58 protein-coding genes, 2 tRNA genes and 1 pseudogene (2 of these 61 cut by a window edge) are annotated in these 57,671 nt (G+C 31.6%); 33 read left to right on the forward strand and 28 right to left on the reverse strand.

What is annotated here, in order from left to right; translation table 11 throughout:
* The 7 genes from Q0873_RS13010 to Q0873_RS13040 all read left to right on the forward strand — a co-directional run.
* Positions 1 to 354 carry the 3' portion of a porin family protein gene (locus Q0873_RS13010; RefSeq protein WP_299107978.1) on the forward strand. It extends 198 nt beyond the left edge of the window, so the window shows 354 of its 552 coding nt (coding positions 199-552); the start codon falls outside the window, past its left edge; the stop codon is at positions 352 to 354.
* Between the two features lie 257 nt (positions 355 to 611).
* On the forward strand, positions 612 to 1,508 hold the full coding sequence (locus tag Q0873_RS13015) for a hypothetical protein (protein WP_299107980.1): 897 nt from the start codon (positions 612 to 614) through the stop codon (positions 1,506 to 1,508).
* 149 nt (positions 1,509 to 1,657) lie between these two features.
* Entirely contained in the window at positions 1,658 to 2,365 is a 708-nt protein-coding gene (locus tag Q0873_RS13020) for a hypothetical protein (RefSeq protein WP_299107982.1), read from the forward strand.
* A gap of 116 nt (positions 2,366 to 2,481) precedes the next feature.
* On the forward strand, positions 2,482 to 3,855 hold the full coding sequence (locus tag Q0873_RS13025; protein ID WP_299107984.1) for a serine hydrolase domain-containing protein: 1,374 nt from the start codon (positions 2,482 to 2,484) through the stop codon (positions 3,853 to 3,855).
* A gap of 59 nt (positions 3,856 to 3,914) precedes the next feature.
* Positions 3,915 to 4,175 (forward strand): hypothetical protein, encoded by a 261-nt coding sequence (locus Q0873_RS13030; protein ID WP_299107986.1) that lies wholly within the window; start codon positions 3,915 to 3,917, stop codon positions 4,173 to 4,175.
* Between the two features lie 91 nt (positions 4,176 to 4,266).
* A complete protein-coding gene (locus Q0873_RS13035; RefSeq protein WP_299107988.1) occupies positions 4,267 to 5,133 on the forward strand; it encodes an alpha/beta hydrolase in 867 nt (288 codons plus the stop codon).
* A 44-nt stretch (positions 5,134 to 5,177) separates the two neighbouring features.
* Positions 5,178 to 6,059 (forward strand): alpha/beta hydrolase, encoded by an 882-nt coding sequence (locus tag Q0873_RS13040; RefSeq protein WP_299107990.1) that lies wholly within the window; start codon positions 5,178 to 5,180, stop codon positions 6,057 to 6,059.
* A 137-nt stretch (positions 6,060 to 6,196) separates the two neighbouring features.
* Here the strand turns inward: Q0873_RS13040 and Q0873_RS13045 are convergent.
* From Q0873_RS13045 to Q0873_RS13060, 4 genes are all read right to left on the reverse strand, one after another.
* Positions 6,197 to 6,269 (reverse strand) — tRNA-Met (locus Q0873_RS13045).
* 238 nt (positions 6,270 to 6,507) lie between these two features.
* Positions 6,508 to 8,115 carry a S8 family serine peptidase gene (locus tag Q0873_RS13050; protein WP_299107992.1) on the reverse strand — a complete coding sequence of 536 codons (1,608 nt, stop codon included), beginning with the start codon at positions 8,113 to 8,115 and terminating at the stop codon, positions 6,508 to 6,510.
* Between the two features lie 78 nt (positions 8,116 to 8,193).
* The gene (locus Q0873_RS13055) at positions 8,194 to 8,400 is read right to left on the reverse strand and encodes a hypothetical protein (protein WP_299107994.1); all 207 of its coding nucleotides are present in this window, start codon (positions 8,398 to 8,400) and stop codon (positions 8,194 to 8,196) included.
* 129 nt (positions 8,401 to 8,529) lie between these two features.
* On the reverse strand, positions 8,530 to 10,260 hold the full coding sequence (locus tag Q0873_RS13060) for a helix-turn-helix domain-containing protein (protein ID WP_299107996.1): 1,731 nt from the start codon (positions 10,258 to 10,260) through the stop codon (positions 8,530 to 8,532).
* Positions 10,261 to 10,687: 427 nt separating this feature from the next.
* Between Q0873_RS13060 and Q0873_RS13065 the strand changes: the two genes are divergently transcribed.
* The 4 genes from Q0873_RS13065 (at position 10,688) to Q0873_RS13080 (ending at position 12,971) form a co-directional block, all read left to right on the forward strand.
* The gene (locus tag Q0873_RS13065; protein ID WP_299107998.1) at positions 10,688 to 10,966 is read left to right on the forward strand and encodes a hypothetical protein; all 279 of its coding nucleotides are present in this window, start codon (positions 10,688 to 10,690) and stop codon (positions 10,964 to 10,966) included.
* Positions 10,967 to 11,032: 66 nt separating this feature from the next.
* On the forward strand, positions 11,033 to 11,893 hold the full coding sequence (locus Q0873_RS13070; RefSeq protein ID WP_299107999.1) for a M48 family metallopeptidase: 861 nt from the start codon (positions 11,033 to 11,035) through the stop codon (positions 11,891 to 11,893).
* Positions 11,890 to 12,399, forward strand: coding sequence for a stage II sporulation protein M (locus tag Q0873_RS13075; RefSeq protein WP_299108001.1), 510 nt, complete (start codon positions 11,890 to 11,892; stop codon positions 12,397 to 12,399). The genes Q0873_RS13070 and Q0873_RS13075 overlap by 4 nt, the downstream gene beginning before the upstream one ends.
* The gene (locus tag Q0873_RS13080) at positions 12,396 to 12,971 is read left to right on the forward strand and encodes a hypothetical protein (RefSeq protein ID WP_299108003.1); all 576 of its coding nucleotides are present in this window, start codon (positions 12,396 to 12,398) and stop codon (positions 12,969 to 12,971) included. Before Q0873_RS13075 ends, Q0873_RS13080 begins: the two co-directional genes overlap by 4 nt.
* Before the next feature lie 115 nt (positions 12,972 to 13,086).
* Here the strand turns inward: Q0873_RS13080 and Q0873_RS13085 are convergent.
* A tRNA-Met gene (locus tag Q0873_RS13085) sits at positions 13,087 to 13,159 on the reverse strand.
* Positions 13,160 to 13,291: 132 nt separating this feature from the next.
* On the opposite strand from Q0873_RS13085, the pseudogene era reads away from it, so the two are divergent.
* Positions 13,292 to 14,182: pseudogene (gene era / locus Q0873_RS13090) on the forward strand (GTPase Era); the annotation flags it as partial.
* On the opposite strand, the gene Q0873_RS13095 reads toward era, so the two are convergent.
* Positions 14,179 to 14,688 carry a GTP-binding protein gene (locus tag Q0873_RS13095; protein WP_299108005.1) on the reverse strand — a complete coding sequence of 170 codons (510 nt, stop codon included), beginning with the start codon at positions 14,686 to 14,688 and terminating at the stop codon, positions 14,179 to 14,181. The pseudogene era and the gene Q0873_RS13095 sit on opposite strands and share 4 nt — an antisense overlap.
* A gap of 100 nt (positions 14,689 to 14,788) precedes the next feature.
* Between Q0873_RS13095 and der the strand changes: the two genes are divergently transcribed.
* The 3 genes from der (at position 14,789) to Q0873_RS13110 (ending at position 21,469) form a co-directional block, all read left to right on the forward strand.
* Positions 14,789 to 16,099 carry a ribosome biogenesis GTPase Der gene (gene der / locus Q0873_RS13100; RefSeq protein WP_299108007.1) on the forward strand — a complete coding sequence of 437 codons (1,311 nt, stop codon included), beginning with the start codon at positions 14,789 to 14,791 and terminating at the stop codon, positions 16,097 to 16,099.
* A 79-nt stretch (positions 16,100 to 16,178) separates the two neighbouring features.
* A complete protein-coding gene (locus Q0873_RS13105) occupies positions 16,179 to 18,956 on the forward strand; it encodes an outer membrane beta-barrel protein (RefSeq protein WP_299108009.1) in 2,778 nt (925 codons plus the stop codon).
* 116 nt (positions 18,957 to 19,072) lie between these two features.
* Positions 19,073 to 21,469 (forward strand): GAF domain-containing protein, encoded by a 2,397-nt coding sequence (locus Q0873_RS13110; protein WP_299108012.1) that lies wholly within the window; start codon positions 19,073 to 19,075, stop codon positions 21,467 to 21,469.
* Between the two features lie 50 nt (positions 21,470 to 21,519).
* Here Q0873_RS13110 and Q0873_RS13115 read toward each other — a convergent pair whose 3' ends face one another.
* A complete protein-coding gene (locus Q0873_RS13115) occupies positions 21,520 to 22,725 on the reverse strand; it encodes a Pycsar system effector family protein (protein WP_299108014.1) in 1,206 nt (401 codons plus the stop codon).
* 132 nt (positions 22,726 to 22,857) lie between these two features.
* Between Q0873_RS13115 and msrB the strand changes: the two genes are divergently transcribed.
* The 16 genes from msrB (at position 22,858) to Q0873_RS13195 (ending at position 39,135) form a co-directional block, all read left to right on the forward strand.
* Positions 22,858 to 23,307, forward strand: a complete 450-nt coding sequence (gene msrB, locus Q0873_RS13120; protein ID WP_299108016.1) for a peptide-methionine (R)-S-oxide reductase MsrB — start codon at positions 22,858 to 22,860, stop codon at positions 23,305 to 23,307.
* The gene (gene msrA / locus Q0873_RS13125) at positions 23,300 to 23,830 is read left to right on the forward strand and encodes a peptide-methionine (S)-S-oxide reductase MsrA (RefSeq protein WP_299108018.1); all 531 of its coding nucleotides are present in this window, start codon (positions 23,300 to 23,302) and stop codon (positions 23,828 to 23,830) included. Before msrB ends, msrA begins: the two co-directional genes overlap by 8 nt.
* Positions 23,831 to 24,085: a glutaredoxin domain-containing protein gene (locus Q0873_RS13130; RefSeq protein WP_299108020.1), complete on the forward strand. Its 255-nt coding sequence runs from the start codon at positions 23,831 to 23,833 to the stop codon at positions 24,083 to 24,085.
* 12 nt (positions 24,086 to 24,097) lie between these two features.
* On the forward strand, positions 24,098 to 24,868 hold the full coding sequence (locus tag Q0873_RS13135) for an alpha/beta fold hydrolase (protein WP_299108022.1): 771 nt from the start codon (positions 24,098 to 24,100) through the stop codon (positions 24,866 to 24,868).
* Positions 24,869 to 24,885: 17 nt separating this feature from the next.
* Complete coding sequence (locus tag Q0873_RS13140) at positions 24,886 to 25,155, forward strand: hypothetical protein (protein ID WP_299108023.1); 270 nt, start codon at positions 24,886 to 24,888, stop codon at positions 25,153 to 25,155.
* A 3-nt stretch (positions 25,156 to 25,158) separates the two neighbouring features.
* A complete protein-coding gene (locus Q0873_RS13145; protein WP_299108024.1) occupies positions 25,159 to 26,010 on the forward strand; it encodes an alpha/beta hydrolase in 852 nt (283 codons plus the stop codon).
* A gap of 2 nt (positions 26,011 to 26,012) precedes the next feature.
* The gene (locus tag Q0873_RS13150; RefSeq protein ID WP_299108026.1) at positions 26,013 to 27,578 is read left to right on the forward strand and encodes a protein adenylyltransferase SelO; all 1,566 of its coding nucleotides are present in this window, start codon (positions 26,013 to 26,015) and stop codon (positions 27,576 to 27,578) included.
* Positions 27,579 to 27,695: 117 nt separating this feature from the next.
* Positions 27,696 to 28,475, forward strand: coding sequence for an SDR family oxidoreductase (locus tag Q0873_RS13155; protein ID WP_299108028.1), 780 nt, complete (start codon positions 27,696 to 27,698; stop codon positions 28,473 to 28,475).
* Between the two features lie 52 nt (positions 28,476 to 28,527).
* Positions 28,528 to 29,436 (forward strand): helix-turn-helix domain-containing protein, encoded by a 909-nt coding sequence (locus tag Q0873_RS13160; RefSeq protein WP_299108030.1) that lies wholly within the window; start codon positions 28,528 to 28,530, stop codon positions 29,434 to 29,436.
* A gap of 109 nt (positions 29,437 to 29,545) precedes the next feature.
* The gene (locus Q0873_RS13165; protein WP_299108032.1) at positions 29,546 to 30,214 is read left to right on the forward strand and encodes an NAD-dependent epimerase/dehydratase family protein; all 669 of its coding nucleotides are present in this window, start codon (positions 29,546 to 29,548) and stop codon (positions 30,212 to 30,214) included.
* 3 nt (positions 30,215 to 30,217) lie between these two features.
* Positions 30,218 to 31,351, forward strand: a complete 1,134-nt coding sequence (locus Q0873_RS13170; RefSeq protein ID WP_299108034.1) for an MBL fold metallo-hydrolase — start codon at positions 30,218 to 30,220, stop codon at positions 31,349 to 31,351.
* 26 nt (positions 31,352 to 31,377) lie between these two features.
* Positions 31,378 to 32,397 (forward strand): XdhC/CoxI family protein, encoded by a 1,020-nt coding sequence (locus Q0873_RS13175; protein WP_299108036.1) that lies wholly within the window; start codon positions 31,378 to 31,380, stop codon positions 32,395 to 32,397.
* A 64-nt stretch (positions 32,398 to 32,461) separates the two neighbouring features.
* A complete protein-coding gene (locus Q0873_RS13180; protein WP_299108039.1) occupies positions 32,462 to 33,040 on the forward strand; it encodes a nucleotidyltransferase family protein in 579 nt (192 codons plus the stop codon).
* Between the two features lie 86 nt (positions 33,041 to 33,126).
* Positions 33,127 to 36,804 carry a metallophosphoesterase gene (locus tag Q0873_RS13185; RefSeq protein ID WP_299108041.1) on the forward strand — a complete coding sequence of 1,226 codons (3,678 nt, stop codon included), beginning with the start codon at positions 33,127 to 33,129 and terminating at the stop codon, positions 36,802 to 36,804.
* A gap of 11 nt (positions 36,805 to 36,815) precedes the next feature.
* Complete coding sequence (locus Q0873_RS13190) at positions 36,816 to 38,756, forward strand: hypothetical protein (RefSeq protein WP_299108043.1); 1,941 nt, start codon at positions 36,816 to 36,818, stop codon at positions 38,754 to 38,756.
* A gap of 10 nt (positions 38,757 to 38,766) precedes the next feature.
* Positions 38,767 to 39,135: a DUF423 domain-containing protein gene (locus tag Q0873_RS13195; RefSeq protein ID WP_299108045.1), complete on the forward strand. Its 369-nt coding sequence runs from the start codon at positions 38,767 to 38,769 to the stop codon at positions 39,133 to 39,135.
* A 14-nt stretch (positions 39,136 to 39,149) separates the two neighbouring features.
* Here the strand turns inward: Q0873_RS13195 and Q0873_RS13200 are convergent, their stop codons facing one another.
* From Q0873_RS13200 to Q0873_RS13225, 6 genes are read right to left on the reverse strand one after another with little or no spacing between them, the layout of a single operon-like run.
* A complete protein-coding gene (locus Q0873_RS13200) occupies positions 39,150 to 39,998 on the reverse strand; it encodes a hypothetical protein (protein WP_299108047.1) in 849 nt (282 codons plus the stop codon).
* A 40-nt stretch (positions 39,999 to 40,038) separates the two neighbouring features.
* Positions 40,039 to 40,866, reverse strand: coding sequence for a TPM domain-containing protein (locus Q0873_RS13205; protein WP_299108049.1), 828 nt, complete (start codon positions 40,864 to 40,866; stop codon positions 40,039 to 40,041).
* Entirely contained in the window at positions 40,863 to 41,300 is a 438-nt protein-coding gene (locus Q0873_RS13210; protein ID WP_299108051.1) for a TPM domain-containing protein, read from the reverse strand. Before Q0873_RS13210 ends, Q0873_RS13205 begins: the two co-directional genes overlap by 4 nt.
* A complete protein-coding gene (locus Q0873_RS13215) occupies positions 41,300 to 41,899 on the reverse strand; it encodes a LemA family protein (RefSeq protein WP_299108054.1) in 600 nt (199 codons plus the stop codon). Before Q0873_RS13215 ends, Q0873_RS13210 begins: the two co-directional genes overlap by 1 nt.
* An 18-nt stretch (positions 41,900 to 41,917) precedes the next feature.
* A complete protein-coding gene (locus tag Q0873_RS13220; protein ID WP_299108056.1) occupies positions 41,918 to 42,244 on the reverse strand; it encodes a MerR family transcriptional regulator in 327 nt (108 codons plus the stop codon).
* Positions 42,245 to 42,266: 22 nt separating this feature from the next.
* Positions 42,267 to 43,235: a M23 family metallopeptidase gene (locus tag Q0873_RS13225; protein WP_299108058.1), complete on the reverse strand. Its 969-nt coding sequence runs from the start codon at positions 43,233 to 43,235 to the stop codon at positions 42,267 to 42,269.
* Between the two features lie 153 nt (positions 43,236 to 43,388).
* Between Q0873_RS13225 and alaS the strand changes: the two genes are divergently transcribed.
* Complete coding sequence (alaS, locus tag Q0873_RS13230; RefSeq protein ID WP_299108060.1) at positions 43,389 to 46,004, forward strand: alanine--tRNA ligase; 2,616 nt, start codon at positions 43,389 to 43,391, stop codon at positions 46,002 to 46,004.
* 168 nt (positions 46,005 to 46,172) lie between these two features.
* A complete protein-coding gene (locus Q0873_RS13235; protein ID WP_299108062.1) occupies positions 46,173 to 46,712 on the forward strand; it encodes a hypothetical protein in 540 nt (179 codons plus the stop codon).
* Between the two features lie 144 nt (positions 46,713 to 46,856).
* On the opposite strand, the gene Q0873_RS13240 is transcribed toward Q0873_RS13235, so the two are convergent.
* From Q0873_RS13240 to Q0873_RS13310, 15 genes are all read right to left on the reverse strand, one after another.
* The gene (locus tag Q0873_RS13240) at positions 46,857 to 48,140 is read right to left on the reverse strand and encodes a deoxyribodipyrimidine photo-lyase (protein WP_299108064.1); all 1,284 of its coding nucleotides are present in this window, start codon (positions 48,138 to 48,140) and stop codon (positions 46,857 to 46,859) included.
* On the reverse strand, positions 48,130 to 48,615 hold the full coding sequence (locus Q0873_RS13245) for an SRPBCC family protein (RefSeq protein WP_299108066.1): 486 nt from the start codon (positions 48,613 to 48,615) through the stop codon (positions 48,130 to 48,132). The genes Q0873_RS13240 and Q0873_RS13245 overlap by 11 nt, the downstream gene beginning before the upstream one ends.
* Before the next feature lies 1 nt (position 48,616).
* Positions 48,617 to 49,132 (reverse strand): glutathione peroxidase, encoded by a 516-nt coding sequence (locus Q0873_RS13250; protein ID WP_299108068.1) that lies wholly within the window; start codon positions 49,130 to 49,132, stop codon positions 48,617 to 48,619.
* Positions 49,133 to 49,152: 20 nt separating this feature from the next.
* Positions 49,153 to 49,674: a CIA30 family protein gene (locus tag Q0873_RS13255; RefSeq protein ID WP_299108070.1), complete on the reverse strand. Its 522-nt coding sequence runs from the start codon at positions 49,672 to 49,674 to the stop codon at positions 49,153 to 49,155.
* 2 nt (positions 49,675 to 49,676) lie between these two features.
* The gene (locus Q0873_RS13260) at positions 49,677 to 50,357 is read right to left on the reverse strand and encodes an SDR family oxidoreductase (RefSeq protein WP_299108073.1); all 681 of its coding nucleotides are present in this window, start codon (positions 50,355 to 50,357) and stop codon (positions 49,677 to 49,679) included.
* Positions 50,354 to 50,578 carry a hypothetical protein gene (locus Q0873_RS13265; RefSeq protein ID WP_299108075.1) on the reverse strand — a complete coding sequence of 75 codons (225 nt, stop codon included), beginning with the start codon at positions 50,576 to 50,578 and terminating at the stop codon, positions 50,354 to 50,356. The genes Q0873_RS13260 and Q0873_RS13265 overlap by 4 nt, the downstream gene beginning before the upstream one ends.
* Positions 50,575 to 51,270: a GTP cyclohydrolase I FolE gene (gene folE / locus Q0873_RS13270; protein WP_299108077.1), complete on the reverse strand. Its 696-nt coding sequence runs from the start codon at positions 51,268 to 51,270 to the stop codon at positions 50,575 to 50,577. Before folE ends, Q0873_RS13265 begins: the two co-directional genes overlap by 4 nt.
* Positions 51,233 to 51,649 carry a 6-carboxytetrahydropterin synthase gene (locus Q0873_RS13275; protein WP_299108081.1) on the reverse strand — a complete coding sequence of 139 codons (417 nt, stop codon included), beginning with the start codon at positions 51,647 to 51,649 and terminating at the stop codon, positions 51,233 to 51,235. Before Q0873_RS13275 ends, folE begins: the two co-directional genes overlap by 38 nt.
* On the reverse strand, positions 51,649 to 51,918 hold the full coding sequence (locus Q0873_RS13280; RefSeq protein WP_299108083.1) for a TIGR03643 family protein: 270 nt from the start codon (positions 51,916 to 51,918) through the stop codon (positions 51,649 to 51,651). Before Q0873_RS13280 ends, Q0873_RS13275 begins: the two co-directional genes overlap by 1 nt.
* Positions 51,915 to 52,334, reverse strand: coding sequence for a hypothetical protein (locus Q0873_RS13285; protein ID WP_299108085.1), 420 nt, complete (start codon positions 52,332 to 52,334; stop codon positions 51,915 to 51,917). Before Q0873_RS13285 ends, Q0873_RS13280 begins: the two co-directional genes overlap by 4 nt.
* Position 52,335: 1 nt before the next feature.
* Entirely contained in the window at positions 52,336 to 53,799 is a 1,464-nt protein-coding gene (locus Q0873_RS13290; protein WP_299108087.1) for an FAD-binding domain-containing protein, read from the reverse strand.
* A gap of 81 nt (positions 53,800 to 53,880) precedes the next feature.
* The gene (locus tag Q0873_RS13295) at positions 53,881 to 55,293 is read right to left on the reverse strand and encodes an SDR family oxidoreductase (protein ID WP_299108089.1); all 1,413 of its coding nucleotides are present in this window, start codon (positions 55,291 to 55,293) and stop codon (positions 53,881 to 53,883) included.
* A complete protein-coding gene (locus Q0873_RS13300) occupies positions 55,294 to 55,908 on the reverse strand; it encodes a flavin reductase (protein ID WP_299108091.1) in 615 nt (204 codons plus the stop codon).
* The gene (locus Q0873_RS13305; protein WP_299108093.1) at positions 55,908 to 57,218 is read right to left on the reverse strand and encodes a lipopolysaccharide core heptose(II) kinase RfaY; all 1,311 of its coding nucleotides are present in this window, start codon (positions 57,216 to 57,218) and stop codon (positions 55,908 to 55,910) included. Before Q0873_RS13305 ends, Q0873_RS13300 begins: the two co-directional genes overlap by 1 nt.
* Positions 57,215 to 57,671, reverse strand: partial view of a TetR family transcriptional regulator C-terminal domain-containing protein gene (locus Q0873_RS13310; RefSeq protein ID WP_299108095.1) — the 3' portion only. 197 nt of this gene lie beyond the right edge of the window; only the last 457 of its 654 coding nucleotides appear in the window; its start codon lies off the right edge, out of view; the stop codon is at positions 57,215 to 57,217. Before Q0873_RS13310 ends, Q0873_RS13305 begins: the two co-directional genes overlap by 4 nt.

Here is a 57,671-nt window from a genome sequence, read left to right on the forward strand (position 1 = left end):
TTTCAACCTGAATTATTATATTCAAAACAAGGGTCCTCGGTTAACTTAGATTATTTGAATATTCCTTTATTAGGGAAGTATTATTTAACTGAAGGGTTAAGTATCCAAGCAGGACCTCAAATAGGCTTTTTGCTTTCTGCAAATACCAACGGAGTAAATGTAAAACGTTCCTTCAAAACTTTTGATTTTGGAGTGGATGTTGGGTTAGGCTATCAATTTAAAAACGGACTAAGTTTGGGAGCAAGATACAATTATGGCTTATCTAATATAAGTACTGGAGCCGCTAATCAATACGCTAGCACAAAAATTAAAAATGAAGTATTCCAAGTATCTATTGGTTACTTTCTTTTTTAAAATAAAGAAAATTCAAAGTTCAAAAACCAAGCAACTAGACTTGGTTTTTTTATTATAACACAGAGATGCTTTTTAGAAGCACTCATAATTATATAATCTCTTTAACTTGTCTAAGAACTATTTTATAAAAATTACAAATAACTTTTAAAAAGTCCTGATTCGTATAATCCTAACATTTTAGCACTTCTCTAGCTCCAAAACAAGATTCTTTTTTATAAGCCCGCTATACTTTTGCTGTAGAAATTTAAATTATAAAAATGAAAAGAGTATACTTAAAAACTACAAACATCAATTATCATTCTTTAATTGGGAAATTTACTTCAATGCTATTTTTAATACTTATCATAATATCTTGTTCTAAAAAAGATGATGTAGAGGCTTTAAAAATATCACAAGAAATTAAAGAATTAATTTACTTTAAAGGGAATGAAAGTGCCTCTACAGTTTTGATCAACTCTCAAGGTGGCCCCGGCTATCAACTAGATGAAGGCACGGTGAATTTATTCTTCCAAGGCTATAATACTGATGATGTTTTAATGGCCAATGTACATCAAGCTCAAACAAAAAACTTAGATCCTTTCACCAATAATGATTTAACCCTAGAACAAGCTGTTAATTTTAATGCAGAAAGTGTAGAAAATCTGTTTAGAACGATTCAGTTTTTTAAAGACCAAGGTAGAACCGTTTATGTATTGGGTGTCTCTTATGGAGCTTTTTTAACTCAACAGCTCATTGCAAAACATGGAATTAATGTTGCAGACAAGTACATAATTCTTACTGGCAGACTAGATATAAATGATGAAATTTGGCAAGGAGCTGCAGAAGGAAAAGATAGTAAGTTTATAAATGCTGTTACACCTGATATAGCTGCAAACCCAGGTGCAAGCGCAGCTGAAAGAAATACTGCTAGATTGTTTGCAGGTATAGCGAAAAACCGGTACACGCAAAATTTGAGAGCTATTAATGACCTATCTAACCTAATGTATGTTTACGGGAAAAACGACAATGCCGTTGGTCGTCTTACCAGTGAAGAAATTCAGTTTTTACAAACTAGAAATGCATCTATAATTTCTGGAAATGGAAATCATGATGAAACTTATGAGGATCTTATTGTAGATGCAATTAAAGATTTTTTTGGAATTGCCCCAAAGTAGATTTGTCATACTGTTTATGCCCTCCTATTACACATTTTCTAATTGCCTTTGCTAAAGATTAGTTGTTCAAAACATGCAGCTAATCTTTTGCAAAGACAGCAGTTAGTAATAAGTTAAAACCTTAAAGAAAATAACTTGATCTAAAATCGATGAAAAAATTTATTTTATTAATAACAATTGTATTAACTGCAACAAGTGTAAGTGCTCAAAAAATTATTGATTCACTAACGTATGAAAACACACAAGACATAAAGTTCTTTAAAAAAATTAGAAATAGAACTTTAGTTAAAAAATACAGAACAATAAACGATAATGTAGTTAAAGTAGGTGATACCATTATTTTAGGAACTCCAACTTCACAAGAGTTAAGTTCTAGAACTCTTTCTGGACTTTATGGTAAAGAAGTAAAATTCGGGTATTCTAGAACCAGAAGTACTACTAAGAAAACTTATGAATTTATAAAAAAAGGAAGACCTGCAGGATTTGGAAGTATCATGAATGCTTTAGCTGGAGAAGACGAAATTATGGCTAGTAACAACTTAAAAAACACCAAAGCTATGGTTAAAGAAATAAAAGCCTATCACAGAGGGAGTAAAAAGAAACCTTTGTTTTTAGTCATGGTACTAGGAGAAATCAATGGTAGAGCTTTTGGAATAAATAAATACTTAAGTGTTATGGACACTGAATTGGCTATTGAATCTGGTGAGATTTTATTAAAAAACAGAAAAATGACTAGAGAAGAAGCCATTTCAAAATTAAAAGAGGCAAAAACTTTACTAGATATAGAGATAATATCTCTTGAAGAATTTGAAGCTTTAAAAAATAAATTACGTCCAATTATAATGGAGAAAAAGTAATTTTTAGTCAAAAATCGTGTAAGGAAACATCTTTTGGAGTAAAACAAATCCCTTCCTTTAATTAACTCTGATATAAGCTTCCCATTTATTGTTTCTTAACAAAAAACAAACTTAAAATGAAAAAAATAAAATCAATTTTATTACTTCTAATTACTTCATTAGCCTTAATGAGTGTTAGCTGTAAAAATATGAAGTCAAAAGCTAAAAATGTAAATACAGTTAATAATTTACAACAATATGTTGGCGAGTATATGTATGAAGCAACAGGAATTATAATACATATTTACACCAAAGAAAAAGAGAATGGCGCTAAACTATATTTGTTTGTATCGGGAGATACAGAAAGTGAATTGATAAAAACAGGAGAACATAAATTTGCTTTTAAGAATGAAGAAGGGTTTAAATTAGAATTTAACAATTTAGAGAATAATGTTTTTAATGAGTTAATTCTAATACAACCTCAAGGAACGGTCAAAGCAATTCGTAACGGAAAAGTAAAAATAGATGACCTTACTACAATTGATAAAAAACTTATTAAAAGAGGCTTTTCAGGAGTAATTTTAGTTGCTAAAAATGATAGTATAATATTTAATAAAGCTTATGGTAAAAAAAATAGTAAAGCAAATGGATTGAATGATATCAATACCGTTTTTAGTATTTGCTCTATTACCAAACAATTTACTGCCGCTGGAATACTAAAACTATCAATGCAAGATAAACTTTCAGTAAACGATAAACTTTCAAAATACTTTGACGCAGTACCAAAAGACAAAAAGGATATAACCATTCACCAACTCCTAACACATTCCTCTGGCTTAAGAATTGGAATAGGTGGAGATTATGATGCAATTACAGAAAAGAAATTTATAAAAAAAGTATTTCGCAGTAAATTGATTAGTCCAGTAGGTCAAGAATTTCATTATTCTAATGTGGGGTATAGTTTGCTCACTCTTATAATTGAGAAAGTCAGTGGAATGGATTATGAAACTTTCCTGAATGAAAACATTTTTAAGCCTTCAAAAATGTATTATACGGGTTATACGATTCCAAATTGGAAAAATAACCAAGTTGCCAATGGTTTTTTAGATGGAATAGAAGCTAAAAAACCAAATGAAGAAAATTGGAGTAACAATGGTCCTTATCTCAATCTTAAGGGTAATGGAGGTATTTTATCAAACACCAATGACCTCCTACTTTGGAGTAAAGCAATAAGAAATAATATCGTACTTGATAAAGAAACAACCTCAAAATATTTCTATCCTCATTTTGAATATAATGGAGGAAATGAAAATTATGGTTATGGTTGGTTTATTGAAAACCATAATTCAGAAAGCAAGTTAATACATCACTCTGGTGGAGGTGATTTCTTTTCAGGTGACTTCTGGATATACCCTAAAAAAGACATCACCATTATTGTTCTTAGTAATACACCTGAATTATATGTTACTTCAATTGCAAGAAAAATTTCAAACTATGTATTTCAAGAATAAAATCCAGTTTTCAAAATATATTTAAAGGTTAGTTTAACTTTTTTATTGTTATCAAGCATTTGTTATCTCAACATATAACTTTAAAAGATACTACTAAAGGAGTTAATAATGATAAGCTAGCCTATGTAAATATTGGAACCATCTCTAATGAAATTAATGATTTGCAGATTAGGATATATCAAGAAAACCATAGCGAACAAGACCCCTTTCAGTATAGTAGACAATTATTAGGGAAAGTAATTTCTCGTTTATCTAGTCTTAGAGATTGGAATGTTCAAAAAGATGTTACCATAGCTATATACGTAACAATAAAACAATAGAAGTATTGGTTTTTGATTAATTTTTGATTCATGATTACGTTGCTCAATTGAGTAACGTAATCTTTTCTTGAACTATAAACCAACTATTACAATGAATAAATCAGATCAATATTTTATATTAAAAGACAAAAGAAAATTAGGATTTACTCAATATGGTAAATTAAATGGTTTCCCGATTGTTTATTGTCATGGTTCTCAAAGTTCGAGATTAGAAATGCATTACGATCTTTCGTTTACTTTTAAAAACAACTTAAGAGTAATCACTATTGACAGACCTGGCCATGGATTATCAGATTTTAATTCGAACGGAACTATTTTAAGTTTCGCTAGCGACACTAAACAATTACTGGACTATTTGAAGGTTGATAAATTTTCTGCCGCGGGAATGTCCGCAGGCTCTCCTTTTGCCTTAGGCATAGCTTATTTATTTCCTAAAAACGTTTATAAAACTACAATAATCAATGGTTTTGCTCCATATACTAAAGAAAGTAAGCAGCATCTATCAAAAGAAGTCAAATTAATGTTGAGCTTCGCAAAATCATTTCCTTTTTTGTTAAAACACTTACTGAAACTACAAGCAAAACAAGTAGCTAAGAACCCCCAAAAATCACTTCAACATTTTTTAAAAATCATGAGTGAACCCGATCAGAAAATCCTTAAAAACACTGCTGTAATAGAAGTTATTGAAGGCATGTATAAGGAAGCTTTTAGAAATGGAAGCAAAGGTATTGCTTATGAAATAGCAAATATTTTAGTAAAAGACTGGGGGTTTAAACTAAATGAGATTCCAGTTCCTATTGCTTTTTGGTGTGGAATAAAAGATAATAATGTACCCTATGAATGGACTGAATTAATGGCATATAGAACAAACAAGGTTACCTTAAACAAATGCCTTAATGAAGGACATCTATTATTGTTTAATCATGCTGAAGAAATATTCATAGATTTATCAGTATAAAATGAATACATCATAATTATTAAAAAAACATATCTTATTGAATCATGTCAAAATCGTTATCATACTATCTACTCTTACTCGCATTAAAGTTAAAAGGAGTAAAAAAGAATTTCAGTAAGTCTCCAATTGATTATATGAAGATTCGTAAAGAAGATGTACACAAACCAAAAGGCTTTTTTTCCAAAACCTATATATTAAATAAATTTAATATACTTGAAACTCTAGTAACTGAAATAGGCAAAAATGAGCACGCTATCAACTTACTAATTTATATCCCTGGAGGTGCTTTTATTTCGGGTCCTGCTCAACATCATTGGGATTCTGCTCAAAAAATTATTAGCAACAAGAAGTACAAAGTTTGGATGTGTGATTATCCAAAATCACCAGAAAACAAAATATTGAAAATATCAGAGAATATAGATGCTATATATACTAGTGCTTTAGAACAATTTCAAGCAAACAAAATTTCTTTTATTGGAGATTCTGTTGGAGCAACTTTAATAACTAGTTTAATTCAAAGACTCGTTATTAAAAACGTAGCATTACCTAATAAAATTATCCTTATTACCCCTGTTATGGATGCTAGTATGTCTAACCCAGAAATTGAAAGAATTAATAAAATTGATCCAATGCTTTCTAAGAATGGAGTACTAAGTGCTAAGAAAATGTGTATTGATAACAATGATTTAAAAAATGTAATGATTTCTCCTTTGCATGGTAGCTTTAAAGTGTTTCCAAATACTATTTTATTTCTTGCTGAAAATGACATAATGTATCCAGATGGTAAATTAGCTGCTCAAAAAATGAAAAAAAATAATGTCGAGCTTAGGGTAATTATAGGAGATGGTATGCCGCATATATGGCCGCTTTTACCAATAATGAAAGAAGCGAAAATCTCTTTTAATGAAATTATTCGATTACTTTAAGTCCGCTATAATATATAACCAACCTTTTAACTTAAAGTTTTAAAATTTCAGAAATTAAGATGCCTCCAATATACATTCTAGATTTAACCATGATCCAGGCATAAAAAAAACGATTGTAAAACAATCGGTTTTTTTAGTAGCGGGAACAGGACTCGAACCTGTGACCTTCGAGTTATGAGCCCGACGAGCTGCCTACTGCTCTATCTCGCGATTTGTGGTTGCAAATACACATATTTTCTCCAGTTAAATCCTGATAAATTTTAATTTTTAAAAAAATCTAAAACTAATCATTATCACCTTAAAAGAGCTCCTCATTCAAATAATATAATAAAAATAGAAATCAATTTTGATATTTTAATAACCATATTCAAAAAGAATAATTATTATCCCATTTACTTCATAATACTATTCTATTCGGTATAAATGAAAAATTCAAATACAAATTGTATTATCTCTCTACAAAATTCTTCGCCATCATAAAAGCATTGTAAGCATTTACTACCTTTCCAGACTTTGACAATTCAGAGAAAGGAATTAGTTTTTCAGCACCATCTTCTTGACTAAATGGAATATTAACTTCATAGGAAGTGCCTGAATCCATCAATATTTGCTTTACCTGTTTAGCCGAAAGACTTGGGTAATAAGAGCGTATAATTGCAGCAATAGCAGAAACAATAGGAGCCGCATAAGATGTACCACTAGATTCTGTATAATTATTATTAGGAGAAAAAGTTGATATCTTTTTTGAAGGTGCAAAAATATCCACATTCTTTTTACCATAGTTGTAATTGCCTGTGAAGATACTCTTATCTGTGAATTTTGTGCATCCTCCTACTACTATCATATTATCTACCAATTCCCTCCCGAGTTTATTATTATCATTTGGAAACCTAACTACCCTATCCAAATTCACCCCTTCATTACCAGCTGATTTTACGATAAGCACATCCTTTTTCTCAGCATACCTAAGAGCATTGTCTACAAATTCTTTATTTATGGAAAATGATTTTGTTTGACTTAAATTAATAACTTTAGCTCCATTGTCTACGGCATAACGAATGGCTAGAGCCGTATCTTTATCTGTAGGATCACCTATACCAGTAATACATAAAGGCATGATTTTAATTGGCATAAAAACTTCATGAGTTTCTTTTATATCTTGTAAAGCACTAATAATGACTCCTGACACTTCTGTTCCATGATCTATTTTATGAGTAACACTAGAAAATAAAGGGCTACCATACTTAGTATCATTAATATCATAAATATCATCACCAATCTGTTCTCTATTGTCATAATCTAAATTTAAACAGCTTGTTAAGGAATTTCTTTTATGATTTAAAAAATCAATAAATTCCTTATATGGATACCCGTCTTCATGCATTTTTTTCACATATGAAATACACGTTTTCAAGAGAGTATCTTTAGATTTAAGCGCATTTATATTATGCAAAGTAAGTTGCTTCTTTTGAAACGCTTTTTTTAACGTATCCATACAAAACACATAACCTGGTTCCGCCGCTTTATATGGGCCTATTTCCTCTTTTAATGTTTTATCGATTTTATCATAGGATTTTTTTACAGAATCATATGAAAAAAACACTTTTTTTTGTTCCTTTAGTTTAGTTATTTCTTTTTCTGAAAACTTTCGAAGAATTCTTGTCTCTTCTATTAATGTATATTCTAAACTCGAACCATCCTTTTTTTTTCCTAAAAAATTCCAACCATGTACATCATCTACATAGCCATTATCATCATTATCTACACTATCATTTGACTCTTCTTTTTTATTTAACCATAAAAAGTCTTTGAAATTTTCATGATAAATATCTATATCTGAATCTAAAACCGCCACGATCACCTCTTTCTTAATCTTTTTTGAATTAGTAGCAATTTGATTAAAAAGTTTAATAAAGTCTGTGCTAGCCAAACTATCATTTTTCTCTTTCATCCACCAATTTTTATTAATTTCTAAAGATTTTGAATTAGTAGTCTGAGCCAATGATGTACTGAAACTCAGAATGGAAATTAAAATATATAACAGTTTAAACTTCATAAATAATATTTAGGTTAAAAATAATTATTGTCTAGTTATAAAACTAGACAATAATTATTAAAATTTTAGGACTCAAAATTAATTACCTGAACTACTTGAACTACTACCTGTACCTGGAATAGGAATCCCTAAAATAGTAATAGGTTTCTTTTTCTTATCATCCTCTTCATTGTCCTTCTTATCTTTATCTCCTGGCCCAATTAATTCTCCATCACCTCCTTTAATATGATGCAATCCGATTACTTTGAATATTTCGAAATCCTTAATTTTTTTTGTAGTTTCCATAGTAATAAAATATTTATGATTAAATTCTATCGCAAAGTACTTCAAAAAACTAAATTCTTAACACGTTAAAATTCAAACAGTAGTCTTAATTTTAAAAAAACGACACATAAAAAGCTCAAAACCAGACAACTAACACTCGTCCTTTAATTTACAAACAAAGTCTGAAGGATACATCCCTGTTGTATTTTTAAAAGCTTTAGAAAACGGCTCTGCATTTTTAAACCCTACTTCATTAGCCATCGCTTGTACAGAAAAATTCTTAAAAGAACGATCGTTTCTTAGTTTATCTAATGCAAGTTCAATACGTAAGTCATTAACATAATTTCTAAAACTCTTACCATAAAAATGTTTAATTACTCTTCCTAAATAATTAGCATTAGTATTTATTTTTTTTGCAACTGATGTACTCGTGATATTTTTATCTGTAAAAAGTAATTTCTTCTCAAAGTTATCTAATGATTTTAAGATCTCATTTGCCACCTCCTTAGCAATTCCTAACTCTACTTGCTCTTCTGAAGTATCTAAATTGGTATTTGTCTCATTTACTCCTAGTTTTTGTTTTTTAAGAATAATTTTATCGAATTTATCCTGATACTGCTTTTGTAATTTCTTTCTTCGTCTTATTTCATAGACAAACAAACCAGAAACTAAAAACAGCAAAAACAACCAGAAATACAATCTTTTTTGAGATTTATCAAGTAACGATTCTAGATACTTTTTCTCATTAATTAATATAGGCTCATCTATTCCTTTTACTATACCTTCGTATATAAATGCATAGTTTTTATGTGTAATACTATCAAATCTTATCAATCTTTCAACATAATATAATTGTTTGATAGTATTTTTCTCCTTTTTATAATGTGAAATTAGTTTCTCATAGCCAGACCTTACAGGAGGATAAATATCTCCTAATATACTATAAATACTATCCATACGATTCAGATCTTTTATCCCTTCATTTTCTTTTCCTAACTCAAGTTTAGACAAACCTATTACATAATAGCAAACTGCTATGCTTTTTAAATTTTCTGAGTTTTTAAATTCTGGAATCGCTTTTTGAGCACTATCAATAGCCAGTTCATATTGCTTTTTATCAAAATGAACTTCCGCCATATTTAACCTAACCTTATTTATATATTCTTTTGCCCATTCATACTCTCCATATTTTTGAACTTCCTTATTTATTGTTATCGCAGAATCTAACTTTTTATTCAATCTAAAAGCATTCGATAATAAGTGTAAGGTGTTTAAGTATGAAGACCCTATTTTAGCACTAACCGTATCAGCTTGATTATCAACAACTTCTTTCAAGTACTTATAACTACTTCGAAAAGCATTTAAGGCTTCTTTATATTTTCCAATCCTTTCCTTGAGAATACCTAAACTAATATTAGAGGAATTTTCATATTTTTTCAATCCAGCCTTTTTTGCCACCCTATAAGCTTCAATTTCATTCGCAAGAGCTTTTTTAAAATTTCTCTTTCTACTATAGTAACTTCCCTTATCGTTATAGGCAGACCATAACCAATCACTTGCATTAATTAAAGTTGAATACTTTATTAAACTATCATTGTATTTAAAATGGCGATCTTTCTCTTCATATGCAATTATATAATAACCAGTAGCTATTTTTAAAGTATCTTGATCTTTATAAGCTTTATCTAAAAATGCTTTAGCATACAGGTCATAAAGTGTATCGTTTTCTCTACTATAATAGAAATATGTATATAACTCTTCATATGACTTATCTTTTAGAGTATCTTTAAGTTGTTTTTTTGAACCTTCTTGACATACACCACAAACAGCATTTAGAAAAAAAATAAACAAAAATGATGTTAATTTCAATTTCTTAATCATATCTTTTTTACAATTGAGTAGGTTTATATTAAAAATTTTCTACAAATATATAATTTACCTATAACAAATAAATCTCCCTAGAGTTACCAAGTAATTCACTCATTTCTACACTATCTTTTTTTTAAAAATCCGTGTCAGTATTTTTAAAATTCAGCGTAAGGTCACTTTTTTTTACTCTTTTTCCAGTTTTTATTTGCAGTGTGATTCGGTAACAAGGGAAAGTTGATATGAATACAAATCACAATTAGTAAAATGAAAAATACTAAAAATGATCTGTATAGATAGAAAAATATTTTTGCAAAAATTGTCATAAAACTATGGGTGACATTAAAAAAATCATAGAATAAAGTAACTTTTAAACGTTTAGAAACATGACTCAAATTTTATTAATCATTCTCATAACGTTTATTCAAATAATTTTAAAAAAATGAAAGTTAAAAAAGCAATTTTAGGTTTAAGTTTAAGTTTAGGACTTCTATTTTCAATGAGCACAGTACAAGAACAAACATCTGCAAATGCTGGTTGGGCTGTTGCTAAATATGCTCTTGGAGATGGTGGTGGAACTCAAGCTTTTATGCAAGCGGCAGGAGCTACAGGAGGAGCTGCGGCAGCTGCTTGGTATGGGGCTCAAGAAGGAGCTAAATTTGGGGCATTTGTTGGTGGACCTTGGGGCTTAGCAATTGGAGCAGGATTAGGAGCTCTTTAATCAAATATGTTTTATCCTTTAAGAACCTTTGAGTTCTTAAAGGATAACTTTTAAAAATTATAAATAATGAAGTATTTGCTTTTTTCTTTAATTTTTATTTTTAGTATTAATATATTCAAAATTATACTGGCCATTATAGCTTCAAGTTTTTACAATGAAGATATATTCAAGAACATTAATTTAAGACCCAAATTTATTATAACTGAATTTTTAGTTTTATCAATTATACTCTCAATATCTTTATTCATCCTTGAAAACTATTTTATTTCTACTCATACTATAGCTCTTTTTTCTATATTTTTAATGTCATTAATACCTAGCTATAACTTTATAATCTCTCCTCTGAAATATATTTTTTCAGGAGGATTGCACAAAAAAAACAAAGAGCTTGAAAAAGTTATTAAAAGCAAAGGGTTTGATTACAACATAGTTATTATTAATGCTAATGTCGTAAATGCATATGCCACCGGTATTTTACCATTTTCTAAAACAATACTTATAGGTAAGAATCTAAAAGATAATATGACTGATGAAAGTTTATTATCGATAATATATCATGAAATAGGTCATTTAAAACTTAATCATTTATTAAAGCATTACTTCATAAACATTCTACTCTCTGTAGCCTCATTATTTATTTTTTTTATAAGAAACTACTATTTAGACCAAGTAGAACATACAATTTTTGAACCTTTATCTATTTTCATTCTAGGATTATTTATTGGCTTGTCTTTCTGGTATATTCCAGGTAAAATACAGTATAAATTAGAACTTGAAGCTGATTCGTTTGCTGCTAAAATAGTGGGTCCTGAAAAATTCAAAAAAGCTTTAATAGAATTAGATGTTCTTAGTTCAGGTGGAGTTAGTAAAGGAGGGATAACTCACCCTATACTCTCAAAAAGAATTGAAAATATTTATACAAAATGAAAAACTTTATCTTATCAATACTAATCGTTCTTAGTGGTTTTTTCTATTACACAGATTTTCAAACAAATGAACAAAATACTCTCACCGAAAATAACATAAAACTTAAAGTAAACTATAGCGCATCAAAAACCATTGATTCAGACCTTAACTTTTTTGATATATTTATTAATAACCTAATAGTTGGTCTAATACTATCTGTATTTGGTTTTTTATCAGGTGGTCTTATTACAGTTGTTGTTCTTTTTTGGAACGGTTATATTCTAAGTATAATTTATGGCTTTGCCACTAAACTATTAAATTATCAAGAAATATTATACTACTCAAAACATATACCTCTTGAGTTTTTAGCTTTTTTACTTCTTTCTTCAATTGGTTTTAAAGGATTTCTTTTTTACAAAAAAACGTATACTCAAAAAAAACCGGACTTAGAAAGAATACCAAAAATCAAAGAGTTTATACTTCCTATAGCCTTACTTTTTATTGCATCAATAATTGAAACTTTATGAAACGAGAAACAGAAAAAAATATATCGGAATTTTTAATTGTTATACTAGCTTATCTCATTTCCTTAATACTATCAGGTGTATTTAGAATTAACAGTATATTAAATACCCTTAACAATGAAATTGTAGAATCTGCAAAACTATCCAGCTACGTTGGTTTAATAACGAGTTCAATATTTTCATCTATTGTAATAATAATTATTGCACTCATTGCCTATTTTACAATTAAAACTTTCAAATTAAAAATAGAAACAAACTTATTAATTGACGGGATAACCACTTCTATATACATTCTAATTATTTTTGAGCTAATTAGAGTCATATTAACATTATTAATATTTGACGAAGCTGTAGCCTCTATAGCCTTTCATGATAATATTATAGTAGGTCTAAAAAATAGTAAATGGTTCTTTTATGACAGTATCATTAAATACCTAATGATTTTATCAACAGGGATAGTTTTTATATTAAATACAATACCAAAAAACAAAAACTATTCTAGTGTTATTTTATTGAGCGCCATAATTTCAATTTGCTTCTATATTTCAACAATAAACCTATCCATTACAATATAAATTAGAACAAATGGAGGTTCTGAAAGTAAAACCTCTTGTATAATTTTAAATAGCTGAATATTATTTAAAATTAAAACATAAAAAAAAACCGATTGTTTTACAATCGGTTTTTTAGTAGCGGGAACAGGACTCGAACCTGTGACCTTCGGGTTATGAGCCCGACGAGCTGCCTACTGCTCTATCCCGCGATTTGGACTGCAAACATACGACCTTTTCTCACTTCTATCCAAATTAAAAAGGCTTTATTTTCTATAAAAACAGCTAAGTATCCTAAAAACAGCCAACTAAAAAAATCATTCTTTTAACTTAAAACAACTTATCTTTGCAATATGACACATAAAGCAGGATTTGTAAACATCATAGGGAATCCAAATGTTGGAAAATCGACCTTAATGAATGCCCTAGTCGGTGAAAAATTATCAATTATTACTTCTAAAGCCCAAACAACCAGACACCGTATTTTAGGTATTGTGAATGGAGAGGACTATCAAATTGTTTTTTCAGATACACCGGGAATCATTAAACCAGCATACGAACTACAAGAATCTATGATGGATTTTGTAAAATCTGCTTTTGAAGATGCCGATGTACTTATTTACATGGTTGAAGTAGGAGAAAAAGAATTGAAAAACGAAGCCTTCTTCAATAAAATAATTAATAGTAAAATACCTGTTATCTTGTTACTGAATAAAATTGACAAATCGAGTCAAGAAGAAGTTCAAGAAAAAATTGAATACTGGAAAAAGAAAGTTCCTAGTTCCTTCGTTTATGTAATTTCTGCTTTAGAGAACTTTAATGTAGAAACGGTATTTTATAAAATTATAGAACTATTACCTGACGCACCTCCTTTTTATCCTAAAGATCAATTAACCGATAAACCAGAACGTTTCTTTGTAAATGAAACGATTCGTGAAAAAATTCTTCAACAGTATAAAAAAGAAATTCCTTACTCTGTCGAAGTAGAAACGGAAAGCTTTGTTGAAGAAGAAGATATTATCAAAATTCGATCTGTAATTATGGTTGAAAGAGATACTCAAAAAGGAATCATTATAGGTCACAAAGGAAGTGCAATTAAAAGAGTGGGTACAGATGCACGTAAAGACTTGCAACACTTTTTTGACAAGAAAGTATTTTTAGATTTACATGTAAAAGTGAATAAGAACTGGCGTTCGAATGAACGACAATTAAGAAGGTTTGGTTATAAAGACTAATCCCTAACCTTTTTTAATAACTGTAAAGTAAACGCTTTTAGTTCATCCATTTGTTTTTGTCCAGTGGACTTCCCCAACCTGCCTAAAAAATATAGGGTAACCCAAACAATAGGAAGTACAATTAACATGACTATTGGAAAAAAAACATCTTTATCTAAAGACCAATTGGAGTATGCTATAATTCCAAATATAATAAAGGCCGTAGCAACTCCAAAATGGATAAACATAAACAAACTCCATACTCCAGGTTTAGGACCAAACAAGCCTTTAAGCTTTGATGCATCTTCCTCCATTGGTTCTACTTCTACATGTAGTTGAGGAGACCAAAAATGCTCGTCTTTTTCAGAAACATCAATCACTAAATGATTATCTACAATCTTTGTTCTATAATTTCTCTCTTCCTTCAATAACTCTTCTACTTTTGAAACTAAAACAGTAGCATTCATTTTAAAATCAATTTGAAATCGAGGTTTTAAAAAAATTTGATTGTAAATCTTATCATCCATTGCTAAAAATTTGTCTAACAATGTACAAAAAAACATCCTATAAAATTAAACACAACAAATCTTACAGTAAGTTGTATCTTTGCACAAATTTTTTTCAGAAATGAGTAGTATTGTTGCCATAGTAGGAAGGCCTAATGTAGGAAAGTCAACATTTTTTAACAGATTAGTAAAGCGTAGAGAAGCTATTGTAGATTCTGTAAGTGGTGTTACTCGTGATAGACACTATGGAAAAACAGAATGGAATGGTAAAGAATTCTCTGTTATTGATACTGGTGGATATGTTGTTGGATCGGATGATATTTTTGAAGGAGAAATTAGAAAGCAAGTTCAGTTAGCAATTGATGAAGCAGATATTATTGTTTTTGTAGTTGACGTTGAACAAGGAATTACTCCTATGGATCAAGCAGTGGCTAAAATCCTTCGTCAAGTAGAAAAACCTTTATTTATGGCTGTAAATAAAGTTGATAATGCTATGCGTGATGCAGATGCTGTAGAGTTTTATAACTTAGGACTTGGTGATTACTTTACAATTTCCTCTATTAACGGAAGTGGAACTGGTGAATTATTGGATGCCATTGTTGAAGAAATTCCGGAACCTCTTGATGAAGAAGAACAAGAAAATGAATTACCTCGTTTTGCTATTGTAGGACGTCCAAATGCAGGAAAATCTTCCTTCATTAATGCTCTTATTGGTGAAGATAGAAATATTGTAACCAATATTGCGGGTACTACAAGAGATACTATTGATACCAAATACAATCGTTTTGGCTTTGAATTTAATTTAGTAGATACGGCTGGAATCAGAAAAAAATCGAAAGTAAAAGAAGATTTAGAGTTCTATTCGGTAATGCGTGCTGTACGTGCTATTGAGCATTGTGATGTTGCTGTATTAGTAATTGATGCAACCAGAGATTTTGAAGGACAAGATGAGAAAATCTTTTGGCTGGCAGAAAAAAACAGAAAAGGAGTTGTTATACTAGTTAACAAATGGGATTTAGTGGAGAAAGAAACAAACACAATGCGTGATTTTGAAAATCAAGTACGCAAAAAAATTGCTCCATTTACAGATGTACCAATTGTATTTATTTCTGCATTGACAAAACAACGTATCTTTAAAGCAATAGAAACAGCTGTTCAAGTTCACCAAAACAGATCTCGTAAAATACAAACAAGTAAGTTGAACGAAACTATGTTAGAAATCGTTCAAAACTTCCCTCCTCCAGCTACAAAAGGTAAATTTATCAAAATCAAATACTGTATGCAATTGCCAACACATACACCGCAATTTGCATTCTTTGCTAATTTACCACAGTATATTAAGGAGCCTTATAAACGTTTCGTGGAAAATAAATTACGAGAACACTACGATTTTAATGGTGTTCCTCTTGGAATTTATTTCAGACAGAAGTAATAAAGTTTAACAATATTTAAACGACATATTTAGTAGTTTTTTCTTTTTTTTGACGCTTGAAAATTAGTGTTCAAAAACTATGAAAAAGCTACTCTTTATTTTTACTCTATTGATTGTTAGTGGGGTTTTTTCTCAATCTTACCAATTTAAAATTTTTGGAAAAATCCAATCAGAAAAAGAACACAATCCTGTTGAAGCCGCAACTATTCACTTAGAAAAAATAAAAGATAGCGCCATTATTTCCTATACTATTTCTAATGACAAAGGAGATTTTTCTTTAACTGGAAAATCATTTCATAAAGACGTCAAATTGTTTATTTCATTTATTGGAATGGACAACTACAGTAAAACAATTTCTTTAGATAAAACTTCAGTCTTTGACTTAGGAACGATTTCTCTAAAAAATCAAACGAATCTATTAAATGAAGTGATCATTAAATCTACAGCTCCAATTACAATTAAAAAAGACACTTTAGAATTTAATGTAAAGTCATTTAAAACAAAGAAAGATGCCAATGTTGAAGACTTATTAAAAAAACTTCCTGGAGTTGAAGTAAACGAGGACGGTAAAATAACCATTAATGGAAAACCAGTAAATAAAATTTTGGTTAATGGAAAACCTTTCTTTGGCAACGACCCTACGATTACTACTAAAAACCTTTCTAAAGAAATCATCGAAAAAGTTCAAATTACTGATACCAAATCAAAATCAGAAGCTTTTACGGGTGAAAAAGGAGATACAAGTAACAAAACAATTAACCTAACCATAAGTAAAAAAAACAACAAAGGATGGTTTGGAAGAATGTCGGCAGGACTGGGAACAAATCAGCGCTTTGAAGGGGCTACCATGATCAATAGATTTGACAATAATACTAGAGTTAGTGTATTGGCGAGCGCTAATAACATCAATTCTCCAGGCTTTAGTTTTGGTGAGATTCAAAAAATGTTTGGGGGAGGATCTGCAATGTCTTTTACTAGAAATACGGGAAGTTCAGGAATACTAAAATCTAAAACAGCCGGAGCTACCTATGCCGACCAATACTTAAAAGGTTTTGATATAAACGCTAACTATTTTTATTCTGGAAGTGATGCTACGAACTACTCAAAAAACAATAGAGAGTACACTATCAATATACCAGATCCAACAGATCCTGATAAACAAATAGTGCAACAATATTTTACAAATTCAAACTCAAATTCAAATGACGAAAACCACAATCACAATGTTAATACGAGTTTGGATATTAAAATAGACTCAACTTTTTTAATCAATATAACTCCTTCTTTTGTCTTGAATAAAAGAAAAAGACAGTTTTCTAGAAGTGAAGAAACTCTTGATGAAAATAAAACACTAACTAATAATTTCTTGAGTAATTCTTATACGGAAGCAGATGCAAAAAACTTTGGAAACGAAATAGACATTACCAAAAAACTGGGAAAAAAAGGTTCTTTTATTAAAGTTTCCTTTTCAAACCAAATAGACGAATCAAATACTAAAGAACTTTTTACCTCAACAAGAGAAATTTACGGAAGTACTTCAAGTATAGAAATTAGAAATCAAAAAAGTAGTACCCAAGAGAAGTTCAATAGTTTTCGAACACGTCTAACGTATCGATTCCCAATAGTTTCTAAAAAGCTCTTTCTAGGTGCCAAATATAGTTATCAAGACAATGAAAGAAAAAGCTTAGAAAACACATTTGATTTTAATACTTCTACACAAGAATATTCTGACCTCAACACAGCATTAAGCTCAAACTTTACTTATAAAGATATTACCAAAACTCCAGCCATCGAGTTAATTTATAATCAAAAAAAATGGCGTTTTAATTTTGAAGTAGGTTTAGTTAAAAGATCTATGGAAAACATTGATGAATTAAGACCTCAACTAAGTCTAAAACGAAACTTTAATAATTTAACTGTTGATGCTGGTTTTAGACATCGTTTTGATTCGAAAGCTTCTATTTTTTTCGATTATAGAATTGATAACAAAGCCCCTGCTTTAAGTCAACTACAACCTTTTACCAATATAAGTAGCCCTACAAATATAATTATGGGTAACCCGAATCTAAAACCTTCACAAAATCATCGAGTGTATATTAACTTCAATAAATTCAATTGGCAAGCTCACTCGGGAATGTTCCTTTATATAATTACGAATTTACGTAATAATCAAATTGTAGCAAACTCAAGTATTGATGCTAATCTTATTAGAACAACAACCTATCAAAACACAAATGGAGCATATGATATATCTGGTGGTGGTTCATATAGTAAAAAAATAAAATTAGATTCAATTAATAGTATTAATGTAAGAATTGGGATGAACCTAAGTACTTTCAAAAACATTAACTTCTTTAACCAAATAAAAAACGGATCTACTACTAACTCTTTCAGACCTAGCTTAGGGATTACCTATGAAATTAAAAAGGTATTAAGTATTGAACCTAGATATGACGTTTCTTTTTCAAATACGAGTTTTGAGAACAACACCACTCAAAATCAAAACTTCACTAGACATACGTTGAGAATACTTACTAAAACGAATATTCCTAAAAAACTAGAATGGAGAAACGATATTCGTTATTCATATAACCCAGACGTTATAGGATTTAATAAATCTGCTTGGTTTTGGAATGCTGCACTCTCCTACTCAATCTTTAGTAACAAAGCCTATCTTTCATTAAAAGCTTATGACGTATTAAATCAAAATAACAATGTAAGAAGAAGAGCTACATTAAACTATATAGAAGATTCTGAAAGTACTGTTTTACAGCAATATTTTATGCTTGGTTTTAGTTGGAAATTTAACAGTTTGGGCAAAAAAGGAAAAGCACGAGATTATAATTCGTATCTATAAAAGTAAAAAACATCTAAAAGATACTTTTTTTGTATCTTAAAGCAAGGAAAAAGGGACTATTACGACCAATAATTAACAATTTTGTAAATTTGCAATAAAAAGATACAAGGGGAATCATGAAAATATTATCTGCATCAGACACTATAAACTTAGAGTTACCTGTACAACTGAATGTTAGCTTTAGGAAGGTATATGATATGATTAAGGGCTATGCGAGTGAGGAATCTAAGAACCATCCTTTCCATGCTTCAGCAAATATTATGGTGAAGAGAGTAGAAAAACACCCAGAGTTAATTGAAGGTTTTTCTGATTTATCTTTACTTGAAGAGCATAAAGAAATTATAGAGTTCTTATTAGATGGTTTATTTCCTGTTGCTTTAACAAATAATGAAATTAAAGCAGCAACTATTCCGTTCTCTTTTACTTCATTTAAATTTACCGAGCGTTTTGAAAACATCTTAAAAAATGCTGGAGACGATTATGAATTAAGAGTGCGTAACTTTGAAGATGATGTAATGTATATACATGCATGTACTTTAATACTCGCAATGCATTATAATTATCCTATTGATTTAAAAAGACCTTTCTTTTTTGACATTCCAGATACGGTTCAAAATATAAACAAATACTACAGGGTAGCTTTTAACGGTGATTTCATGGATATTTATCCTACGAAAGATGCTCCAAAAATCACAGAAGACGATATCAAAATATTACTCGACAATTTTGATAACATTGAAGTATGGAAAGAGAAATTTCCTCCAAACAGCTATATCTTTAAAGGCTTTGGCATTATGAATCTTTTTGATGTTAGTGCCGATGAAACAATTTCCTCTATTCAGAATGATTTATTAAGAGCTGATGAGAATCTGATCGTTGATTTACAAAAACATTTAGGTGAGTTTTTCAATGTAAAAGATTTACGAATTGGCTATTCTATGTTTGATGAAACTATGAATAGTTTAGCTTCATCTAGATTAAGAAAATCGCAAAGCTTAATTTTAAAAATAGATCATGATGTTTCTTGCTCTAATGATAGCTTCTTTTGCCAAGGAATTATTCATAGAGTATTTCATGAAAAGCAACCTTTAGCTATATCAGATACTGAAAAGTATGGAAAAGATTCAAATTACAACCAATTCTATCTAAACTTAAAGAGAGAGAATATTGGTAGTATTATCCTTTTACCAATTCAAGCTTCTGAAGAAAGTAAAGAAATGGCTATTTTAGAAATAGCTTCACCAAGACCGTATGAATTAAACTCGTTGAATCAAAACAAACTAAAAGATTTGATTCCTGTATTTAAATCGGCTATTAAACGTGCTTCTGAAGAACATATGAATACCTTAGAAGCTACGATTCAAGAACATTATACTTCTATACATCCTACTGTGAAATGGCGTTTTTATGAAGCTGCTGAAAACTATCAAAAGGATATTTTAGAGAAAAAAGAAAATATTAAAATAGAGAACATCGTTTTTAATGAGGTATATCCTTTATATGGTCAATCAGATATCAAAGGCTCATCTATTGCAAGAAACGAAGCTATTAAGGAAGATTTAACCACACAGCTTACGCTAGCTATATCTGTTTTAAAAGAAGCTCTTAAAGCAGAAACTTTACCTATTTATGATGAGTTAATGTTTAGAGTTTCTGAATATTTAACCGATGTAAAAGATGGCCTTAAAGCTGGAGATGAAATAGGTATTTTAGATTTCTTAAAACGTGAAATCTACCCAGTATTTAATCATATAAAAGAAATTAACACGGAATTAAATGCACTAGTTAAGACCTACATGAATCGTTTAGACGAAAACCTTCATGTGGTTTATGAAAAGCGAAAAAACTATGAGCATAGTGTTACTCTTTTAAATGATAAACTGGCTAAGTTTATTGATAAAAAACAAGAAGAAGCTCAAAAAATGTTTCCGCATTATTTTGAACGATACAAAACAGACGGTGTGGAGTACAATATGTATATAGGACAATCATTAACAAGCGAACAAAAGTTTGATGATTTATATTTATACAACCTTCGTTTATGGCAATTGCAATTAATGTGCGAAATGGAAAATGTAGCTTTTAAAGCTACCAATGAAATGGAACACAAATTAAGGGTTGCATCTTTAATACTTGTACACAGCAATCCGCTTTCTATTAAGTTTAGAATGGATGAAAAGCAATTTGATGTTGATGGGGCTTATAACATTCGATATGAAATTATCAAAAAACGAATTGATAAAGCTCATATAAAAGGAACAGATGAACGCTTAACGGTACCTGGAAAAATAGCGATCGTATACTCTCAAGACAAAGATGCTAGAGAATATATTAAATACATCAACTACCTACAATCTAAAAACTTATTAGGTAAGGTAGAAACTTTAGACATTGAAGATTTGCAAGGAGTTTCTGGTTTAAAAGCCTTAAGAGCCGAAGTAATTTATCATAAAAACTTCGATGATAAAAAAACAATTACCATTGATGAGTTAATGGAAGAATTCAAATCATAAAAAAAAGCGACGGTATCGTCACTTTTTTCATTTTATTTAATATTATTTTTCTAAACCGGAACTACTTCTTGTGCTTTAAATGCCATAGCAAAAGCTATCACACTTACTACTATTCCAATAGCAAAAACAGTATATGTAATTCTCAACAGCTTATACTTTCTATTTAACACAAGTCCCAAGAAGTACAAGTCTTTTGTTAATGAACCGTATAAATAATCACGGTCTTTCATCATTTCATTCATTCCCCATTCAAAATCTGGTAAAGTCATTTGATGGAAATTACCAAAGAATAACAAATTCACTTTTTTATTTGCTACATCCTCTTTTGTAAACTTACCTTGGGTTACATTGGGTCTTGTTGACAATACCGATAGTATAATTGACACTACTGTAAACGCAACAAAGATTAATGACGGTATAATTAAATAATGGTTTGATGGGTTATCTAATTTTGGTAATAGATTAGATAAAGCTAAAGACATAATAATAGCATTAACTGAAAGTAAGATATTGGCTTTCGTATCGGCTATATCACTTAAAGTAATATGATTTCTTAATGCTACTCTAAACATGGTTTCAATTCCACGTTCTGGTAACTCTATCTTATTCTTTTTTAACTTTAATTCCTCCTTCTTCTGCTTTATCTTATTGGTATCTTGCTTTAACTTTTTCTGTTCTTTTAATAATTGAACTAAGTTTTTTCCTTTTACTTTGTCCCATTTTTTCGAGGCCGTATCTGAATAAAAACGATGATGGGTTGTTAAGAAGTTTATATTCTCCTCTATCCATTCGCTATCACTAACAACCTTGTTTTGAGTTAACTCCCACTCTCTTCGCAATAACTCAGAATACTCAGCGTAATTCTTACCTCCAATATGAGAGCAATCGGCATCTTTCAAAAGCTTTTCTGATTCTGTTTTAGGAATCACGCTCATCTTAGTTGCCTCAATTAATCGAGAAACATTTTGTATTCTCTCTTTAGAAAGCCCTTTTTCTTTTAAAAAACCAACAGCTTTTTCAATACTAGCATCTTCATGGTTTTCCATAGAAATTGTATATCCTACATCATGAAACCAAGCAGCCATTATTAAATTTTCTGCCTCCTCTCCTTCTATCTTAGCATCTTCAATCAATTCTTTCGTCTTCTCTACAACTCTCTGTGTGTGAGCTATATTATGATACAAAAACTTAGAATCTAAGTTCTCATTCAACTCATGAATTACGAATGCTTCTATCTCCGTAAATAACGCTTCCATATAAATGTTTTTTGCTAAATTAACATAATTTATCGAATGTATTAGTAGCTATAATTTCGTAAGCTTTACAATACCTATCGACAAAACTTAAAAAACTATATTTTAGTATATTCATAGTACAAAAAACACATTATGCTTACCTGGAAAGATATTATACATTTTGCCGTAAATGGCAATCCAAAACCTGATAAAAGAGTTGAAAAAACCGCAGAAGAGTGGAAAGAAATCCTTACTTCAGAAGAATTTCAAATTACTCGATTAAAAGGAACTGAAAGAGCTTTTAGTGGAGAACATTGTTCTACATTTTCTTTAGGAAAATACAACTGTACGTGTTGTAATACTCCTTTGTTTGACTCTAGTATTAAATTTGATTCTAGCTCTGGATGGCCAAGTTTTACACAACCTATTAAAGAAAATGCAGTACAGTATGAAAAAGATACCACACATGGAATGGTGAGAGTAGAAATTTTATGCAATACTTGTGATGCACATTTAGGGCATGTATTTCCCGATGGTCCTGAGCCAAGTGGACTGCGTTTTTGTGTAAATTCATTATCTATAAAACTAGAAAACAATGCCTAAAAAAATAGCTACAGTTGGTGGTGGATGCTTTTGGTGTACAGAAGCAATCTTCCAAGAAGTACAAGGAGTAGAAAAAGTAGTATCAGGATATACAGGAGGTAATGCTCCTGGCAAACCAACGTATAGAGAAGTATGTTCTGGATTAACAGGACATGCCGAGGTGGTTCAAATAACTTTTGATTCTGATATTATTTCTTATGAAGAAATTCTTACCATTTTTATTACAACGCACGATCCAACCTCTTTAAATAGACAAGGTGCCGATGTAGGAACACAATACCGTTCTTCAATTTTTTACAATAATCAGCAAGAAAAAGATACTGCCGCAAAGGTTATTGAAACATTACAACCTTATTTTGATAATCCTATTGTAACTACCTTAGAAGAACTCACTGTTTTTTATCCTGCAGAAGAGTATCATCAAGATTATTACAATCAGAATAAAGAACAGAACTATTGCAATTTTGTGATTACTCCAAAACTAGCTAAGTTTAGAAAAATGTATGCTGATAAACTAAAATAGATGTTTCAAAAAATTAAACTTTACGGAGCCGAGCGTTGCCATAAAACGCAATATTATATGCAATTTTTAAAAAATAAAAACTTCGATTTTGATTTTTTAGACGTTGAAAAAAATGAGCAATTCGCCCAAGAGCTCCGTAGTTTATATGAAAACAACAAACTCAACTTCCCTACAATTGCCATTGGTAAGAAAAAGCTAAGAAATCCGACAGATAAAGAACTAATCAAATGGTTAGAAAAACTAAAACAACCATAAACATACTATTTAATGAGAAGTTCACGGCTAAGCATCATAAACAACAAAGGATATAAATTACAAGCACATCTTGAACTTCCCGAAAATGAATCTCCAGAGCATTATGCAATTTTCGCACATTGCTTTACCTGTAGTAGTACCTTAAATGCTGTTAGAAATATTAGTCGCGCATTAACAAAATATGGCTTTGGAGTTATTCGCTTTGATTTTACAGGTTTAGGAAGAAGTGAAGGGAATTTTTCAGAAAGTTATTTCTCTGCCAATGTGGATGATTTAGTTGCAGTAAATGAATACATCACACAACATTACAAAGCTCCTAGCTTGTTAATTGGACATTCCTTAGGAGGTGCAGCTGTTATTGTTGCTGCTTCTAAACTTTCAAACATAAAAGCAGTGGCAACTATCGGTGCTCCTGCAGATGTTAGTCATGTGAAACACCTATTTTCTCATGGTATTGAAGAAGTAAAACAAAAAGGAGAAGTAGAAATTAATATTGGAGGAAGACCTTTTCGAATTAACAACGAATTTGTTGCTGATTTTGACAAAACCGATTTAGCTGAAATCACAAAAAAACTAAGAAAACCCATTCTTATATTTCACTCCCCTATTGATACTATTGTTAGTATTCAAAACGCTCAAGAACTCTATATAAATGCGCATCATCCCAAAAGCTTTATTAGCTTAGATAATGCCGATCATTTACTAACAAACCCTCAAGACAGTATCTATACAGGAAACATTATAGGAACCTGGGTACAACGATATTTCCCTAATAAAGTCTAACATTTAAAACTCAAATTATGAATATAATAGAAAACATCAAAAATTACTTTAGTGCAAAAGAACAAGGAGATACTGCTATGAAAGCTCCAGAAGGTATATGCCCAAATTGCTGGGGTAAGCAAGAATGGGAAGGAGAATATTATAAAAAAATCAAAGCCAATAATATTACACCAGAACACAACACTTATAACAGTTTTGTTCATGAAATAAGTTCTAAATTGGATAAAATTGTACTCAAAGAAGACATCTTAATATGCGAAACCTGTAATGTTTCCTATAAAAGTTAAATTATGACCTATGCTGATTTTAGAAATTCACAACACTTCTTCAACACACCTGAAGGAAAAATAGCTTATATAGATATAGGCAATAAGGATGATGAAGTAATTCTATTACTTCATGGAATCCCTACTTCTGGTTGGTTATATCGAAAAATGATCGCCATTCTTAGTGCTAAAGATTATCGCATCATTGCTCCAGACATGCTTGGTTTTGGAAATAGCGATTCTCCTAATGGGTATGATGTATATGAAGAACCTAAACAAGCCCAACGTTTGTTGGATCTAATGGATCACTTAGAAATCGACTCTTGGTCTCATGTGTTTCATGATGTTGGAGGTTTGTGGACTTGGGAATTACTAAAGTTAGCCCCACATCGAGTACAGCATTTAATTATTTTAAACACCATTATTTACGAAGAAGGATTTGTTCCGCCGATGCGATTTGGTAAAAACTTATTTACCAAACTAGTTATGGCTTTATATACATTTAAATTCACCAACAAAATATTAATAAAGAATTTGTTTAAAATGGGGTTATTACACAATAACCTTATTCAAAATGATTTAGAAGGATATCAAAAACCATTGTTAGAAGGTAAGAACAAAGCAATGTATTATTTCTTTTCTAGAACCTGTCATAATTTACCTAGTTATAAAAAACTGTTACCAACATTAAATATTCCCACTTTAGTACTTTGGGGAGATCGAGATGATTTTTTAAAATGGAAACCTCAAGAGCATTTAGTAAGCAAAGATCTAAACATTGCTCCTGAGAATATTCATATATTAAATGCAAAACATTTTGTTCAAGAAGAAAAGTCTAAAGAAATTTGTAATTTCATTCTAGCATTTATAAAATAATAATGAAGCTTAACATTCAAGATACTTTTAACAAGGAATTACCTGCTGATAAAATTTTAGAGAACTCACGCAGACAGGTATTAGATGCCTGTTTTTCATACGTGACTCCTAAAAAAACAAGCAACCCGAAACTTATACATGTTTCCGAAGAAATGCTAGCAGCAATTGGTATTTCTAAAGAAGAAGCGCAAACGGAAGCCTTTTTAAAAGTATTTACTGGAAATGAAGTTTTAGAAAACACACATCCATATGCCATGTGTTATGGCGGACATCAATTTGGAAATTGGGCAGGACAGTTAGGAGATGGAAGAGCTATCAATTTAACTGAAGTAGTTCATAACAACCAGCGTTGGGCGCTACAATTAAAAGGAGCTGGCGAAACTCCCTATTCAAGAACGGCAGATGGATTAGCAGTACTACGCTCATCTATTAGAGAGTACTTATGCAGTGAAGCTATGTATCATCTTGGAGTATCAACTACAAGAGCCTTATCACTTTCTTTATCAGGAGATGAAGTTTTAAGAGATGTGATGTATAACGGAAATCCGGCCTATGAAAAAGGAGCTATTGCATGTAGAGTTTCTCAAAGTTTTATACGATTTGGAAACTTTCAAATTCTTGCTGCTCGCAAACAACATTTAATTTTAAAACAATTAACCGATTATACCATTCAGCATTTTTATGCTGATATTACTTCAGAAGGAAAAGAAAAATACCTCGACTTCTTTACAGAAGTTCGTAATAGAACTATAGACATGATTATTCATTGGCAACGTGTAGGTTTTGTCCATGGAGTTATGAATACCGATAATATGTCTATACTCGGACAAACTATTGATTATGGTCCATACGGATGGTTAGAAGGTTATGACTTGGGTTGGACTCCTAATACCACCGATGCTCAATTTAAAAGATATCGATACGGAAACCAGGGCTATATTGGTCTTTGGAATTTGTTTCAGTTGGCCAACGCCTTATATCCTTTAATTGAAGAAACCGAACCTTTACAAGAAATTCTAAATGAATACAATACTATTTATGAAGAAAAATATCTTGCAATGAAAAAAAGCAAGTTAGGATTAACAGCTTCTAAGAAAGATGACAAAGAACTTGTTGGTAGATTGGAAGAAACACTGCAACTATCAGAAACTGACATGACTATTTTCTATAGAAACTTATCCAATATTTCTTCGGAAGATAGTTTTGAAGTGGCTTTTGATAAAACTAAAGATGCTTTTTACACACCAAACGAAATCTCCGATGAAATCAAAACACATTGGAAAGATTGGTTCGATAGATATTTAAACAGACTACAAGAAGAATCTCTTTCAGACCTAGAAAGAAAACAACAAATGGATTTAATAAATCCAAAATATGTTTTAAGAAATTATATGGCTCAGTTAGCCATAGACAAAGCAGATAAAGGAGACTACAGCCTTATTGAAGAATTCTACCAACTTCTAAAAAAACCATATGATGAACAACCAAAATATCAAGAGTGGTTTGCTAAACGACCAGAATGGGCAAGACACAAAGTAGGATGCTCTATGTTGAGTTGTAGTTCGTAAAACCTTCATCTGTAAAATATATACAAGCTTCCGTAAAATGTATACATCAGCACTCTAAAGCTGCTATAATTTTGCATCGTAAATATTTGATAACTAATATTATTAAAACCAATTACGATGAAAAAAACAGCATTAATCACAGGAGCAAGTAGCGGAATAGGAAAAGAACTAGCACAAATTCATGCAGCAAAAGGAGGAAGCTTAATTATAGTAGCAAGAAGAAAAGAAAAACTAGAAGAATTAAAAACAGCATTAGAAGTTAAATACGATGTTAGAGCCCTTACTATTGTTAAAGATTTGAGTCAACCCAATGCAGCAAAAGAATTGTATAATGAGGTCAAAGAAAAAGGACTTGAGGTAGAGTATTTAATTAACAACGCTGGATTTGGACTAAGAGGGAAATTTCATGAATTACCTTGGGAGCGTCAACTACAAATGATGAATCTAAACATGGTTGCACTAACAGAGCTTACCTATTTATTCTTACCAGAAATGGTAAAACGTAATACTGGTAAAATATTAAATACCTCATCAACAGCATCGTTTATGCCTGGACCACTCCAAGCCATTTATTTTGCTACCAAAGCGTATGTAACCTACTTTGGAAATGCCATTGCAGAAGAATTACATGACACCAACATTACAGTAACTACATTAATGCCTGGGGCTACAGAAACTGAATTTGCAAAAACCTCAGGAATGGATAAAACGGGCTTATTTGAAAAAACAGTTACCGCTCATTCCGTTGCAGAAGATGGATATAAAGCCATGGAACAGGGTAAATTAGATGTAGTATCGGGATTAACGTTTGCACAAAATTTAATGATGAAATCAATTCCTTTTACTCCAAAAAGAACCCTGTTAAAACAAATTCGTAAAATGCAAGAAGTTTCTTAAGCAGAATAATACGTAAATTTATAAAACTAATAGTTGATCATTACATAATTCAATGAAAGAAATTATTCATATAAAATCGATTACTGAAACCAATAAAGCCTTTGGATTACCTGCTCCCAAACATCCGTTAGTTACCATAATGTGGGCAAAAGATTTTCCAGATTTTAGCAAATACTTCGGTGTTAAATATAATTCCGATTTATTCACTATTTCTTTAAAAGAGGGTATTGAAGGAGTTTTAGGATACGGACGTAACAACTATGATTTTGAAGATGGAACTATGGTCTTTTCAAAACCTAATCAAGTCTTATCAATTGAAGAGAAAAAAGTAGCTGAAGACGCTAAAGGATGGTCGTTAATTTTTCATCCTGATTTAATTCGTAAATCAGAGTTAGGAAGAAATATCAATATGTATTCTTTCTTCGATTATGAAGTACATGAAGCACTACATCTTTCAGAAGATGAAAAGGCAATCTTAACCGATTTGGTTAAAAAAATTGAATTAGAGATCAATCAAAATATTGATAAGCATAGTCAGAAATTAATCATCTCCACACTTGAGTTAATCTTAGATTATTGCAATCGTTATTACGACCGTCAATTTTATGTACGTACTAATTTACATCAAGACCATGTAACAGAGTTTGAAACCTTATTACGTAACTACTTTACTTCTGACAAGCCTACTACTTTAGGATTACCTTCCGTAAAGTATTGCGGAGAACAACTGAACATGTCTCCTAATTACTTAAGTGATTTACTAAAAAAAGAAACTGGTAAAAGTGCAAAGGATCATATTTACGCCTTTGTAGTGAATAGAGCTAAAAATAAACTCTTAGGTACCACAGATTCAGTAAGTGAAATAGCTTATGATCTTGGTTTTGAATATCCACAACACTTTAGCAAACTATTTAAAAAACAAACAGGAACAAGTCCAGCAAAATACCGTTCTCAAAACTAAAAACACCTAGAATTGGTTTACAAACTGTAATATGTATACAACAATCTGTAAAATGCATACATTCTTTGTTATAGAACGTAGCTACTTTTGTACTATAAATTAAACAACAATGAAAGTTATTATTACTGGTTCTACAGGAATGGTAGGAAAAGGAATTTTGTTAGAATGTTTAGAACAACCAAACATTGAAAAAGTTTTGGTAATCAATCGTTCTTCTTTAAACATGGAGCATTCAAAACTAGAAGAGCTTTTATTAAGCGATTTTACTCAAGTAGCTAGCTTAAAAGAAAAATTGGTTGGATACGACGCCTGTTTTTTTGCAATGGGAATTTCTTCCGTAGGAATGAATGAGGAAAAATACACCAGTATCACTTTTAATACTGTCAAAGCTTTTGCTGATGTTTTGTTTGAATCAAATCCTAACATGGTTTTTAACTATGTTTCAGGAGCTGGAACAGATAGCTCTGAAAAGGGACGCAGTATGTGGGCACGTGTAAAAGGGAAAACAGAAAATTATGTACTCAACAAAGGATTTAAAGATGCGTATGCTTTTAGACCAGGAGCTATTATTCCTGAAAAAGGAATCAAATCAAGAACCAACTGGTATAGTATTATTTATATCATATTAACTCCTTTTTTCGGTTTGATGAAAAAATCGAAAAATATTACTACTACTACTAAAATTGGTTTGGCAATGATTCACACCTTACATCACTCGCAAACCTTAAAACATTTAGAAAATAAAGACATCAATGTATTAGCTGAAAAGCTACAATAAATCATGAAAAAAATCTTAAAAAAAATGACAATAGCGGTTATTTCTATAATTGCAATTTTTATAATTGCTTACCAGTTAGTGGTTAACTTTTATCCAAGTTTTGGAGGTGATGTAACTAAAAAAGCATACCAGGAATATGCTAGTTCAACACAATATGACAACGGAAAATTCAAAAATGCAGATGCCAATGTACCAAAGGATTTCAGTTTCGGTGATATGCTAAAAATGTCGCGTAAATTCTTCTTTACAACTGTTGAAAATGGGCGTCCAAAAACCGACTTACAAGTTCAAAAAATAGATTCGGCAAACGTAGCTGATTACAAAGGAGACACCCGACTAATTTGGTACGGACATTCAGCATTCTTACTTCAGATGGATGGAAAAAATATTTTGTTAGATCCTATGTTTGGTGAGGTAGCCGCTCCATTAACATTCTTAGGAGAAAAACGTTTTAATAAACAAATGCCCCTAGAAATTGAAAAACTTCCATATATAGATGCCGTTGTGATTTCACACGATCATTATGATCATTTAGACTATGAAAGTATTGAAAAACTAAAACCGAAAGTAGCACACTATTTTGTTCCCTTAGCAGTTGGTGTACATTTAAAAGCATGGGGAATTCCTGAAGAAAAAATCACAGAGTTAGATTGGTGGCAAGAAACCACCTACAAAGACATTCAATTGGTATGTACTCCATCTCAGCACTTTTCTGGCAGAAAAATGAACAACCGTCAGAGTACTTTATGGAGTTCTTGGGTTATCAAATCAACCTCAAGCAATATCTTTTTTAGTGGCGATAGTGGCTACGGAAAGCACTTTACAGCAATAGGTAAAAAATATGGTCCGTTTGATTTTGCCATGTTAGAATGTGGACAGTACAACGAAATGTGGCCAGATATACATATGTTTCCAGAAGAAACGGCACAAGCTGGAGTTGATGTACAAGCAAAAGCTATTATGCCAATACACTGGGGTTCTTTCAAACTTGCCATGCACTCATGGACGGATCCGATTGAACGCGCAACAAAAAAAGCTAAAGAACTGAATCTTCCTTTAATTACTCCTAAAATTGGTGAACCTATAATTTTAAAAGATAGCTTGAAAAGCTATAGTACTTGGTGGAATAACCAATAAAAAACTTTTTTGTAAATTGTTCTCTTATGACGCACGAATTTAAAGATATTCTTACCCAAGCAGCCATTAACCAAAAGAATGGTATTCAAAATGTTTTAGCTACTGTTGTTGATTTGGATGGATCTTCCTATAGAAAACCAGGCGTTCGAATGCTACTTTCTTCCGATGGAAAAATGGTAGGTGCAGTGAGTGGTGGTTGTGTAGAAAAAGAAGTTCAACGAAGAGCGCAATCGGTTTTTAAAACAGGAGTTTCTAAAATAATGACCTATGATGGTCGCTATCGATTGGGCTGTGAAGGAATTCTTTATATTTTGCTAGAACCATTTACGGTCAGTACAGCTTTGATTGATTCCTTTTCTGAAAGCATAGAGAAACGACTTCCTTTTGTAATTGAATCTTTCTATCAAAAAGAAGATGAAGTTGAAGGTGATTTTGGATCAATAGTACGTTTTCAAAATAATCAAAACGTTTCTTTTTCAGACACCTTCAACCCAAAGAACTTTCACGAATTACAAGTGTTTCAACAAACCTTGCAACCTTTATTTCGTTTATTAATTGTGGGTGGTGAACACGATGCCGTAAAACTTTGTTCGCAAGCCAATCTATTAGGATGGATTGTAGATGTTGTTAGTTCTGTAAAAGACCCAAAACAATTATCCGATTTTCCACATGCAAATTCCGTGACGGCACAAACACCTGAAACCATTGTTCTTGATCATGTAAATGAACATACTGCTGTGGTTATTATGAACCATAATTTTACTTACGATTTACGGTGGTTGGTAAAACTGCAAGAACACAATCCGATATATATTGGAATATTAGGTGCTGCCAAGCGTAGAGAACGACTACTAAATGAATTATTTGATTTTGCACCAGAAGTTTCAGATGATTTTTTGGAAAAAATACATACTCCTGCTGGTTTAAATATTGGAGCTGAAACCCCAGAGGAAATTGCCTTATCAATTTTAGCAGAAGTATTATCAGTAGTTCGAAAAAAAGAAGTATTTTCATTAAAGAAAATTACTGGACGAATACACAGTTAAATTTTAGCCATAAAATAAACATAAAACACTCATCCGCCTCCCATTGAGATGACAAACAAATAAGATGCAAAACACTGCAATTATCATATTAGCAGCAGGAAGTGCTTCTAGAATGGGAGCCATCAAACAGCTACTTCCATATAAAAACACCACCTTGTTAGGGTGGGCTATTCAAAATGCCCTACAAACAAAGGCTAAAGGAACTTTTTGTGTATTGGGAGCAAATGCTTCATGTATTAGGGAAGAAATTAAACAAACTTCAGTTAATATCATAATCAATACTGCCTATCAAGGTGGTTTAAGCTCAAGTATTGCTGCGGGAATAAAACATATTGAAAACCAAGATTTTGACCGTATTTTAATTATGTTGGCAGACCAACCTAATGTAGATACTGACTACCTAAATACATTGCTCAACACCTCTCAAGAATATCCTCAAAAAATTGTTGCTTCTGACTATGGGAAAAACGTGGGAGTTCCTGCTATTTTTCCGAAAGCATATTTTCAAAATTTAACAAAGCTCAAAGGTGATAAAGGAGCCAAGTTATTTTTGCAAAATCACCTTTCCGAAGTAATGAAAATGAAAACTATCGACTTAATCGATATTGATACAAAAGAAGAATATCAAAAACTGATAAATTAAATATAAAACCAGCTGTTTTTTCTTAAAAATAGCACTCAACTAATTCCTGAAAAAGGAGTAATTTTACATAACAAAACACCAGACTCATGAATTTTGTAAAATCTTTTCTATATATAACTATAATAGCCTTATTTGCAAGCTGTGCAACCTATAAAGCCAAGTATGCAAATAAAAAAGATGCAACACCTTTAACAAACAATAAAGAGTTAGCACACTCTTTTTATTTGATAGGAGACGCTGGAAATGCGGATATGGGACAAACAATTCCTTCCTTAACTTATTTTCAAGAAGCTTTAGAAAAATCTGGAAAAAATGCGACGGCTTTATTTTTAGGTGACAATGTATACCCTTATGGAATTCCTAAAAAAGAACATAAAGACAGAGCCTTATCTGAACACCGTATTCAAACGCAGATTGATGCCGTAAAAAACTTTAAAGGAAATCCTATTTTCATTCCAGGAAATCACGATTGGTACAATGGTTTAAAAGGCTTAAAGCGACAAGAGAAAATTGTAGAGAAGGCTTTAGGTAAAAAATCTTTTTTACCACAGAATGGATGTGGGATGAAAAAAGTAGAAATCAACGATGATATAACACTTATAATTATCGATAGCCGTTGGTTTATTGCCGATTGGAATAAGCACCCTACGATTAATGAAGATTGTGATATTAAAACTCGTGAGCGTTTTATAGATGAGGTTTGGAGTTTATTTAAAAAGAACCGTTATAAAAATGTGGTCGTTGCAATGCACCACCCAATGTATTCTAACGGACCGCACGGAGGAAGTTTTTCTTTTAAAGATCATATGAGCCCTGCTCCTATCCTTGGAACCTTAAAAAACACTTTACGTTCACACGTAGGAATCCAAACAGATATCTTTAACAAAAACTACACTGATTTTATAACGCGAATTCAAACTATCTCAAGAGATTTCAATAAAAACATTGTGTTTGTTTCTGGTCATGAACACAACTTACAATACATTGAAAAAGATGGATTCAAACAGGTTGTTAGTGGTTCTGGTTCAAAGGAATCTCCAGCATTAATTGGTTATGATGCGCAGTTTACCTACGGTAGCCATGGATATGCTATTTTAAACTATTATAAAGACGGTTCGGCTGTAATTGAATACTATGCCGCAAATAAAAAAGACGGACATAAATTATTATTTAACAAACAAATTATTGCTCCGAAAGAGGTAAAACAATTTAATGAATTTCCAGAATACGATGCGCACAAAGAATTTATAGAAGCTTCTATTTACAAACCTGAAGACACTGAGGTTAGTGGTTTCCATAAGTTCATGTGGGGAGATTTACACAGAGAAAAATATGGTAAAAAAATTAAGGTTCCTGTATTGGAATTAGAAAAATTATATGGTGGATTAACACCTATTCAAAGAGGAGGTGGAAACCAAACCAACTCATTACGATTAGAAAATCCTGATGGTAAACAATATGTTTTACGTTCTATGGTAAAAGATGGTAGTCGTATTATGGGGGGTATTTTAAAAGGAACTATTTTAATTGATGTTGTACAAGATATCTTTACCATGTCGCACCCTTATGCGGCCTTTGTAATTCCAGATATGGCTGAAGCAGCAAATATTTATCATACCAATCCAAGAATATTTTACATGCCTAAACAACCTGCCTTAGGAAATTACAACGATGTTTTTGGTGGAGGGCTTTATTTATTAGAAGAGCGTCCTGCTGGTAATAGAGATGATGTGAAGAGCTTTGGTAATTCGAAGAAAATTGTAAGTACGTTTGACGTATTGGAAAAAATAAGAAAAAACGGAAAACATTCTATAGATCAAGAATGGGCAATGCGTTCTCGTTTATTTGATATGGTAATTGGTGATTGGGACAGACATGAAGATCAATGGCGTTGGGCTTCTTTTAAAACTGAGGATGGTAAAACCTATTACCGACCAATTCCTAGAGATAGAGATCAACCTTTTTCTAAGTTCGACGGAGTGATGATTCCTCTATTTCAACAATTTGCTCCTTTAGTAAGAAACATGCAAACTTTTGACCATGATATTAAAGACATGAAGTGGTACAACAACTATCCTCGTTTCTTTGATGCTGAGTTCTTAAATAAATTAACTTTAGAAGATTGGTATAAGCAAGCTGAATATATTCAACAGAATCTTACCGATGAAGTAATTGAAAAAGCTATCAAACAACTACCTCAAGTTATTTATGATCTTGATGGTGAAGAAACCATTGCTAAGATAAAATCAAGAAGAAATAAACTAAAGGATATTGTCAAACGCTATTATACAAAACAGGCAAAAACGGTGTACATCATTGGTACTGATAAAAAAGATAAATTCATTATTAAGAGACTTAATGATGACGAAACTAATGTTACGGTTTATAGAAAAGAGGATGAAATTTATAACCGTACTTTTAAAACAAACGAAACCAAAGAAGTTCAAATTTATGGTTTGAATGGTGATGATGAATTCTTAATCTCTGGTGATGTAGATGATAGTATTTTAATTCGTTTAATTGGTGGACAAGATCACGATACTTATAATGATACATCTTCTGTATCTGGTTGGGGAAAGAAAACAAAGATTTACGATTATAAATCAAAGAAAAACACCGTTAAAGGAAGTAAAGAAACGGCTGATTTACGTTCAGATAATTACTTTAAAAACACCTATAATCATAGAGATATAGAGAACAATACTACTGTTGTTTTTCCTAGTTTAGGAAGTAACCCAGATGATGGATTCTTCTTTGGTGCAGCTTTAACATTTACCAAACAAGGCTTTAAAAAGCGTCCGTTTGCTAGTCAGCACAGTTTAGCTGCTAATTATTATACAGCAACCAGTGGTTATGATATTGAATACAATGGTGAATTTACAGAGTTTATTGGTCAATGGAGCTTGCACTTAAGAGCCAAAGTTACGAGTGACAACTATGCTATTAATTTCTTTGGTTGGGGTAATGAAACACAATTCTTAATGCCCACTGGAGATCAAAGAGATGATTTAGATTATTACAGAGTTAAAAAAGGAGAATTAAGCTTTACACCATCTTTACTAAGAAGATTACGCGGTGGAAGTATTTTAAAACTTTCGGGTTCTATCGAAGGGATTGAAATACAAAATACTCCGAATAGATATATTACAGATGTTTCTCCGAACTCACCTATCAACCTTTTTGAAACCAATTATTTTATTGGTGGTGAATTGAACTTTAATCATAATATCGTAGATGATCAGAGTTTCCCTACCAAAGGAATGAACTTTGATTTAGCAGTAGGTGCTAAATCAAAATCAGATGATTTCGAAAGAAGATTTGGATACATTAAAAGTTCATTGGCTTTTTATCAAAACTTAGTTCAAAATCGTTCATTAGTATTTGCTTCTGAAGTAGGAACCCATATTAATTTTGGAAACCGTTTTGAATTCTACCAAGGTGCTACTTTGGGTGGTGACAGAAGCTTACGTGGATTCAATCGTCAACGTTTTACAGGAACTGAAAGTTTTTATCATAGTAATGACTTACGTTTACAATTAGGACGTTTTAAAACGGCAGTTTTACCATTAAAATTGGGAGTTTCTGCTGGATTTGATTACGGTAGAGTATGGAGCCCTAGAGTAGCTAAATCTAGTAAATGGCATACTAGTTACGGTGGTTCTGTTTGGTTAAGTGGTATTGACATGTTCACAGCAAATATTTCTTATTTCCAAGGAAATGAAAATGAAAATCGTTTTGCCTTCGGAATTGGATTTGCCTTTTAAAAAATAACATCATGCAAAGAGTTTTTAGCCTATTTTTTACCCTATGCTTTTCAATAATAGTTTCTGCACAAACAGAAACTATTATGTTAGCTAAGAATGCCAAAGGTCAGGTCTTAAACACCAATACTGGAATTGTTTTGGTAAAGACTTCTAAAAAAGTAGTTGCTATAAACTCTAGTAAGCAAAAGAATGTTTTATGGGAAAACAAGGACTTAAAAAAAGTAGACTTTAGTTCCTATACAGAAATTCCATTTACGCCTTATGTAATCTTTAGCAAAAAGCCCTTTATAAGTTCAAAGTTATTATCGAATGCCCTAGGTACCAAAGGAGTTTCTAAAACCTTGGTCAATGTCTTGAACGGAAACGTTTTTTTTGATTCTGAAAAGCAAGGTTTTAAAGCAGTCAACAACACCTTAATTTTACCAGAGCAAAAGGCCGTTTTAGTTGATGGAATCAAGAACAAAAAATATGTACTATCGCTTTTTGACTTTCAAACTGGGAAACTCATCTGGGAAACCAATCTTTCCGATCGTGCTTTTTTCAAGAACTTAAAGGGAGCTCTTTTAGATCAAGAAATAACACAATTAGATAGCGATAAGAATATCTTTTGGTTAAAAAACAATACACTTTTAAAAGTAGCTAGTAAAACTGGGGAGGTTCTCTTTCATCAAAAGAACACTACTTCGTTTAACATGAATTCACAAAAAGATGTCATCTATGTGTTTACTAATAAAATTAAAGAAGAAAGGTTAAATGAAGAAACGGCTATACAAGCGCTTTTAACAAAAGATTTAGAGCCTTTATGGAAACACACACCGAAAATTACTGGACACATCTCTCAAAGTGTTTTTATCAATAATGAACTTATTACCATTACTTCTAAAGGTTTTAATATTATTAATGTAACTGAAGGAACTAAAAAATGGAATCGTTCAGAAACATTGCCTTTGATAAAAAAAATAGTTCCGGTATCAAGTGGTTATTTAGTGGTACAAGAAAACTTCCTAACAAAGGTTGATACACTAGGAAAAAAGGCTTGGAAAAAGAAAGTAAAAATTACCAAATCAAGCAATGAATTACCTATTCATATTTTAGAAGATGCTCAAACTGCCATGTATCTTACCCCTTCTTTTTCTAATAGAATAACTATAGAAGATGGAAGTAAAATTTGGGAAAAAGATGTGGTTTTAAACAAAGCTGGGTTTATCAGTAGAAACCTAAAATTAAACCATCATTATTATCAAGCTTGGTTTGATCAAGCGCATGATTTGTTTCCGGTATACAATGAGAATAATTTTTACATTTTTAATCCTAAAGCCACAACAGCTCCTTCTTCTCTACAAAAATTTGATTTTGGAAGAGAGATTCCTCATATGGAAATAAGAGAAAAAGGGTATTTTATGACTTTAAACAATCAGTTTTATTTCTTTCATAGAAATGGAAGTTTAGTCTATCAAAAGAAATTACCCTACCAAGCAAAAGGTTCTTTCTTTAGCGATACTTTTTACTGGTTTGGAAGAGGTATAGGAACAGCAAGGTCGGTTATTGGTTTTATTCCAAATCAAATAGATCAAACTTTTAAAAATGTGTTAGTATCTACCAATCTAGGTTTTGTTACGAGAGCTACCTCAAGTATCTATGGTACTTATCAATCGTATAAAAACACTTTAAATGACATTACACAGCTTAACTCACTAGGCTTAGACAGTGATTTGCTTTCTGTATTTAGTCGTTTTAATAAAGGGCAAAAAAATGATAACTTTAGTATTGTTGTTAGTACAACTAAAGACAAAAAAAGTAGTATTGTTCAATTAGAAAAAGATACAGGTGCTACGACTGTTCTAAAAGAAATAGACTTTGAATTTGACCAGTTTATTATTGACCAAATTGAAAAAGTAATTTATTTCTTTGATGGAAAAAAGGTCATCATTGAAAACTTAATAACGAAATAAAAAACTACATATGACATCACAAACCCCACTCATTATAGCCAGTATTTTTGGTATGCTATCCGTTGTTTTTGGTGCTTTTGGAGCGCATGCATTAAAGAAAATTTTATCTGAAGACCAGTTAAAATCTTTTGAAACGGGAGTCAAATACCAAATGTATCATGCTATAGTGTTACTATTTATCGGAGCATATTTTAAGCAACCCAATGCATACATGGTTTGGGCTTTCGCAATAGGTATTGTCTTATTTTCTTTTAGTATCTATGGATTGGTTTTATCGGATGCTAAAGGAAAGAAACTTCGCTTCTTAGGACCAATTACGCCATTGGGTGGTTTGCTATTTATTGTAGGATGGGTTTTACTACTGTTAGAAATACTTTAATAGCGTAAGGTTTACTATTTCAAAGAAAACTCGTACAAATTACCTCCTTTACCATGAGATCTTTCATCGGTAATATAAAGGGTATTGTTATCCTTAAAACTCACTCCTTCTTTTTGAGAAATATGTTGAAAAGGCAGTTCGGTTAATTTTCCGCTGAAAAAATTATCCCCGTCAAAATCGGTAAAAAGCAATACCGAATCATGTGTAAGTAAGACTACTTTTTCTTTGTTGGGAGAAATAGCTGCTGAAGTTATCCAGCATTCCATATCGTCGCAATTATTAAACTCACCTACCAACTTAGCTTCATAATCTCCTTCTTTAGCAGGTATTTTATATAAACTTGTTTTTCCGTAGTGTTTTTTTACACGACTCTTTGTAAAAATATACAAGTAGCCATCTTTAAAAAAGATAGATTCTGCATCAAAAAAACGTTTCTTCTTTTTGGGTGGAAACTTAGTTTGATCGGGATACGAAAAATGGATTTTCTCAACCTCAACATTCTTCTTTGACAACTCTTGTTTGTTTACTTTTAAAATAACTAAGTTTTGTCTTGTATTCGCATTATTACCAAAATCTGCTATGTATAAATTCCCTTCTTCATCAGAAGTTAAATCTTCCCAATCGTTATTTTTAGCTTGAATCTCTAGTACTTTTTCCGTTTTTCCTTGGGTAGAAATCTCAAATAATTGTGGTTTATTTCCACTATCGTTCAGCATCCAAATGGCATTGTCACTATTTGAATATTCCGTTCCTGAAACCTCCTTTAATTTCTTAGGTAAATCGGCAACCAGTTTCAGTTGTCCATAGTTATTACAACTACATAAGAATAATACAAATACGAAAGGTAAAACAAACTTCTTCATAGAACAGTTAACGTCAAAAAAAATGAAAGATTATATAAAACTACCAACTTCCCGAGGCTCCGCCTCCACCGAAGCCTCCACCGCCGAAGCCTCCGCCAAAACCGCCACTTCCGAAGCCACCTGATGAACCTCCAAAGCCTCCGCTTCCAAAGCCACCTCGACCAGCGTTACTTAATATAATGGTTTCTAAAATATCTCTAGAGTCGGTTCTACGGTAATTACCTCTACCTCCATTTCCTCTTCCTCCACGAGAAATTAAAATAAAGAAGATGAGAAGAATAATGATAAAGACTATAAAACCAAAATCAAAACCTTCAGACTCTTTACGAGTTCCTTTGTATTCTCCATTTAAAACTTGAAAAATAGCTGTAGTTCCTTTATCAATACCAGCATAATAATTTCCTGCTTTAAACTCAGGAATCATTACTCTATTAATTATTCGCTCAGAAAGTAAATCGGATAACAAATATTCAATCCCATAACCTGTAGCAATATCAACCTTTCTGTCTTCCATGGCTAGTAAGATCAAAATACCATTATCTTCTTTCTCCTGACCTATTCCCCATTTATGTCCCCAATTAGTGGCCACCAAGGAAATATCATCTCCATTCAATGTCTTTACTGTCGCTACTACAATTTGTGTAGAGGTACTATCTGAATAAAACAACAGTTTTTTTTCTAAACTTTCCTTTTGCCAAGGTTCAAAAACTTTAGCGTCATCATACACTCGAAATATTCCATCTGGCTTCTCTGGAATTTTAAAACCACTTTGTGCTATTGACAGTGTTGATACTAAAAAGATTATTAAAACTAACAATTTTCTACAAACAACTAAAATTTGAGTACTCATCATTGATCTTTGAATCATCCTTTAGAAATTTCGTTAGACAATTCATCTTCATCACTAATACTCCAAGGAAAATGCGCTTTCAGCTCCTTACCAGCTTTCAATACGCCATTAATAATTCCTTGTTTAAAGTTTCCTTGTTGAAACTGTTCTTGTATAGCTTCTTTTGTAGTATCCCAGAAGTCGTTTGATACTACCTTATTAATTCCTTTATCTCCATAGATTACAAAGGCATGATCTTCCACAGCAATATAAATTAACACCGCATTTTGTTCTTTGGTGTTAAACATTTTAAGCATACGGAATACTTCTAGCGCACGATTGTAATGAGAAATCTGCGTAGTTTTCTCTATATGCACACGTATTTCACCAGAAGTATTTCGTTCAGCTTGTCGAATAGCTTGAACAATTTCTAATTCTTCTTCTGAAGTTAAAAACTCTTCAACTAACGACATTATTTTCTAGTATAATCGTTAACATCTGGTGCTTTCTCAGCTCCATCATCAGATTTAAAACGATCTTTCTTTTCAAACCCAAAAATACTCGCTAAAATGTTTCCTGGAAATTGACGAACATGTTTGTTAAATGGAGTAATTGACTCATTAAAACGATCACGCTCTACTTTAATTCTATTCTCTGTGCGCTCTAATTCGTTCATCATTTCCTTATAATTCTCATTAGCCTTTAATTCAGGATAACGCTCAAACACTGCTAATAAACGTGATAAAGCAGAGGTTAATCCGCTCTGTGCTTGTTGGAATTGTTGCAACTGTGCAGGAGTAATATTACTTGGGTCTATTTGAATACTCGTTGCTTTTGAACGTGCTTCGGTAACCTTTAAAAAAGTTTCTTGTTCATGCTCAGCATAACGTTCTGCTACTTTCATTAAATTAGGAATTAAGTCTGCTCTACGTTGATAAGCACTCTCTACTTTAGACCACTGCTCTCCTATTACCTCTTCCAATTCAATGGCAGTATTATAAAATCCTTTTGCCCATCCAAAAACTCCTAAACCAATAACGGCAAGAATTATAATAGGAATTAATTTTTTCATGTTTTTTGATTTTTGTTGTTATAATTGATTTTTTATTTTCAGTAATTCTGCTTTTACTGCTTCTAATCTACTAATTATTTCCTGATTACTAACTACTTCAGGATCTTTCTTAAGTTTCTTTCGAGCACCATCTAAGGTAAAACCTCTTTCCTTTACTAAATTATAAATGAGCTTAAAATTCTCAATATCTTCTTTAGTAAACAAACGGTTTCCTTTAGCATTCTTTTTGGGTTTGATAATGTCAAACTCATTATCCCAAAAACGAATTAGAGAAGTGTTAACGCCAAAGGCCTTAGCTACTTCTCCAATTTTATAATATCTTTTTTCTGGTAAATCTACATGCATATTTTACCTAGTACTTTATGTATTAATCATACGATTGTCCTTTTTGTTGAGATGCTTTTTGCATTGCAATAAACTCTTCTGGAGTTAAATCTCCATAATAGTAATAAATCGGATTTACGGGTCTACCATTTTTATGAACTTCGTAATGTAAATGAGGGGCCGCAGAACGTCCTGTGTTCCCAACATATCCAATCAAATCACCGCGCTTTACTTTTTGACCTCTTTTAGCTATAATTTTACTCATGTGCGCATAAATAGTTTCATAGCCATATCCGTGATCTATATATACTACCTTACCAAAGGTAGCACTTCTATGCGCTTTTACTATTTTACCATTTCCTGAGGCAAAAATCGGTGTACCTGTGGGAGCCGTAAAGTCCATTCCATTATGCATTCTCCAAGACTTTAATATTGGATGCATTCTCATACCATACCCAGAAGCCATTCTTTTTAAGTCTTCATTTTTTACAGGCTGAATTGCAGGAATAGATGCCAACATCTTATCTTTTTCTTTGGCTAACTTTACGATCTCATCTAATGATTTTGATTGTACCGTAATCTGCTTTGAAATAATATCTATTTTTCGTTTTACCTCTTCAATTTCTTTACTATTATTGAAACCTTCTAAATGTTTGTATCGATTTACTCCTCCAAATCCTGCTTTCCTTTGTTCTTCTGGAATTGGGTTTGCTTCGAAATACGTTCTATATATATTATTATCTCTCTCTTGTAACTCTGTTAATCTAATAGATAATTCATCCAATTCTTTCGACATAATCTCATTATGCAGTCTATAATTATCTAATTCTCTTTTTTGAGCACGTTCTTTTGGTGACATTAAAAACTGGCTAAATCCAATAAATCCGAAAAAAGCAACTAGCATTGCTCCTAAAGTCCATAAAACACTTTTCTTAAATGTTTCACTTTTTCTTGCTTCTATTTTTCGGTATGATAAGGTATCTGGATCGTAATAATATTTTACTTTCGCCATAATGCTAAATGTACTATTTTTGTGCTCATTAAACGAAGCATCCTATGGGGATGTACTAATTTTGGTTAGTCACAAATTTACAAAATGTTTCAAAACTGCTTAATGAAAGTGGTTTTTTAATTAAAAATTAACAAAATAAGATACTAGAGTAGTATGAGATCTCAAGATATTAGAGCTAAATTTTTAGAATTTTTTAAGTCAAAACAACATGATATCGTTCCTTCGGCACCAATGGTGTTAAAGAATGACCCAACATTAATGTTTACCAACTCTGGTATGGCTCCGTTTAAGGAGTTTTTCTTAGGAAATGCTACTCCAAAAAATAATAGAATTTCTGATTCTCAAAAATGTTTACGTGTTTCTGGAAAACACAACGACCTAGAGGAAGTTGGATATGACACCTATCACCATACCATGTTTGAAATGTTAGGAAACTGGAGTTTTGGTGATTACTTTAAAAAAGAAGCTATTGCTTGGGCTTGGGAATTATTAACTGAGGTTTATAAGATTCCTAAAGATATTTTATACGTAACCGTTTTTGAAGGTGATGAGAAAGATGGTACAAAAATGGACCAAGAAGCCTATGATCTTTGGAAGCAATACATTTCTGAAGACCGTATCTTAATGGGTAATAAAAAAGATAACTTCTGGGAAATGGGTGAGCAAGGACCTTGCGGACCATGTTCTGAGATTCACGTAGATATTCGTTCTGCTGAAGAAAAAGCTAAGGTTGACGGAAAATCATTAGTAAATGAAGACCACCCACAAGTTGTTGAAATATGGAACTTAGTTTTCATGCAGTTCAATCGTAAAGCAAATGGTTCTTTAGATGAATTACCTGCAAAACACATTGATACTGGAATGGGATTTGAGCGTTTATGTATGGTATTACAAGGTGTTCAATCTAACTATGACACCGATGTATTTACACCATTAATTAGAGAAATTGAAACGATTACGGGTGTTGGATATGGTAAAGATGAAAAGGTTGACATTGCTATTCGTGTAATTGCAGATCACGTTCGTGCGGTTGCTTTTGCTATTGCAGACGGACAGTTACCAAGTAATAATGGTGCTGGATATGTTATTCGTAGAATCTTACGTAGAGCTATTCGTTATGGATTTACTTTCTTAAATAAAAAAGAACCTTTTATTTATAAGTTAGCGGAAACCTTAGCTCATCAAATGGGAGATGCTTTTCCTGAAATTAGAAAACAAGATACTTTAGTTCATAATGTAATTAAAGAGGAAGAAGCTTCTTTCTTACGTACCTTAGAACAAGGGTTATTATTATTAGATCGTGTAATTGACACTACTCAAGGAACTACGGTTTCTGGTAAAAAAGCTTTTGAATTATATGACACCTATGGATTCCCATTAGATTTAACACAGCTAATTGCTCGTGAAAAAGGGTATGATGTAAATGAAGAAGAGTTTAATGCTGGAATGAAAGCTCAAAAAGACCGTTCTCGTGCAGCTTCTGCAAGTGAAACTGGTGACTGGGTTGTTTTAGTAGAAGATGAAATGGAAGAGTTTGTTGGATATGACACGTTAAGTGTTGACGTAAAGCTTACTCGTTATAGAAAAGTAACTACTAAAAAAGACGGTGATCAATACCAATTAGTATTTAATATGACTCCTTTCTATCCAGAAGGTGGTGGACAAGTTGGTGACAAAGGTTTTATTGAAGCTCCAAACGGTGATGTTATTTATGTGATTGATACGAAGAAAGAAAACAATGTAATCATTCACTTTACGAAGAATTTACCGAAGAACTTAAACGAAACATTTAAGGCAGTAGTAAACGATGAGTTTAGACGTTTATCTGCGAGCAATCACTCAGCAACGCACTTGTTACACCAAGCATTACGTGCTGTTTTAGGAGATCACGTAGAACAAAAAGGATCATTGGTAAGTCCTGATTATTTACGTTTTGACTTCTCTCACTTCTCAAAGGTTGACAAAGATCAGTTAAATGAAATTGAGGAGTTTGTAAATGCACGTATTCGTGAGAACCTTCCTTTAGAAGAGAAAAGAAATATTCCAATGCAACAAGCTATTGACGAAGGTGCTTTGGCTTTGTTTGGAGAAAAGTATGGTGATAGCGTTCGTGCGATCCGTTTTGGACAATCAATGGAATTGTGTGGAGGAACACACGTACAACAAACTGGAGACATTTGGTATTTTAAAATCAAATCTGAAGGTGCTGTAGCTGCTGGTATTCGTCGTATTGAGGCAATTACCAACCTTGCTGTAGGTGAATATTTTGAAGATGTAGAGCGTAACTTTAATTCGGTAAAGCAATTGCTTAAAAATCCAAAAGATATTACGAAATCAGTAAGTGCTTTACAAACTGAAAATGCCGCTTTAAAGAAGCAAATAGAGCAATTACAAAAAGATAAAGCAAAGAATATGAAAGGAGATCTTAAAAATCAATTACAAGAGATTAACGGAGTTCAATTCTTGGCCTTAAAAGTAGATTTAGATCAGGTAAGTATTAAAAACTTATTATTTGAATTGGCTGGAGAGGTTGACAACTTATTTGCCCTATTAGCTACTTCTGAAAATCCAGAAAAAGCAATGTTAACGTGTTATATTTCTAAAAATTTAGCTAATGAACGTGGTTATGATGCTGGTAAAGTAGTAAGAGAATTAGGTAAATACATTCACGGTGGTGGAGGTGGACAAAACTTCTACGCAACTGCTGGAGGTAAAAACCCAGGAGGGTTACCTAAAGTATTAGACAAAGCTAAAGAGTATGTAGTGTAATACTCCAAACAGAAACTTATATAAAACTCGTTACTTTAAGCAGCGAGTTTTTTGTTTACCAAAAGTTTTCTCTCGTGATATTTAATTAAAAAAATTAACTTCACTATCAAACAATATCTTATCGTTTAAAACGAAGCATATCTTAACTATTTACTACAATACCATAAAATGAGACCTAAAATAAAAAAAGAAGATTTTTTAAATGCTGATGATGAATGGTTAGTTCAATTAATTGGGCAAACAACAGATGTAGAAATAAATCCAAATATAACAAATCAAAAAAAAGATTTATACTATAAAAGAATTCAACTATGTAATTTAATTATTCAGATTGAATTTACTATTGAAAGTTATGGGCAAATAAATTTCTTTATAGATTATTCGCATGAAATACCTGATTTAATAGAACTTAAAGAGTTATTATATGAATTTAACGAACGTGAGGCAGTTGACGCTATTGATAAAACTTTATTATTCTATCATAACAACAAAAAAGAATTTGATTACTTAACTAATGCTATTGAACCAGCTAATTATGATTTAAGACATAAGCAACTTGAAGAAAAGTATTACGACTTAGAAAACACAAATAATGGTGTAGCGTTTTATATCCCTCTTTGTGAACCTATTGAAAACTTAGCTAAATATATTAGATTGAATCCTAATGAATTCTTAGTTGACGAAAATGGGGTAGAGTACAATAGCTAACGACATCTATAATTTATTGTCGTCAGATTTCCTAAATCGTAACCCCTTACCATAAATTCTATTGAATTTTCCACAATTAATCATAGCCTCAACAGATAGTGCAACATAACAAAACTCCCGAATAAATTACTGTCTTTTTGTTATTTATAATGCTTTTTTATAAGTACTAATAGCTCTTTCTCGGGCAAATTTATGATCTACTATAGGTTGAGGATAAGTTAATTCTTCAAAGTCTTTTACCCATGTTTTTACATACTGTAAGTCTTTATCAAACTTTTTAAGCTGTTCTGTGGGGTTGAACACTCTAAAATAGGGTGCAGCATCACAGCCTGTACCAGCAGACCATTGCCAGTTTCCATTATTAGAAGCTAATTCATAGTCTAACAATTTTTCAGCAAAATACGCTTCCCCCCAACGCCAATCGATGAGTAAATGTTTGCATAAAAATCCTGCGGTAATCATACGAACTCTATTATGCATGTATCCTGTTTCATTTAATTCACGCATACCAGCATCTACCATAGGATATCCTGTTTCTCCTTTACACCATTTTTCAAACTCCTCTTTGCTATTTCTCCATGGAACTGCATCATACTTTGATTTAAAATTCTCGGTAACCACTTTAGGAAAGTGATATAAAATCTGCATAAAAAATTCTCTCCAAATCAATTCGCTCAAAAACACCTGATTTAAGTCAAGTGCTCTTTTCACCATTTCACGTACGCTTACTGTTCCAAAGCGTAAATGAGGAGAAATGTATGAAGTGGTGTTTTTTGCAGGAAAGTCTCTTGTGGCATCATAAGTACTTATTTGAGAAAAGTTATAAGGCTTCACTTTGATTGCACTTTCTTTAAAACCTATAAAATCCAACATTGGAAAATTTATAGTCTTTTTTAAGAAACCAGAAAAATCAATCTCATATTCCTGTAGATCTCTTTCTTTTGAAAAAGCTTTCAACCATTTGTTTTTAAATGGGGTATATACGGTATAAGGTGTTCCGTCATTTTTGACTACCTCACTTTCTTCAAAAACAACTTGGTCTTTACATAAATGAAACGCTATTTCTTTTGACGCTAAAAAAGATTGCACTTGTGTATCTCTTTGAATTGCATAAGGCTCATAATCTTTATTTGTATATACCTCAGCAATCTCGTATTCCTCAACAAGATCACTCCAAACTTTAAGTGGTTTTCCTTTTAAAACCAATAAAGACGAATCGTATTGTTTTAGTTTTTTATCTATCTCTTTTAAAGAATCATAAATAAAATTTACCCTTGCATCATCTTTTGGAAGTGCATCTAAAATCTCTTCGTCAAAAATAAATATGGGTAGTACCTTATAACCAGATTGCAATGCTTTCGACAATCCTTTGTTATCATATAACCGTAGATCTCTTCGATACCAAAAAATGGCGATTTTATCCTTCATTAAACAATTTTTCTAATGTTTCATATCGATGTTCAAATATTCCTTTTAGCTGCTTCTTTATAAAAATGCTTTGAGCGAGATGCCCTAAGAATCCAAAAGGTATTTTATACGATATTTTATCTTTCATTAATGTATTTCCATTAGATAACTCCTCAAACCAGTGTTCATGATGCCACATGCTATAAGGACCAAATCGTTGTTCATCTATAAAAAAATCTTGTTCTTTTACTTGCGTAATTTCTGTGACCCAGCTTGATTTTATTCCTGGTAAAATTCCAACTTTATAGGTAATAATCTGTCCAGCATACGCCTTACTTTCTACATCAGATGTTATTTGAAACCCCATATGTGAAGGAGTAATTTTTTGCAAGTTTTCTGGCGAGCTAAAAAAACCCCATGCTTGCTTGAGTGGTACTTCTAGAACTTGTTGTGTAGACAAGGTATAAATTCCAGAATGTTTTTTAAATGTAATCACCTTATAATAATTTTGTTATTTTCTTACTCATAGGTTTGGTAACCGAGTAAAACACATCTATTAATCTTCCTTCTTCATCAACTAAGTACTTCTGAAAATTCCATTTTACAGAAGAATTTAGCTTACCATTTTTCTCTTTTTTAGTTAACCATTGGTAAATTGGATGTTGCATTGCTCCTTTGACCTCAATTTTTTCTGTCATTGGAAAATCTACTCCATAATTCATTCTACAAAACGATTGTATTTCTTGTTCTGTTCCTGGTTCTTGTGCACCAAACTGATTACATGGTAATCCTATAATGACCAGCTTATCTTTGTGTGTTACATACAACTCTTGTAATCCGTCATATTGATTGGTAAACCCACATTTAGAAGCTACATTAACAAATAATATTTTCTTTCCTTTATAGTGTTCTAACTTTAGTTCTTCTCCATGAATATCATTAACTTTTATGTCATACAACGATTCCTTCGGCGTTACCGTTTTTCCATTTCCTAAAAAACTAAATAGTGTCATAATTAGTATAATTTTATTTTTTATCTAATAGATATTTTTTCAACTTCTAATTTAAACTTTTCGTTGGTTTTATTCCCTATTAAAATGGCAATCTCTTTAATAGTTTGCGAAGAGAAATTATCTAAGTTCAAACGATATCCTCTAAAAGATGGATAAAAGCTAGTTAAAGGGATTTCTATTTCTTGCTCTTTTCCATTAGTTTGAAAACTTTGGATATACCAAAATCGAGTACTTCTATCTGCCTTTAATCTTAATTGGTACTTTTTACCATCTCCTTTTACTCTAAGTACAATTTTCGACTTTTTGTCGTCTAGCTTAACATTCACGCGCATACGCGTCATTGCAAACCCTCCGTTATTTTCAGTAGAAACTTCTCCTGAAAATACGGCATTTTCTGATGTCTTGTGAATCATACTAGAGGTTGAAATACCTCCCATTACATCATCATTGGTAACATACCATTTTGTCTGTTTTGCTTTGTCAAACACCAAAATTTCATTATTTACGTTCAACAATACACATATTAACACTAACCATTTCATCTTTATATTTTTACCGTTACTATACCTGCATCTATAGGAATTACTTGTCCTGTAATAGCCGAAGCTTTTTCAGACAATAAATAACACGCCAAATCGGCAACTTCTTTCGACTCTAAATATTTCTTAAGTGGATGCCGTTGCTTCATGGATTCTTGCTGTTTTTCGTTTCTTAATAAACGTGAAGCCAAAGGGGTGTTAGTAACTGTAGGTGCAATTGCATTAAACCTAACCTTAGTTGCATATTCTGCAGCTAGCGATTTTGTTAACCCTTCTACTGCTGATTTACTTGCAGCAATACTTGCATGAAAAGGCATACCTAACATAGAGGCCACTGAGCTAAACAACACGACACTTCCTTTGCTTTTTACTAATTGATTTTCATAAGCTTTTAAAGTTTTAATTGCCCCAATAACATTCACGTTAAAATCATTTTGAAAATCATCAAGAGTTAAACGCGTAAATGATTTTAAATTGATACTACCGGGGCAATACACTAAACTATGAACTTCACTTTCTAATTCTGGCAACTTATCTACTGTTACATCGCATGTATAACTAACTATATTCTTATGTTCTTCTGAAGGGGTTCTACTAATATTAATAATCTTAGTAGTTTCTTTCAAATTATCTACAATAGCCTTTCCTATTCCTTTACTTCCACCTATTACAACGATTGTTTTCATAACCTTCCTTTTAATCGTTTCTCTACTTTTTGTTTTATCAAAGTCAAACGCTTCATAATATCCATCAAACTTCTATCCTTGGTTTCTTTATACACCTCATTAATAGATAGAATTATTTCTTTTGCTTTTCTTGACGCTAGAATTTTTTCATTTCTAGATCTTAATCTTTTATGATTCTTTTCAAAATCTAAAGCTTCTTGAATTAAATTAACTGTGCTCATTTTAAATAATTTTGAAGTTCAACTATTTTCTTTGGAGTATTAAATTCTCCTCCATAAAAACAGGTTACTGTTTCAGAAGTATCATCTTTGACTCCTCTTGACGAAACACATAAGTGTTTTGCTTCTATGATAACAGCAACACTTTCTGTTTCTAATATTTCTTGTAAATCTCTTGCTATTTGATTTGTTAACCTTTCTTGTACTTGAGGTCTTTTGGCATAGTATTGCACTATTCTATTGAGCTTTGAAAGTCCAATTACCTTTCCAGAAGAGATATAGGCAACATGAGCTTTTCCTATGATAGGTACAAAATGATGTTCACAATTTGAGTAAAAACTAATGTTTCTCTCTACCAACATTTGATTATACTGATACTTGTTTTCAAACAATGCCATCTTGGGTTTATTAGCCGGATCTAAACCTGAAAAAATTTCTTCTATATACATTTTAGCAACTCTTTTAGGCGTTCCTTTTAAAGAGTCATCGGATAAATCAAGCCCCATTGTTTTCATAATCTCTTTAAACAAACTAGCTATCTTTTCCTTTTTCTCTTCATTAGAAATCAAAAAAGCATCTGAGATCATTGGTGTTTCTATACCTGTATATAAATGATCATCTCCTATTTCTTCAACACTCAGATTGTTGATCTTATTTTTAATAGGGATATTCAACAAAGTTTCTTGGTGTTTCATAAAGTTTAATTTTAATTTCTAAATTATTTGGTATTACTTTTTCTAACCTATTATAAATTACGATTGCTATATTTTCTACTGTTGGATTTAACTCCGTAAATTCAGGTACTTCTAGATTTAAGTTTTTATGATCGAAAGGATCTAATATCTCTTCTTTTATATAGCGAGACAGTTTTTTAGTATCGATGACATAACCCGTATCAATATCTATTTCTCCTATAATTGTTACTTCTAAATCATAATTATGTCCATGAAAATTAGGGTTATTACATTTTCCAAATACCTTTTTATTTTTTTCTAAACTCCAATTAGGATTATGCAACCTATGAGCTGCATTAAAATGTTCTTTTCTTGTTATTCCTAGTTTGTGTTTTAGCATTATTTCCGTTTTGAAATCTTATTACTACTTATACTTTTTTGTCTTGAACATTTAAACCTACCTTTTATAAAAGTTCTTTTTTGCTCGTGTTTTGTTTTTCTTCCTTGAACTCTTTTTCGCCACAACCTAAAACTTGAAGGCTTTAATTCTTTTCTCATTAATGAAATAACCTCTTGTTCTTTCAAACCGAATTGGTATTGTATTGCATCGAACGTAGTTCTGTCTTCCCAAGCCATTTCAATTATTCTATCTAACATTCTCGTGGTCATAAAAAGTAATCTTTCATTTTTAATGCTTTTTGGTGCATCATTTTATCTATAAATCTCTTATTCTCTTTATATTTTAAATCCTTTCTAAATCGTATAAAATTGTTATCGGAATGGATACTAAAAAACCCATCATTAAATACGGATAGTTTATAATATGGAATCACCCAACAAAAACGTTCCATTTGTCTTGTTATATAGATCATAACTCCGTTAGGCCTCAGCTCAATACTTCCATACCCTAAATCACTCACTGTGCTCAATACGCCTTGAAAACTTCTACTTACTCCATCTATAATCATTCTTCCCGAACCAACTCCGCCCAATTTGAAAGATGCTATAAACCCCATAGGTTTACCGATAAGCGCATTCATTTCTGCGATATCTTCTTTATCTGTATATGTTGTATTAAATAGCATATTATTTATTTGTATGTTTTTTTAATATTCTATAGCTATCTTTTATTACTTCTGGATCTTTTCTCATTTTCCAAATAATATCTGATGCTTTTCTCCTAGATTTCTCTAAATCAACTATGGGCGCAGGATAGTCTTTTTCCAAAGTAAAATTGTAGAGTTTTTGCTCTAAAGCTGTCATTCTAAAAGGTTCATGCCTAAAAGGAATTGGTAAACTCGCTACTTCTGGAACCCATTTTGAAATGAATATTGCTTCAGGGTCATGTTCTAATCCGTTTTTTATTGGATTGTAGATTCTTATGGTATTTATTCCTGTTTCTCCTGCTTGCATTTGCAACTGCGGAAAATGAATTCCTGGTTCAAAATCTAAAAAAAGTTTTGATAAATATTTGGAAGCTTCTTGCCATGGTTGCCAAAGGTTATGGGTAAAAAAGGACACCAACATTGCTCGCATTCTAAAGTTTAAGTATCCTGTTGTTATCAAACACCTCATGCATGCATCTATAAAAGGAATTCCAGTTTCTCCTTGCTTCCAGCTACTCACATATTTCTTCGTAATATCTTTTTTTAATTTTCTGAATCCACTGTTTACACTCTCTCTTTCCATAAGACATTCCATTTCAAATTTTTGAATAAAATGCGCCTGCCATCTTAACCGAGAAACAAAAGCATGTATTGCTCTTTTGTCTCCTCCTTGTGTTTGTGCTTTTTTGGCCTCTTGAAAAACTTCTCTAACGGATAAATTTCCCCATGCGATATAAGGAGAAAGTCTGCTACAGCTCTCTCTGGCTTCACTTGGTTTTGATATATGTTTGGTATAGTTTTCATGACGTATATTGAAAAAACTATGCATATATCTTAATCCCATAGTTCTTCCTCCTAGTTGAAATGTTCCTTTCAAGGTATTCAGATTTACCTCTTTTAAGTTCTTCGCCAAAACATCAATTTGCTCATTGGAACAAAACACATCTTTCTTTGGTTCAAAAGGTGATATTGCTACTTTCATATAGCTTTCCCAATCCTCTTTCCAATTGGTTCTATCTTTTCTTCCTCTAAATACACCATTGTGTATATTTTCTGTCCAATTAATTGAATTATTGCTACAAAACCTTTTAAATGATTTATCTCTATTATAAGTTCTTAATATGCCGGTTTCAATATGAGAATAAACCTCAGTTACATTCCTTTGAGTTTGCAAGTATCTAAAAAAAGAATTCACCTCAGAATTAACTGTCAAGACTCTTGTGTTATAACCTAGTAACTCTGCATTGATGTCTCTTAGAGACTCTTTAACAAAGTTCCAATGTCTTTCAGAGTAATGTTCATCTCTCAATAAGCTCTCTTCAAAAAGATAGATAAACAACACTTTATTTCCTGAATTAAGCGCATTTAAAATTGCCTCGTTATCGTGTAAACGAAGATCTCTTTTAAACCAAACTACTGCTATTTCCTCTTTGCGCTGTAACATATCTATTCTATTTTAAATATTGTTCAACATAAACCTATTTTCATTAAACAAAAACTTATAAATCAAAAAAATATAAGATCTCTACTTTGATAAATGGTTTATTAATCCATTAAAAATAATTCCATGAAATGGTAATACGGTATACCAATATACCCTTCCTAAGATACCTTTCGGTCTAAATACTGCTCTTTGATATATTTTATTCTTTACTACTTTAAACTCCAACCATGCTTCTCCTGGTAATTTCATCTCAGCAAAAAGCAACAGTCTTTTATTCTCTTGATCTGCCAAAAGTACCCTCCAAAAATCCAAGGCATCTCCTGGTTCTAATTCAGTTGGGTGTCTTCTTCCTCTTCGCAAACCAACTCCTCCAACAATTTGATCTAGCAAGCCTCTTATTTCCCATAAAAAATCAAATCTATACCAACCTTGCTTACCTCCTATACTCCAAATTTTTTCTAATGTTCTCTCTTCATCATTCATCTTTCTGCTTCGTATATCTTTGAAACATCCATAATGAGGTAACTCTATGTGATCGATATATTCTTTCTTAAATACTCCACTGATTTTCGCGTCTTTCCAACTTGAAACAATAGAGCTTTGTGCTATTTTAACAAAGGCTTTTTGAACCGCTTCTTTATAAGTAATAGGGCTTACATTTACAATATCATTGATATTACTTTTCTTTCCAATAACTTCAACGGTCATACTATCTACCAATGATTTTGCCAAATTAAAAGATGTCGAAGTAACAAAGTATAACCAATAAGATGATAGTTTTGGGGTTAAAATTGGTAGTGTAAAAATAAACCTCTTTAAAGCTCTTACTTCAGCAAATTGCAATAACATCTCTTTGTAGGTCAATACTTCTGGACCATAAATATCAAATGATTTATTGTAAAGTTTCTCGTTTAAAAGCGCTCTTGTTAAATAAGCTAAAACGTCCCGTATTGCAATGGGTTGTGTTTTTGTATATAACCATTTCGGAGCTACCATTACTGGAAGTTTTTCAACCAAATCTCTAATAATTTCAAAAGAAGCACTTCCACTACCCACGATAATACCAGCTCTAAAAGTAGTTGTATTATAATGTTCACTTTGTAAAATCTGTTCTACTTGGTATCTCGATTGTAGGTGCTTCGATAATGAAGCATCATTTACAATTCCACTTAGGTATATTACTTGCTGACACGCTGTTTTCTCTATTAAATCCTTAAAATTAATGGCACACTTTTCTTCTAAACTCCCAAAGTCATTACTACTAGTAGACATTGAATGAATTAAATAATATGCTGCATCAATATCTTTTGGCAACTCTTGTTTCGGTTCTAAAAAATCAATTTCAATGAACGTTATATTATCTTCTATTCGAAACTCTAATGGTACTCTATTTACATCTCTCACAGTACACACCAAAGTATGTCCTTCTTTTAGAAGGATAGGAATGATTCTCTTCCCGATATACCCAGTTGTTCCTGTGATTAGTATTTTCATTTATTTAGGTCTTTGGTATGATAATCTTTTAAATTCCTTTGCCACCATGTAGGTGTCTAACCCATTAATTGCCGCTACACTTTGTTTAGATAGATTCAAAAATCCATCTTCAGACAACATACTTTCTTCAATATATAAATCAACCACCTCTCCTAAAACTAGGATGGTATCATTTGCTTTTATATAATATTCCTCTAAAAATTTCATTCCAATTTGTAATGGGGACTCACTTACAAACGGAGCATAAAAATTCTCTTTATACGCTGGTGTTAGATTGGTCTTATCAAACTCTGAGATATCGGCAGTGTATTTTGCAGAGGTATGGTGTGCATCTTCTATAATACCTTCACTAATTGCATTAATTGTATAGAAGCCTGTTTCTTTTATGTTATTATACGTATTTCTAACTACTGTTGTTGGCCTAAGTACAAAACCTAAAATAGGTGGATTAGATCCATAATGTACAACAGAACTAAAAACCGCAACATTAGCTACATTACTAATTAATGATTTCGTTCCTATTAAATTTGCAGATTTATATCCCGATATACTATTCATTAAGTTTATCTTATATAAATGCGGAAATGCTTCTATGTCTTTTCTTGTAATATGCATTACAGGTTTTTAAAATTATTTATAACAATGTCTTTTGCCTTTAAATCGTGCATTAAATTATACAGTCCAAAAAAAGTTCGGTTTATATAAATAAAGTGTTTCGACCCTCTATTTCCATTCATCTTTCTTAGCTCTGTGCTTTTCGCATACTTTTGTCCTAAATCGGCAATTCTTCCAAAAAAAGCATCATCAGAAAAGTCAAAGTTTTCTTGTTGAAATGGCTGCGTGAACAGAGATAACATTTCGTAAAAAAGAGCTTTAAAAAAGACTATTTCTTCTTCTGTATCGTCTTTTCTTAAGATCTCCAATTCATAAAGCTTACTTTCAAAAAAACTTGGGTTTTCAATATTTTCCTTTTTTGCTAATTCAAAATAAGGAATGTAAAAGCTTTCAGGAACTTTCTTCATACAACCAAAATCAATCACAATCAATTCTCCTTCTTTTGAAACTAAAAAATTACCTGGATGTGGATCTGCGTGAACTTTCTTTAATACATGCATTTGATACATATAAAAATCCCATAATGCCTGACCCAATTTATTTGCCATTTCAGGATTTGTATTCACTTCAGTAAATTCAGATAAGTGCACTCCATCCATCCAATCCATTGTAAGAATTCGTTCTGAAGAATACTCTTTGTAATACTTTGGAAACCTTAAATTAGGTATATGCTTACATGCATTGGCTATTTCATTGCTTTGAGCCAATTCTAAATTATAATTTGTTTCTTCTAGTAATTTCTCTTCAACTTCTTTAAAATATTCATCAGAACCTTCTCCTTGAATATTAAACATCTTCATTGCCATTGGTTTTACCATGGCTAAATCTGAAGAGATACTATCAGCGATTCCTGGATATTGGATCTTAACCGCTAAATTTTTATTATTTACCGTTGCTTTATGAACTTGCCCGATACTGGCTGCATTTACAGATTCTTTTGTAAACGTATCAAAAACATCGGTAGGTAATTTTTTAAAATATTTTTTAAAAGTCTTGACTACTAACGGTCCTGAAAGTGGTGGTACCGAGAATTGTGACAACGAGAATTTTTCTACATATGCATTTGGCAACAAGTTTTTCTCCATACTTAGCATTTGTGCTACTTTTAGAGCAGAACCTTTTAACTCTTTTAAACCATTGTATATATCTGTTGCATTCTCTTCATTTAGTTTTGATCTGGCTTCTTCTTCTGATTGTGTTATTTTATTACCATAATACTTCACATAATTCACTCCTACCTTTACGCCAGTTGTCACGAGCTTTGTAGCTCTTTCTATTTTACTTGTAGGTATTTTATTTAGTGTTTTCATACCATCGTCATTTTTTCTTTCCACAAAAACTTAGCTAAATCAACCACACTTTTAATAGGTGCTATTTGCTGTATATCAAAACTTGCTTTGATTGTTTTTTCTATAAAAACATCTGTTTTTTCAAAATTTGAAGATTCATCTTCTAACCAAAATTTTAGAATCATTAATAGTTGAAACCAATAACTTTCAGCAATCGTTTTATCTTGAATTTTATTTATTCTTTCATTCTTAAAATCAATCTTTTCAAGAGAGACATTTTCTATAAATGCAATAAACTCTTCTCTAAGCCCTTTCAAAACCATTAACTTATTGAAATCCATCTTATGGCTTTTCAATTGCAATAAAACATAAGATCTATTTGCCGTTAATAACTCGAAAAATGTAAAGTAAAAACTTAACAACTTTTCTTTTGAACTATACGTTTTATAAGCTTCTGTTTTGTGCAGCATATGA

The sequence above is a fragment of the uncultured Tenacibaculum sp. genome, assembly GCF_947498805.1.
GTDB lineage: Bacteria > Bacteroidota > Bacteroidia > Flavobacteriales > Flavobacteriaceae > Polaribacter.

Bases quoted from the DNA above. Each gene is read 5' to 3' on its own strand.
- Q0873_RS13235 (WP_299108062.1), top strand. From the start codon at position 46,173: ATGAGACCTAAAATAAAAAAAGAAGATTTTTTAAATGCTGATGATGAA.
- Q0873_RS13220 (WP_299108056.1), bottom strand. From the start codon at position 42,244: ATGCATGTAGATTTACCAGAAAAAAGATATTATAAAATTGGAGAAGTA.
- Q0873_RS13025 (WP_299107984.1), top strand. From the start codon at position 2,482: ATGAAAAAAATAAAATCAATTTTATTACTTCTAATTACTTCATTAGCC.
- Q0873_RS13240 (WP_299108064.1), bottom strand. From the start codon at position 48,140: ATGAAGGATAAAATCGCCATTTTTTGGTATCGAAGAGATCTACGGTTA.
- Q0873_RS13210 (WP_299108051.1), bottom strand. From the start codon at position 41,300: ATGTCGTTAGTTGAAGAGTTTTTAACTTCAGAAGAAGAATTAGAAATT.
- Q0873_RS13080 (WP_299108003.1), top strand. From the start codon at position 12,396: ATGAAACGAGAAACAGAAAAAAATATATCGGAATTTTTAATTGTTATA.
- Q0873_RS13105 (WP_299108009.1), top strand. From the start codon at position 16,179: ATGAAAAAGCTACTCTTTATTTTTACTCTATTGATTGTTAGTGGGGTT.
- Q0873_RS13260 (WP_299108073.1), bottom strand. From the start codon at position 50,357: ATGAAAACAATCGTTGTAATAGGTGGAAGTAAAGGAATAGGAAAGGCT.
- Q0873_RS13130 (WP_299108020.1), top strand. From the start codon at position 23,831: ATGTTTCAAAAAATTAAACTTTACGGAGCCGAGCGTTGCCATAAAACG.
- Q0873_RS13070 (WP_299107999.1), top strand. From the start codon at position 11,033: ATGAAGTATTTGCTTTTTTCTTTAATTTTTATTTTTAGTATTAATATA.
- Q0873_RS13305 (WP_299108093.1), bottom strand. From the start codon at position 57,218: ATGAAAACACTAAATAAAATACCTACAAGTAAAATAGAAAGAGCTACA.
- msrA (WP_299108018.1), top strand. From the start codon at position 23,300: ATGCCTAAAAAAATAGCTACAGTTGGTGGTGGATGCTTTTGGTGTACA.
- Q0873_RS13075 (WP_299108001.1), top strand. From the start codon at position 11,890: ATGAAAAACTTTATCTTATCAATACTAATCGTTCTTAGTGGTTTTTTC.
- Q0873_RS13150 (WP_299108026.1), top strand. From the start codon at position 26,013: ATGAAGCTTAACATTCAAGATACTTTTAACAAGGAATTACCTGCTGAT.
- Q0873_RS13275 (WP_299108081.1), bottom strand. From the start codon at position 51,649: ATGCTAAAACACAAACTAGGAATAACAAGAAAAGAACATTTTAATGCA.
- Q0873_RS13205 (WP_299108049.1), bottom strand. From the start codon at position 40,866: ATGATTCAAAGATCAATGATGAGTACTCAAATTTTAGTTGTTTGTAGA.
- Q0873_RS13040 (WP_299107990.1), top strand. From the start codon at position 5,178: ATGTCAAAATCGTTATCATACTATCTACTCTTACTCGCATTAAAGTTA.
- Q0873_RS13175 (WP_299108036.1), top strand. From the start codon at position 31,378: ATGACGCACGAATTTAAAGATATTCTTACCCAAGCAGCCATTAACCAA.
- Q0873_RS13145 (WP_299108024.1), top strand. From the start codon at position 25,159: ATGACCTATGCTGATTTTAGAAATTCACAACACTTCTTCAACACACCT.
- Q0873_RS13095 (WP_299108005.1), bottom strand. From the start codon at position 14,688: ATGGATGATAAGATTTACAATCAAATTTTTTTAAAACCTCGATTTCAA.
- Q0873_RS13290 (WP_299108087.1), bottom strand. From the start codon at position 53,799: ATGTTACAGCGCAAAGAGGAAATAGCAGTAGTTTGGTTTAAAAGAGAT.
- Q0873_RS13250 (WP_299108068.1), bottom strand. From the start codon at position 49,132: ATGACACTATTTAGTTTTTTAGGAAATGGAAAAACGGTAACGCCGAAG.
- Q0873_RS13180 (WP_299108039.1), top strand. From the start codon at position 32,462: ATGCAAAACACTGCAATTATCATATTAGCAGCAGGAAGTGCTTCTAGA.
- Q0873_RS13295 (WP_299108089.1), bottom strand. From the start codon at position 55,293: ATGAAAATACTAATCACAGGAACAACTGGGTATATCGGGAAGAGAATC.
- Q0873_RS13160 (WP_299108030.1), top strand. From the start codon at position 28,528: ATGAAAGAAATTATTCATATAAAATCGATTACTGAAACCAATAAAGCC.
- Q0873_RS13300 (WP_299108091.1), bottom strand. From the start codon at position 55,908: ATGCATATTACAAGAAAAGACATAGAAGCATTTCCGCATTTATATAAG.
- Q0873_RS13190 (WP_299108043.1), top strand. From the start codon at position 36,816: ATGCAAAGAGTTTTTAGCCTATTTTTTACCCTATGCTTTTCAATAATA.
- Q0873_RS13200 (WP_299108047.1), bottom strand. From the start codon at position 39,998: ATGAAGAAGTTTGTTTTACCTTTCGTATTTGTATTATTCTTATGTAGT.
- Q0873_RS13015 (WP_299107980.1), top strand. From the start codon at position 612: ATGAAAAGAGTATACTTAAAAACTACAAACATCAATTATCATTCTTTA.
- Q0873_RS13165 (WP_299108032.1), top strand. From the start codon at position 29,546: ATGAAAGTTATTATTACTGGTTCTACAGGAATGGTAGGAAAAGGAATT.
- Q0873_RS13140 (WP_299108023.1), top strand. From the start codon at position 24,886: ATGAATATAATAGAAAACATCAAAAATTACTTTAGTGCAAAAGAACAA.
- Q0873_RS13050 (WP_299107992.1), bottom strand. From the start codon at position 8,115: ATGAAGTTTAAACTGTTATATATTTTAATTTCCATTCTGAGTTTCAGT.
- Q0873_RS13110 (WP_299108012.1), top strand. From the start codon at position 19,073: ATGAAAATATTATCTGCATCAGACACTATAAACTTAGAGTTACCTGTA.
- alaS (WP_299108060.1), top strand. From the start codon at position 43,389: ATGAGATCTCAAGATATTAGAGCTAAATTTTTAGAATTTTTTAAGTCA.
- Q0873_RS13225 (WP_299108058.1), bottom strand. From the start codon at position 43,235: ATGGCGAAAGTAAAATATTATTACGATCCAGATACCTTATCATACCGA.
- folE (WP_299108077.1), bottom strand. From the start codon at position 51,270: ATGAAACACCAAGAAACTTTGTTGAATATCCCTATTAAAAATAAGATC.
- Q0873_RS13185 (WP_299108041.1), top strand. From the start codon at position 33,127: ATGAATTTTGTAAAATCTTTTCTATATATAACTATAATAGCCTTATTT.
- Q0873_RS13280 (WP_299108083.1), bottom strand. From the start codon at position 51,918: ATGACCACGAGAATGTTAGATAGAATAATTGAAATGGCTTGGGAAGAC.
- Q0873_RS13255 (WP_299108070.1), bottom strand. From the start codon at position 49,674: ATGAAATGGTTAGTGTTAATATGTGTATTGTTGAACGTAAATAATGAA.
- Q0873_RS13265 (WP_299108075.1), bottom strand. From the start codon at position 50,578: ATGAGCACAGTTAATTTAATTCAAGAAGCTTTAGATTTTGAAAAGAAT.
- Q0873_RS13170 (WP_299108034.1), top strand. From the start codon at position 30,218: ATGAAAAAAATCTTAAAAAAAATGACAATAGCGGTTATTTCTATAATT.
- Q0873_RS13065 (WP_299107998.1), top strand. From the start codon at position 10,688: ATGAAAGTTAAAAAAGCAATTTTAGGTTTAAGTTTAAGTTTAGGACTT.
- Q0873_RS13115 (WP_299108014.1), bottom strand. From the start codon at position 22,725: ATGGAAGCGTTATTTACGGAGATAGAAGCATTCGTAATTCATGAGTTG.
- Q0873_RS13035 (WP_299107988.1), top strand. From the start codon at position 4,267: ATGAATAAATCAGATCAATATTTTATATTAAAAGACAAAAGAAAATTA.
- Q0873_RS13195 (WP_299108045.1), top strand. From the start codon at position 38,767: ATGACATCACAAACCCCACTCATTATAGCCAGTATTTTTGGTATGCTA.
- Q0873_RS13285 (WP_299108085.1), bottom strand. From the start codon at position 52,334: ATGCTATTTAATACAACATATACAGATAAAGAAGATATCGCAGAAATG.
- Q0873_RS13060 (WP_299107996.1), bottom strand. From the start codon at position 10,260: ATGATTAAGAAATTGAAATTAACATCATTTTTGTTTATTTTTTTTCTA.
- msrB (WP_299108016.1), top strand. From the start codon at position 22,858: ATGCTTACCTGGAAAGATATTATACATTTTGCCGTAAATGGCAATCCA.
- Q0873_RS13135 (WP_299108022.1), top strand. From the start codon at position 24,098: ATGAGAAGTTCACGGCTAAGCATCATAAACAACAAAGGATATAAATTA.
- der (WP_299108007.1), top strand. From the start codon at position 14,789: ATGAGTAGTATTGTTGCCATAGTAGGAAGGCCTAATGTAGGAAAGTCA.
- Q0873_RS13020 (WP_299107982.1), top strand. From the start codon at position 1,658: ATGAAAAAATTTATTTTATTAATAACAATTGTATTAACTGCAACAAGT.
- Q0873_RS13215 (WP_299108054.1), bottom strand. From the start codon at position 41,899: ATGAAAAAATTAATTCCTATTATAATTCTTGCCGTTATTGGTTTAGGA.
- Q0873_RS13155 (WP_299108028.1), top strand. From the start codon at position 27,696: ATGAAAAAAACAGCATTAATCACAGGAGCAAGTAGCGGAATAGGAAAA.
- Q0873_RS13055 (WP_299107994.1), bottom strand. From the start codon at position 8,400: ATGGAAACTACAAAAAAAATTAAGGATTTCGAAATATTCAAAGTAATC.